Genomic DNA, 56,090 nt, shown 5'->3' with positions numbered 1-56,090 from the left:
CGTCGCCATGCTTCGAGTCGCCGAGATGGCCGAGACTCGCGGCGAGATCGCCGGGACCAACGAAGATGCAATCGACCCCGGGCGTCGCCGCGATCCGCTCGACTTCCTGCAAGCCGCGCGCCGACTCGATCTGCATGATCGTCGCGATCTGCGCGTTGGCCGTCTGCAGGTAGTCGCGCCGCATTCCGTAGCCGGCCGCGCGCACCACGCCGGCGACACCGCGCAGGCCGTCGAGCGCGTCGGCGTCCGGATAACGGGTGAGCCGCACCGCGCGTGCCGCGTCCTCGGCCGATTCGATATTCGGGAACATCAGCGTGCGCGCGCCGGCGTCGAGCACGCGCTTGACCAGCCACGCCTCGCTCGCCGGCACCCGCACCACCGGCTCGCTCGGCAGATGCGCGGCGGCGATCGCGCGCAGTTGCGACTCGACATGCGTGCTGTCGTTCGGCGCGTGCTCCATGTCGATCAGCAGCCAGTCGAAGCCCGCGTGCGCGAGCGCTTCGGCGGCCGCATCGCTGCCCAGCGACAGCCACAGACCGAACAGCGACGAGCTGTCCTTCAGACGTTGTTTGAGGGGATTGGTGAAGGTGCTCATCGACTGGCCTCGCGCTGGTTCGTGGTTAGAAGCGGGGCCAGATAGGAGACCGGACAGGCCTCGGGGCGCTGACGGCCTCGATGCCCGGTACGACGCAATGCGGTGACCGGCATGTCTCGCTCCGCTTGGGTGTCGGAACGATCATACCGTGTCCAAAACGCGCGGGGCGGGCTCGCGCGGTGTGCCGCGGATGCGAGTGCGGCGAGTAGTGGACGACGGGCGGAGAGCTTAGTCGCGGACCACGTCGGCCCAGCAGTTCGGCGTTTCGTACAGACGCACCTTATGCAAGCGCAGATTCACGCCGTAGTGCGCGTCGTACACGTTCGCGAGGATCTGGAACGCGACCGCGGCGAGATTCTCGACGGTCGGGATGCGATCGAGCACGACCGTCTTGTGGCCCGCCATGCTTTCGAGGAAGCCGCGCACCTGGGTGTCGCCTTCGTAGACGAGGAACGCGTGGTCCCACTTGTCGACCAGATGCTCGACCGCTAGCGACTTCACGTCGGCGAAGTCCATCACCATGCCGCGATCGGGCGCGCCTTCGGTGTCGACCAGATCGCCTTGCAGCGTGATTTCGAGCACGTAGCGATGGCCGTGCAGATTACGGCACTGGCTGCGGTGATCGGGAATGCGGTGGCCCGCGTCGAATTCGAGTTTTCGGGTAATCGTCAGCACGGCGGATCAGGGAATGTTCAGATACTTGTGGGTCTGCATCGACAGGCGCCACTGCGGGTGGCGCTTGCACCAGTCGATCGCGAGCTTCGTGTTGATATCGCGCGACGGACCGTCCATCGGCTGGACCAGGAAGTACTCGAAGTCGAGCTTCGCATAGTCGGCGAGGCGCTGGTTGTCCTGCGGGATCACGACCTTCAGTTCGTTGCCTTTGGTCACGACGAGCGGCGCGTCGGCCTTCGGGCTCACGCAGATCCAGTCGATCGTCTCGAGCACGGGCAGCGAGCCGTTGGTCTCGATCGCAATCTCGAAGCCGGCCGCGTGCAGCGCGTCGACCAGCGGCTGGTCGATCTGCAGCATCGGCTCGCCGCCGGTACAGACGACGAAACGCTCGCCCTCGCCTTGCGGCCATTGCGACGCGATCATCGCGACGAGTTCTTCAGGAGTACGGTATTTGCCGCCGTTCTCGCCGTCGGTGCCGACGAAATCGGTATCGCAGAAGCGGCACACGGCGTCCGCGCGATCCTCTTCGCGGCCCGACCACAGATTGCAGCCGGCGAAGCGGCAAAACACCGCCGGACGTCCGGCATTCGCGCCCTCGCCCTGCAACGTGTAGAAGATTTCCTTGACCGCGTAAGTCATGCTGCTGTCTGCCCTGTGTTCCTGAAATGAAATTCGCGCGTGCCGGACGACGCGTGCGCGGCACCGCGGCCGCGCGAACCGTCAGACCGGCTCGGTGACGTTTTCGCCGGCGAGATACGCGTCGTAACCACGCTTGCGCAACCGGCATGCCGGGCACTCGCCGCAACCGAAGCCCCACGCATGCAGCTCGGCGCGTTCGCCGACGTAGCAGGTATGGGTTTCGACGCGCACCAGTTCGACCAGTTCGTCGCCGCCGAGCTCGTGCGCGAGGCGCCACGTGTCGGCTTTATCGAGCCACATCAGCGGCGTTTCGAGCGCGAAGCGGGTGTCCATGCCGAGATTGAGCGCGACCTGCAGCGCTTTCATCGTGTCGTCGCGGCAATCGGGGTAGCCCGAAAAGTCCGTCTCGCACATCCCGCCGACCAGCACCTGCAAACCGCGCCGATAAGCGATCGCCGCGGCGATCGTCATGAACATCAGATTGCGGCCCGGCACGAACGTGTTCGGCAAACCGCTCGCGGTGGCTTCGATCTCGATCTCACGCGTCATCGCGGTGTCGCTGATCGCGCCGAGCAGCGACAGATCGATCATGTGATCGTCGCCGAGACGCTCGGCCCACGCCGGAAACGCGCGCACGACAGCCTGACGGAAACCTTCGCGGCATTCGAGTTCGACGCGATGGCGCTGACCGTAATCGAAGCCGAGCGTCTCGACCGTGTCGTAGCGTTCGAGCGCCCACGCGAGACAGGTGGCCGAATCCTGGCCGCCGGAAAACAGCACGAGCGCGCTACGCTTAGCGTCTTTGCGGATCACCGTGAAACTCCGTGAATGAGAGGGCCACGTCGCGCTGCGCGAGGTGCGCGATGCGGGCAACGCGGCGCGACGTGAGCCGGCATTGCGGCCGGCCCAAGCAGTATAGGTCGCGCGTTGCGCGTGAACGTGGCCGGGCGCTTATACCGCCGATCGTCGGCCACACTGCTAAAACAAGCACTGCCAGCCAAACGGAAAAGCCCCAGGAATCTTGCGATTTCCTGGGGCTGAATCCTGGTGGCCTGGGGCGGAATCGAACCACCGACACGCGGATTTTCAATCCGCTGCTCTACCAACTGAGCTACCGGGCCAACGAAGATCGAAACTATATCAAAGGGTTTTTAATTCAGCAAGCCCCTTCGTGAAAAAATCTGCTGGGCCGCGTTTGAATGCAACGCGCGATGCTCACTCGCCCTTGTTCTTGCCGAGATCGACGCCGAGTTGCTTGAGCTTGCGATAAAGATGCGTGCGCTCCAGACCGGTCTTCTCCGCGACGCGCGTCATGCTGCCGTTCTCGCGCGCGAGGTGATATTCGAAGTACGCGCGCTCGAACGCATCGCGTGCATCGCGCAGCGGGATGTCGAACGAGATCGACGCGGTTTGCGCGGCGAGCGTGCCGCCGCTCAAGCCATCGGCCGACAGCATCGGCAATGCGGCCGCCGACGCCACCGCCGACGCGTTCACCGGCAACGCCGGCTTCGCGGCAACTCCGCCGGGCACCGTCGCCGCGTTGCCGCGCGCAAGGCCCTGCTCGACCGCCTTCAACAGCTTCTGCAACGCGATCGGCTTCTCGAGGAAATTGAGCGCGCCGATCTTGGTTGCTTCCACCGCGGTGTCGATCGTCGCGTGCCCGGACATCATGATCACGGGCATCGTCAATTGTCCTTGCGCGGCCCACTCCTTCAGCAGCGTCACGCCGTCGGTGTCGGGCATCCAGATGTCGAGCAGCACCAGGTCCGGCGCCTGACGCAACCGGAACTCGCGCGCCTCCTGCGCATTTTCAGCGGCCTCCACGACGTGTCCCTCGTCGCTCAGGATCTCCGAGAGCAATTCCCGGATGCCCATTTCATCGTCTACCACCAGGATGGTTGCCATTTACGCTGCCCTTGTCTGCACTGTTGCTTTTGTCGTTCCCTGCGACGCGCCGCCGTGCGCCGGATGCGCGCCTGTACCATGCGCGCCCGGCGTCGCGGGGTCGTCCGCCAGTTGAAGGAAGAGGATCGAAATCTGCGCGCCCTCGATCACGTCGCCGGCCTTCATACGATTACGTATGTCGATGCGCGCGCCGTGTTCGTCGACGATCTTCTTGACCATCGCAAGACCGAGACCCGTTCCCTTGGCCTTGGTCGTCACGTAAGGTTCGAACGCGCGCGTGAGAATTCGCGCGGGGAAGCCCGGTCCGTTATCCGACACTGTCAGACGTACCGCGACGCGGACTTTGCCTTCCGCGTCGGGGTCTCCGTATTCTACTGTCCTCGTCTCGAGCAAAACACGCGGACGCTCGACCTCGGCGACCGCGTCCTGCGCGTTCTGCAGCAGGTTGTGGATCACCTGGCGCAATTGCGTCGCGTCGCCGCGAATCGCCGGCAGCGCGGCGAGCTCGACCTGAATCGCGCCCTTGCCTTCCTCGATACCGTACAGCGTGAGCACCTCGCTGACCAGTTCGTTCAGCTGCAGATGCGCGAGCACCGCCGGGGGCGTACGCGCATAGTCGCGGAAATCGTCGACCATCTGCTTCATCGCCGCGACCTGATTGACGATCGTCGTCGCGCCGCGTTTGAGCACGTCCGCATCCGACGGCGCGAGCTTGTCGGCGAGCTTCATCTGCAAGCGCTCGGCCGACAGCTGGATCGGCGTGAGCGGATTCTTGATCTCGTGCGCGAGACGCCGTGCGACTTCGCCCCACGCGACCGAGCGCTGCGCGGAGATCACGTCGGAGATGTCGTCGAACACGATCACGTAGCCCGACGTCTGCAGCTCTTCCGCATCTCGCCCGTTCGCGGCGACGAGACGCGCGCCGCGCACCAGCAGCGTAAGCGGCTCGGCTTCGCCGGGCACCTGCACCGAGAACTGCTGTTGCCAGTGACCGTTGTCGTCGCGGTCCTTGCCGTCGCCGCTGGCCGCCTCGCGGTCGGCAAACGCCTTGCGCACCATCGCGCCGAATTCGCTCAGCACACCGATCTGATCGAGCGACGAACCGAGCACGGTCTGGAACGGCTGACGGAAAATCCGCTCGGCGCCGCGATTCGCGGTGGTGAGGCGGAACTGCCGGTCGAACACGAACACGCCCGCGGTCAGATTCGCGAGGATGCTCTCCAGATACGCCTTCGAATGCTCGAGCGCGACGCGATTCTTTTCGACCGCCGCGCGCGCTTCGGACAGCTGCCGCGTCATTGCATTGAACGACTGCGTGAGGAAGCCGAGCTCGTCGCGCGATTTGATTTCGCGCTTCGGTGTGTAGTCGCCCTCGGTGATTTCCTTGGTGCCCTGCGCGAGCAGGAACAGCGGCCGCGCGAGCTGATTGCCGAGCGCGAGCGCCAGCATCATCGCGATGAAGGTGGCGAGAAACAGCGACAGCGTCAGCGTGCCGATGTACATCTTGCGCAGACCGGTGCGGCCGAGCGCCTTCTCCTGATACTCGCGATACGCGCGCTGCACCGCGTCGGCATTGCGCGCGAGCGTCTGCGAGACCGGCTGCGTGAGTTGCAGGAAGCGCTCGGTGGGCTGTAACAGCGACGCGTTCGCATCGGGAATGCGCTGCACCACGCGCAGCCGCAATACGCCCTTGCCGCCCTGCGCATGCGCATCGCCGTCCACTTCGCCTTCGATCGCCGCATAACCGTGGCCGCGCGCCTGCTCGATCATCAGCGGGGTGGGCAGATCGTTCGGCAGCAGCATCGCGTAGTTGCCGGACGCCTGGGCGACCACGTGCATTTCGGGCGTCGCGCCGGACATGCTGCGGGTCGGCTCGACGATCGTCGCGTCCTGCACGCCGAACTGGTCGCGCAGACGCAGCAGCGTGAGCGTGACGCCGGACGCATCGGACGTGGCGAGCTGCTCGGACATCAGCCGGCCCTTCGTTTGCAGATCGGACAGCGACGCGTCGAGCATCCCGCGCCCGAGATTCAGGCCCGACGTGAGCGCGGTTTCGACGTTCACGTCGAACCACGATTCGATACTGCGCGACACGAACTGATACGACACGATGTAGATGATGCCGCCCGGCACCACGCCGACCAGCGCCATGAAGAACGCGAGCTTCGCTAATAGTCGGGTGCCGAATTTACCGGTGCGCAGGCGCACGGCGATGATCACGACAAGCGTCGCCACCACCAGCAGAAAGATCATCGCGACCGCGACGTTGGCCGCGTAGAGCCACTGGTAATAGCGGTCGAAAAACTCGGTGTTCGCACTCGCGGCGGCCAGCAGCACGAGCAGCAACACGGCCGTCACGGCGACCGTCGACACCAGCACGCGCACCACGATGCTGCTGACGCTGGTGGAAGATGAGCGCACTCTACTTAGCACGATCGGTTGCCGTGAAGGTGAAACGCTTCCATTCGGACGCGAGGTTCCAGTCGCGGTTGTTCACCGCGTCGATCTGGAACGGCTTGGGCATCAGGGCGATATCGAGTTGCATGCGCACCGACGCGGTATAGGTTTCGCCAACGTGCACCTGATTGCGATCGATCACGTGCCATGACGTGATGTGCTTGATCACCGCGAGCGCATCCTTGAGCGTGGAAAAGCCGAGCTGCAGACCGCCCGACGACACGCTCGACACGCGATACTCGCGCGTGAGCGGCTGGAACGACAGACGCAGACTTTGCGACACGCTGACCGGCTGCTCGTCGAACCAGTACCAGCGCGGCCGGCTCAGTTCGAAGTCGGTCGTGAAATAAAGCGGAATACCTTTGTTGACCGCGTCTTCGAGATTGCTGTTGAGATCGAAATCGAAGTGCGCGTCGAGACTCCAGCCGCTGTTGTCGGCCTGCAGCGAAGCGCGCTGCACCGCGATCGAGTCAGCGTGCGCCGCGCCCGGCGCCGCCAGCCACACGGCCAGCGCGATCCAGAGCACGGCAGCGAGCCGAAGCGGGAAGAAGCGTTTGATGGTCACCGTTTCTGGAAGCGCGCGTAGAAAAATCCGTCGTGGTCTGAGTTCACGCCGGCGCTCTGTTCAGTGGGTCGAGCGGACTGTCCGGCAGCGGAACCGGCCGATGAGTCGGCGGGCGCGCGGGCAACGGAGGGCAGCAGTTGCCCCGGCGCGTCCAATCGTACCGCATCCTGATACTTGTTTCCAAACCACTGCGCCTGCAATTCGCCCTCTTCGGGAAAGATCGAGCAGGTAACGTAAAGCAACTCTCCGCCGGGTTTTACGAGCGGCCACAACGCGTCGAGAATGCGGCGCTGTTCGGTCGCGAGCGCGGCGATATCGGACGCGCGACGCAGCCAGCGGATATCCGGATGACGCCGCACGATGCCCGACGCCGAGCACGGCACGTCGGCGAGGATGCGGTCGAACGGTTGATCGAGCGCATCGTGCCATTGCGCGGGATTGCCGGCATCGCCGATCCGCACTTCCGCTTCGAGCTTCAGACGACGCAGGTTTTCGCCGATGCGGCGCGCGCGCGCCGCATCGCTTTCGAGCGCGACGAGCTGGAGCTTCGCGAGTTCGAGCAGATGGCCGGTCTTGCCGCCGGGCGCCGCGCACGCGTCGAGCACGCGCATGCCGTCGCGCACGCCGAGCAATTGCGCGGCCAGTTGCGCGCCCGCGTCCTGCACCGACACGACGCCGTCGCTGAAACCGGGGATGCGTTCGACCGGCATCGGCGTGGCCAGCGTGACCGCATGTTCGCCGGACCTGGTTGCGGCGATCTGCTGGCGTTGCAGCAGTTGCAGGTACGCGTCGACCGTCGAATGGCGCGCGTTCACGCGCAACGTCAGCGGACCTTGCGTGTTGCCGGCGGCCAGCACCGACTGCCATGCGTCGGGCCACGCCTTCTTCACCGCGTCGATCCACCAGGCCGGGTAGTTCCAGCGCGCCACTTCGTCGGCTTGCGCGGCCGCGAGCAGCGTGTCGCGCTCGCGCAGGAAACTGCGCAGCACCGCGTTGACGAGCCCCTTCGCGAACACGAATTCGCGGCGCGCGCCGATCGCGCTGACCGCCTGATCGACCACGGTGAACGGCGTGTAGGCGGCGCTCGCTTCGTCGTCGACGAGCAGCGCGAACGCGCATTGCAGCACGTGCGCGACATGCGGTACCGGCGCTTTCTTGACGAGTTTGCCGACCAGCCATTCGGCGATCGCGAGACGCCGCATCGTGCGATACGCGATGTCCTGCACCGCGCCGCGCGCCGCCGTCGCGCTACCTTCCGGTACGGCGACGAGCACGCTTTGCAGCGCCGCGGGCAACGCCGCGCCGCCGCGCACGGCGCCGACAGCCTGGGCCGCGCAATCGAGCGCGAAGCCGAGCGATTCGGGCGACAGATGCAGCACCGACAAACGGGATTCGCGCGAGCGCGCCGACGAGGAAGCAGAACGCGAAGAAGGCTTTGAAGTCATGAAAGGAGCAAGGGCCCGCCGCGCGGAGCGCGCGGCGCAATCAGCGCACATTGTAGCGTGGCGCCGGGTGGGCGCCGCCGCGCGTCGGCGGTGGCGATTTCGGGCTCACCCGGTAGCGTTGCGGCAGACGAAAAAAAGCGGGCCTCACGGGCCCGCTTGGCGATATTCCACGTTTGTCGAGCCTTGCGGCCCGCTCGCTCACTCAGTCGAAGCGCCCGGTGCGCGCCATTTCCATCAGACGCGAAATCCGTTCTTCGGTCGCCGGGTGGGTCGAGAACAGATTCGCGATGCCGCCGCCCGACAGCGGATTCATGATCCGTTGCTCAGCGGCAACATACCGCCTGTAAATCCTCGTACCTATTGGCGTCTTGGCGCGTGCTTCGTCGCCGTTTTTGTATGCGTATCCCTAGCGTACCCCTTGGCGACCGGTCATTTCCGGCGATTTCCGGCGACCTCGGGCGGTTTCCGCTGACAACGGCCTCCACGGTATGATGCGGCTGACAAAGACGAACACGCGCAGCACCATGACGACCACACCCCCGATTGCCCCAACACTGCCAACGGCCCCGGAGACTTTTGACGGCCTCACCCGAATGGACTTGATCACGGTGTTGGCAACCGCGCCCGGCGACTACCTGTTAACACCCAAGCAAACCTCGGCACTGCTGAACCGCTCGGTCAAACAACTGGCGGACGATCGCACCGCCGGCGGTGGTCGGCCGGAATGGGTGACGCCGTGGGGGCAAAATGGCTCGGTCCGCTACCCGGTCGATGCCTTGCGCGAGTTCTTCCAAAACCAGCAACGCGTGTCGAGCACGCACTCGGCCAAGGTGGCCGCGGAAACGCGGGGCCACGCGTTTGCAACGCTGGACGCGCTGCTGACGACGGGCGAGCGCCTGGAAAACCTGGCCGGCCCGGGCGTGCTGACCGTGCCGTTGTCGTCGGTCGTCGACGTATTGGGCGGCCTCGGCCGCTACGCGGTGCAAAACGCCCGCGACGCGTTGCGGACCGGCCTGCCCGATCTGCGCTCGCGCCGTGTCAATGGCGTCCGGCACGTGCCGATCAACGCGATGGCAACCTGGCTGAACGGCCTCGACGGCGTGGCGACCGGTGAGCCGGAACCGGCCGCACCGGTGAGCCCGCTGCGCGCGCAACGCCTGGGGTTCGTCGGTCGCGCGCACGTCGATCTGCTCGACGAGGCGCTGGCTGACTGGCTGCGGGCCGACCAGGCGCGTGAAGCCGCCGAACTGCGGGCGATCATCGACGCTGAAAACACCGAACCCCTGCCGAGCCGGAAAGGCCCACGCGGTCCGTGACACCACTCGATACGGGGAAACCATGACCAATGCTTTGAACGACGCCGAACTGGCCGTACTGCTGAAAACCGGGGCGGACTATCACCTGCTAACCACCGAGCAGGTGGCGACGCTGCTGGGCCGTTCGGTCGCGCAACTGGCGAACGATCGGCGGGTGGGGCTCGGCCCCAAGTGGTCGCAACCGTTCGGGCCGAACGGCGCGGTGCGCTACCGACTCGGCGACGTGCGGGCGTTCCTGAGCGCCCCGACGGAGTAAAAGAACGGGGCCTTTCGGCCCCGTTGCGCTTTACATGCTGATGCCGCGCCCGGTGTCCCGTTGCGGGACCGGACGTTTGGCCGTCTTGTCCTGCTCCTGCTTTTTCACCTCGGTCTGCTGCGCCGCCTTGGCCTCGGCCTGGCGCTGCCGGGCTTGCCCTTCGGCCAGGCGCTGGGTTTCGACCTTCGCCCCCGCCTGGCGTGCCCGCTCCTGCTCCTGCCGCTTTTCCATCGCCGCGCGGATCGCGTCGCGGCCGGCCGCTGCGTTTTCGGCGACCTTCGCCGCGTTCTGCACCGCACGCTCGGCCTCTCGGGCGCTGGTCTCGACGTGCCCGGCCAGACGGTCGGCGGCCTTTGGCGTCGCGAACACGGTGGCCTGGCTCGCTGGCTCCAAAGCACCGATCACACGGGCCGGCGCATCCCGATCGCCGACCAGGGCGAACACGTGCGGACTCGGGTTCTTCGCCGCGTCCTTCTGCGTCGTGGCGTAGCCGTGGCGGAACCGTTTCAGGTGGTCCTCGTCGAGCGTCACGGTGTGCTTGCGGTCCCGTTCGTTGTTGCTCTCGACCGTGGCCGTCGCGCGCAGCACGCCGTCGGCCCCACGGGCCACGCTGTTCAGGCGCAACGTGGCGGCCATCGGGTCGTCGAGTTTCACCGGCAGTGCGAGGGACAAGTTCTTGTCGCTGCGCAGCACCAGGCGGTCGCCCGCGGCCACCGGCATCTCCACGCTGGTGGTGCCAGCGCGCACGCGCACCGCGTGGTCCTCGCCGTGCAACTGCCCGGCCTCGCGTTTCGCCGCGCGGATGGCGTCGGTCAGGCGGGCCACATCGTGCGGCGTGCCGGCCACGGCCCGGCGCTCGCGCTCGGGCGTGTCGCTCTTCACCCAGGCTTGTGCCAGTTCTTTGGCCGCGGCCTCCGGCTTCTCGACGATCGACGCGGTGCTGCTGGCGTTGATCGAACGCACGGCCTCGTCGGCCCGCTCCACCAGGTGATCATGTTTGGCCTGGTGTTCCGTGTGCGCGTAAGCCGTGGCTTTGAACGCACGGCTGGTGCCGTGCACGTGCAACGACTCGGCGCCGGCCTGCACGTCGCGCAGCGCCTGCGGGTCGATGCGGTCGGACTCGCTTGCCATGACCTGCACGAACGGCACGGGCGCATCAGCAGCCTTGGCGTCGCGGGCGGCCTTCCAGACCGGGACGGCGTGGGCGTGCTCGATCTGGTCGCCGTTGGTCAGCGTGAAGTCTTGCCCGTTCCACCGCGCCGTGGCTTTGGGGTTGGCCGGGTCGGTGCTGTCGATCGCGGTGATCGTCAGGCGTGCGCCCACGTCGTCGATGCCGTGGTACATCGCAGCGCCCCGGCTGCCGAACGTGACGGCATCGCCCACGGCCAGTTTCAGGTCGACCGTGGCGGCGGTCGGCTTTTCGGCTTCGTCGCGCTGCCGCTGCACCTCTGCGGTGTGGGCCTCGCGCTGGTGGTGCTCGTGCTCCGCGAAGTCGTGCGGCGCGGCCTCCCAACCGTTGCGCAACACGGTCTTTTTCTCGCCAGTCTTGCGGTCGGTGATTTCCACCTCCTGCTCGCCGCCCTTCTTCAGTTCGATGGTGTCGCCACGGCCCAGGCCAGCGCGTTCGATGGCCGGCACCACGTCGACGCCGAACACCTTGTGCTCGTGGCCGTCGCGGGTGCGGATCACCGCGTAGGGCGAACGGCTCGTCGGGTCGTCGGGATCGACCAGGCCCGTGCCCGTTTCGACGAGCGTGCCACGGTAGTACCGATCGCCGTCCTCATTCGCGACCACACGGGCGTCCGGCTCGGGCCGAAAACCGGTCGGGTTGAAGTCGCTGCCGCGCGCCACGGTGAACGCCACGTCGTCGCCCGTGATCGAACCGTCGGCGCGCATGTGCGCCCGGATCGCCTCGTTGAGCGCTGGCACGTCGCGCGGGTTCACCGCTGCGGTGACGGGCGGGGCGTCCGGGGTCTGGCGCACGCGGGCCGCGTGCTCGGCGGCCATCGCGTCGACGACATCGCCACGGCGGTCGTGCGCGGTCACGGCCGCGTCCAGGCCCATGCCTTTGAGTTGTTCGCGGGCGGTGTCGGCCAGCGCCTGGCGTTCGGCGGCGGACTTTGCCGCGGCGCGCTCGAACATCGCCTGCTCGTGTTCGGTGCGCATGTGCGCGGGCAGGTCGTCCGTCGCGTTGCCTTTCACGGTCAACGCTTCCAGTGCTTCGGGGAAGTGTCGAAAATCGCTGTCGGTCCCGTAAAACCTCACCATTTCCTTCTCGCGGGTGAACTGCACAAGAATGGCGTCGTTCTCGTCGGCCGTGCTCGCCATCACGAACACGTCATCCTCGCCCTGACCCTGGCCGCCGTGGTTGGTGATCGCACTGGCGTGATCGAACGCGTTCAGGTCCGCAGTGCTCCACGACACGCGCCGGCCGTCCTGCTGCCGGCCCTTGGCGTCTTTCTGCACGTCGTCGAGGATGGTGGCGTGGATGCGGTTGTGGCCGTTGCCCTGGTCTTCGATGCAGTCGATGATCGCGTTCGTGCCGTTCACGACGCCCAGGTGGGCGGTGCGCACCTTGCGCTCGGCCTCGGGCAAACGGGCCTGCAACTCGGCGAGCGTGACGGGCTGGCCGGTCATGCGGTCGACCACCTCGTGGCCCTGCTTCGCGCGGATGATGTTGCCGCGCAGGGCTTTGAGCGCTTTCTGCGCCTTGGCCTCGTCGTCGTGCTTGTCCAGAAACTGGATGCGGTCGCCTGCGGCAAAATGTTTCTGTACCGTGGCGCCCGTCTCGCTGGCCTTCGGGATGATGTTCATGGGCACGTCCGGGCCGGTGAGCAGGCCCTTTTCGCGTTTCACCGCCCGGATGGCGTCGTTGAGCCCGCGCACGTCCTCGTTGCGCGTGGCGATCACCATCCGGTTGCGCTCGGGCACGGCGCTCTCGCCCCAGTCCTTCGCGATGCGCTCGTAGATCGCCAGGCGATCCTCGCCTTTCTCCCATACTTCGTCGGACACGGCGACCTCGACGATGTGCCCGTGGTCTTTCATCCGGCCGAACAGTTCGCGGCCGTTGTCGGCGGCGTACAGCATCGCCACGGTCTTGCGGTGCTCCGCGCTGCGCTGACGGCGCACGTCCGTCATCTCGGAACAGCCCACCACGTCGATCGAGGCGCGGAACGAGTCGCCCGCCGTGGGCGATTTCAACTGGCGCCCGTCGCCGGCCGCGACGATCTTGCCGCCGGCCTCGGCGACGTAGCGTTCGAGTTTCGCGCGATCGGACACACCGACCATGCCGGCCTCGTCGAGCACGACCAGCGTTTTGCTCGTCAGTTTCAGCGACCCAGCGTCCAGGCGTGCGAGCATCGGCGCGAGGGCTTGCGCTTCCAGGCCTTGAACCTCGGCTGCTAGTTTGTTCGTGGCTTTCCAGCCGCCGGACACGCCCAGCACGTCGTAGCCGGCCGCGCAGTACGCATCGACGAACACTTGTGCGGTGAACGTCTTGCCCGTGCCGGCACGGCCCACCAGGTTGGCAACCCCGCCGGTCTGCATAGCCGCATAGTCGATGTTGCGCCGCTGCTCGTCCGTCAGTTTCATGGCGGGCATGGCGGCCACCTCGGCCACCTTGGCCTCTGCCTTAGCAACCTTGCTCGCTGCTTTCGCCTGCTGCTCGGGGCTGGCCTTGGCCGCTGCGGCCTTCGCGGCGTCCAAGTCGTCGAGCGCTTTTTTCAGCCGTTCGTCGGTCTTGCGCTTCTCGAACGCGTCGGCGGCCCGCTGCACCAGTTCGGGCGCCAGGTTGTGCGCGGTGTTCGCCCGCAGCATCTGGTCGCTGGCGACTAGGCCGCGCTCCGTCTCGATCGCCCACCGGCTGGTGTACATGATCTGGCCGCGGCTGTTCTCGGGCTTCTGCACGAAGTCGTTGCGCTGCATGAAGTCGTCGACGATGCGATCGAGTTTTTTCAGGTCGTGGCCGAACCCCGGGCCGGCCTCGGCCGCGATCAACGCGACGACATCACGCCGGGTGACGTTCGCCTCGGTCTTGTGCAGTTTTTCGAGCAAGACCTTGTCGTCGCGCATCGCCAGGTCTTGCTGCGGGCGCTGCTTCAACTGTTCGTTGCTGGGCAGGGCGCCGCTCTCGACGAACGGGGCGAACGATCGAGACCACATGGGGTCGAGTTCTGCGAACGTGGGCTCATTTTTCGATTTGCGGGTCACCAGGGTGGCCTGGTCTTTGGACACGCCGTGCTCCTCGGCGTACTTCACCAGTTCAACGCGACGGCTCGACTCGGCCAGCACCACCTCGCGGCTGATGCCGTCGATTTCGTACCGGACGTGTCCGGTTTCGCGCCCGGTGTGCTCGTGCAGTTCGACCTCGCGGTTCACCGCGTAGCCCATCTCCGTCAGGGAATGGGCCAGCGCCGCTTTGTGGATCTGGTCCATGACGTACACGTGCTGCTGAAGGTCGCGGGTGTTCAGCGCACGGGTCTTGCCGTCCTCACCGCGCACCAGGTTGAACAGCAGCACGTGCTCATGAACCTGTGGGTCGAGGTTGCGGTTCGTGAAATGCGTGAACCCGGCGGCGAACAGTTCGGAGCACCCGATGCGCTCGGTGCCACCGGCGCCCGCGCGCACGTCGAGGTTTTCTTTCAGGTATTGCAGCGACAGGTCCACCGCGGAACGGTGGGCGGCCAGCAGGCGGTCGCGCTCGTCGGGGTTGGCCCGCGCCCATGCGACCGAAAACGTTTTACCTGGGCTGAACGTCACGTCGTAGCCGATGTTCCGGTCCGCGCCCGGGTTCTGCACCAGCGCCTCGCCGTTCGGGCCGCGCCCGGCGGCCATCAGGTCGAGCGCGTTGTGGTCGACCACGCCCGCCAGGCCCAGCGCTTCGGGGCCGCCACCGATCCAACGCGTGGGGGCTTCCATGTCACCGTTCTTGTTCTGGTAATACTCGGTGTTTTTCAGGTACTGAAGGATGTTGGCGCCCTTCTTGCCGTAGCCCTTGAAGTTCAATGGGGTGGATTTGACCATGGCGGCCTCGCGGGTGGGATGGGTTGGCGTTGGCACCAACGCCTCGAACCAGTGTCTCGTACGGCTGGCCGATGTCAAACGGGCGTACCTCTATAGAGGTACGCCCTGTCGGGATCAGTGGAACAGCGGAACGGTCGGCTTGGCCGCCGTGGCGCCGGCCTTCCCGTTCTTCGTCGTTGGCTTTTTCGAGTCGTGGTACATGTCCACGACCTTCACGGCAGCCAGCAACGCACCGGCCCCTGGAACGTCGAGCGCGTCGGCGATGTGGTCGGCCGCCTCTTCTTCGCCGATCTCTTTGATCATGTCGTCCAGCACGTCCTCGTCGATGTCGCCGGACTCGCCTGGCTGGACTGCTTTGGCTTTGTCCTTGGCCGGCTTCAAGGCGGGTTCCGGCTCGGCGGGTGCCTCGGGCTCGCCCGGTTCGTCGACTAGCGCGACGACGGTGGGCGCGGTCGGCTCCTCGTCCGGCGGCATCGGGTCTTCGATGTCGATGTCCGGCTCATCCGCTGCCTGCACCTCGTGGCCGCCCTGTTTCGCCTCGGCGTCGGCGGCCGGTGCCGTCGGCTGGGTCTCCGGTTTGGTATGCTCCTCGGGCACGTCCATCGGCTTGGTCCACTCGGCCGGCACGTCCGTTTCACACTGCACCAGCGCGTCAACGTCGAACCCAGGCCACCAGAGTTTGTAGACGGAACCGCCAAACGTCAGCAGGCCGGAGACCGAAAACTTGTACTGGGTGTTGTCGGTGCGCACGCCCATCCGCTTGTCGTCGCTGATCTGGCTTGGCCGAACGAGCAAGGTGGCTTCTTCGTGGTACGAGTTCGTCACGTTCGGCTGGCCCGCGCCCTGCCCGTTGGCGGTGACGGACGTGTTCATTTTGTTGACCACGCGCTTGCCGAACCACTCCGCCAGTTTGTCCGCGGTGTCGCCGGAGGAGGTGCGCGTGACGATACGGGTGCCCACGAGCGACCACATCGTGTTGGCCTCTTCGGGTGAGTATTTCAGCCTGATCTGGTTGATGTCCTGAAAGCAAGCCACAAACATCACGCCCTTGCTGCGGCCCTTGTCGAGCAAGCCCATGATGTTCAGGCGGTTCACCGCTGCCAGTTCGTCGATCACCACACCGATCACCCGGCTGCGGGAATCGCGCAGTTCGAGCAGCAACGGGGCCAGCACGTTGACCATCGCTGCGATGTACCGTTCGGTCAGTGGCATGTCCGGCTTGCCACGAACGATCATCTGCCGCGGCCCCGTGTAATCGTCTTTCACCCAGTCGCACAGCGCGATCTTGCGGCGTTTGTCGTTGGGAATGGTCGTCGGCCAGGCTTTCGCCAGGTTGTCGATGAGTTTTGCGCCGTTCATCAGCGACGACAGCACGCCCATGGTGCCTGGGTTCGGGTCAATCACGATGTTGTAGGCCCGGTTTATCAAGGCGTTGTAGTTCGGGTTAGGCCTCCCCTCCTCGCCGGCAGCATAGGGCTCGAACAGTTTGACAAGACCTAACTGTGGTAGGCCCGTGCGCGCTGACAGTTCCGTCCACCCCCACTTGCCGATTTGCCTGTTCTTCCGCTCCTGGCGCAGCGTCTCAATGATGGCGCCTCCGACCATTTGTGCAGCGTCGGTGAAGAACGGTTGCGACGCGTTTGGGTTGGTCGGCCACATGGTGGCGCAAAACACGTCGACGGCATCGTCACGCGCCAGTTCCCGCGCGATGTCCCACACGTCGGACAGCGCTGACCACGGGTCGATCAACGCGGCACCCAGGCTGTTGCCGTTTTCGTCGAACTTGCAGAACAGTCGCGAAAAATCGCCCTTCATGTCCATCGCCACGAACTTGTGGCCGAATGGGCCGGTGCGGCCGTCGGGCAAGGTAACGACGGCTTTGACCAGTTGAAATAACCAGTGCAGGAGGATCATGGTTTTCCCCGCGCCTGACGCGCCGATGAGCAACAGGTGACGAACCCAGACGTCGCGCAGCAGCGCCGGAACGTCGGGGTGCATCTTCATGAGGGGCGTCGGTGCCTTCTTTCCGTTCGTGGGCTGTGGCGGCGTGGTGTCGATCGTCAGTTGCCTCAGCGCTTCCTTTCCGGTGTAGAACCGTCCGCCTTCCACGTGCACCTGACTGTCGCGCGGCATCGCCGTGTCGCGATACACAAACCAGCCCAATGCCGCGGACGGCAGGAGGGCCAGCGCGAGACGCCAGGCCATGTCGAGCAGGCTGTACTCAAACAGGCTGCTGAACCGGTCCGCTGCCTCGGCGAGCGGATGGCTGGGCAAAACCTTGTGCGCGACGCTGCCGATCGCGCTGCTCCAGAAATCAACGTTACCCACGCGCTCGGCACCGATAGGCGCGAACAGCAGGACGAACGTAAACAGCAGGATGAACGAGATGATGAACACCGCCGTTCCTTCGGCGATGCCTCGGCCGACGTAGGAAACTTTTTGCGATGCGCTGGTGTTGGCCGGCTGCTTCTGCATGAACAGCCGGAGCGTGTTGTTACCGTCGTCGTCGCGTTGAGCCATGACGGCCTCCGATGAAGTCGGAGCCACCGTGGCTCCTTGTACCCGGAAGCCCGCATTGCTGCGGGCGGCTCGATGGAACGGGGCGGTGCTGCTGGTGTGGCCGGCTGCTGCTGAAAAACTCAACGCCCGGATAATCGACTCCGTGTTGGGCAGGACTCGCGCGGAGTCGTCGGTTTTTGCTGTCGCCGTTTTTTGGCCGTTTTACGCGGCCTGCAATGCCGCGTCCAGCGGCAGGTCGTCGATGTGCCCAGCGATCGGGTTACCGGCCTGGTCGACGGTCAGGTGGATGGCCGTGAACGCGTTCGCGAGCGCCTTCAGATGGTCCTCGAACCGCTCGACCAGACGGGCTTCCATCGCGCCGATCTGCCCGTCCGTCGCCAGGCGTTGCTCGGCGATCAGGGCGGCGATGTCCGCGCCGTCCAGGTAAGCGTCGATCGCGCGCCGGGCGAGTTCACCTTGGGTCGTGTTTTGCGCCTCGGCAGCGTCTTTCAGGCGGCGGTCGGTCGTGGGTTTCAGTCGAACGTGAAGCGAAGGCATTGCCATGGTGGAACTCCTGCGATGGTGGGCGATGGTGCTCTCCTTAAGTACTACCAGGTGCTCGCCGTTTGTCCAGCGCCGCACGCGGCGACCGTTTTCCCCGTCTATCGCGGCTACGGTCAAACGCTTGTCGGGTAAGGCTGCGGCCTTCCACACGGTGGCCGCTATGCGGCCACGGCAAGAGCCTTGCGCAGCAAGGCGAAAGGGCCGCGAAGCGGCCAGGGGAGGACGCACCGAAGGTGCAATGCGTGTGTTGTGGTCGTACTCCGAACAAAGAGAGGAGCACGCAAGCCCACACCACCACCGTTTGCAAAACGCCAACCCCGCTGTTTGTCCTGCTGTTGACGTTGCTGTTTGTCTTGCTGTTGACGTGGAGGTGCTGCTGTTGACGTTGCTGTTTGTCCTGCTTTTGACGTGGGGGTGCTGCTGTTGATGTTGCTGCTTGTCCTGCCTCACCGCTTCACTGTTTGTCCCGTTGTTCTGATGGTGTGGTGGTGGTCGACGGTGTGCTGTTTGTCCTGCTTCTCGTATTGCTGTTTGTCCTGCTTCGTGCCCTGCTGATTGTCCGACGTTGAAGCCCGCTGTTTGTCCTTCGCCTTGCCCCGCTGTTTGTCCTCTGCCAAACCCTGCCTTTGCCGTGCTGATTGTCTTGCCCTGTTGATCGTCCGACGCCTTGCCTGATTCACCGATCAGCCCCGGACAATCAGCAGGACCGTTGCAAGCAGCAAAACGGTCGATGGATGGGGAAATGGTCGAACGCTGCAACGACGAACGGTGAGCACTGCCTGGGTGTCGCTCATCGTCGTGCCGCTCTTCGCAAAACATCGAACGCCTTGGCACGTTCGCAATGCCAGGCCGTTTCGTGAGGCCCCGTGCGACGACAAAAGGCGACAACACAAGCGGAAGACCGAGCCCCGAACAGGGGCCGGGCACCGCGCCGTGTTTCGCCGTCGTCGCATGGGGCCGGTCAAGACGGTGGCATGGGCTTGTGTTTTTCCGTCGCTAGAGATATTGCTGTGTACAACCAGGCGCCGATGTTCACCGCGCCTCAACGTTCAAGCCCGTGCCGTCCGACGGGCTTTTTGCTTTTCTGGAGGATCGACGCATGGGCCGTCCAATGAGCAGCAACCCCAGCGCCGCAACCGTGCGGCGTCGGAACAACCGCGAAAAGTGGCGGGAGACTCGACGCTTTTCCGGTTTCAGTTTTGAAGCGGTGATGTACGACCGCGCAAAAGCAACGTGGCAAGAGCATCGCGAGCAGTTCGGCGATGCGATCGCTGGCCGCTCGACGTTCACGGATTGGGTGGCCGCGTCGATCATCGCGTTCGCCGAACGCGATGCCGACGAACAGGCGGCCCATGTCGCGGCTTACATGAACGCGGAGAACGCACGACGGGCTGCGGCGTCGATCGCGAACACGGCGGCCCCGGACAGCATCGCGGCGCCAGCCGCATCGCCTGCCGTCGATGCGGCTGGCGAGTCACCGTTTGACTTTGACAGCCTGCACACGTTGTCCGACGAGGCTTCGTCATGACGAACACGAGCACCGTTCGCTCGCGCGCATCGCGCGCTCGCCGCTCGGCGAGCCGCCGCCTGGTCGGCACGTCATTGGTCCGATCGGTGTACGAAAACGTGCAGGCGCTGGTACCGCTGCACGCGGCATGGGTCGCGCGAAGCGCGGGCATGACCGGCCCCGACCAGGCCACGGCGATGGCGCACGTGAGCGATCACCTCGGCGCGGCGCTACTGGCCTGGTTGGCGATGCCGGACCGTGAACGGCTGACGTTCCTGAAACAGTACATGCGCACAGCGCGCGCCCCTGCCTGACCTCCACCACTGCTCAACCCGCGGTTCAACCTTCTGGAGCACCCTCATGATCACCGTCCGCACCAAACGAACTACCTACCTCTCCACCACCACCTCCGGCGTCTACGCGTTCACCATCGGTATTCCGACCGACCTTCGCGTGTTGGGCGCGACTGCGATTATTCGACGGTCGCTGCACACCCGCAACCGCGCGCAAGCGCACGCCCTGGCGTCACGGATCGCGCTCGATTGCCACATGCTGTTTGACCTGACCCGCGACGAGGACAACGGCAGCATCAAGGCCCGGTTGCCGGACTCCATCCGTGCGATCGTCGACGACGCGCTGCGCGCAAACGCGCCGGCCTCACCGGCCGTCGTGCCGACCGTCGATCAAGCGGTCGCCGCGTTCCGGGCTGAAATCGACGCGATGTGGGACGCCCCGGCGTCCCTGGTTGTTTCACCCGAGCCCGAGCCGGTGCATCCGCACGTCCATGCCGTGCTGCTCAACCCGGCCGACGGCGCGACGTACCGGAACCGGCTCGAACGGTTCGAGCGCGGCCCGATTCAACCGCACCGCGTGCGGCGCTGGACCGTTCTGCGGCACGTGCCGTCGCCATTCGGGCAGGATTTACGGATAGGTTGACGTATTGCAGACACACTAGAAAACGGTGATCACGGTTCCAGCAACTCGCCGTTTTTGATGACTTTGAAGTTACGCGGGTTGACCAGACGCGCACCCCGCGACATGACGCGGACATCGCCGTGGCACTGGACCAACGTTTTTTCGCCGTGCGCGACGACCGCCTGTTGGTACTCGTCCTTAGCGAGTTCGACAGCAACGTTTTTCGGCTGACCGTTCAACGTCACCGCGATCGTGATCGTTCCGCTCTCATCGGCCAGCGGCCTGTCCAGTTTTTCGACGGAACCGGTGATTGTCCGGTCGTACAACGTATAGTCTTCGCGTTTGTAGTAGGCCGCGGCCTCCGCGACGCGTTCCACCTTGTCCCTGTCGAACACGAAGTTGATCGGCGAACTCGGCTCCAGGCCGCTGCTGGCCGGTGTGATCGTCACCTCGAAGCCGCGTTTCTGGTCTGCGCCGCTCAAACCCACGAGCGCATCGCACAGGTTTGCGCTTGCTCCATTGTTCACGGCTTCGTCGAGCACGATGGTGTTTCCACCGCTCGCGATCGTACCGATCGCATCGTCGAGCGCACGCAGCCCCGATGATAGGGTGGCGGTCACCAGGTGCGTCGTCGGCACGGATGGCAAACCCAGTTGCGGCGTTTGCTGGACCGGTACCGGCGCGATGATGTTGACGACGTAACTGCCGATTTCCGTCTGACCCAAGCGCAGCGAACGTAGGTATTCGTTCATCTCGTCGGACTTGCGCCCCGTGAACTGACGCCGTTTCGACGTGGACGCAAGTGCGGCGGCTTCCATGAGGTCGCGCGCCCGCTGGTTCAGCAACACCCCATCGTCGAGCGGGATCGTGCCGCCTTCAACGTCGAAGTGGAACACCCGAACGCGGATGCGATCCGAAAAATATCCAGCAACGTCGCGAACGACGTCGAGGACCGGTCGCCCTTCGAAGTCGGCGAGCGATCTGACCGCATCGATCAACCGGGCGTTGAAGTCTTTCGCCTGCTTTTGCGCCGACGGGAGCAAGATTTCTGCATCGTCTCGCTGGGGCTCAGGGCGATGCCAAATCGAAGCGACCGCGCCGAGGTCAGCGTCCTTTCGCCAGCCGCGCAGGTTCAGATATGCGGCGATCTGGTCTGGGCTTATATCTGCCAGGCGTTTGAGCAGGTCGTCTCGGTTCATGACGCAACCTCCAAGTTGCTTGCAAGTGTCATGAGGTACCTGAGACTTACTGTTGTCAGTCGCTGGGTCAGCGGCACACTGACGGTCACGGTGCTTTTGTTTGTCGTTTCGGGAAAATCCCGCAACGACAGGTAATAGCACGCGTTACGCATCGTCATGTGTTCAGGATGATGCTCTACCCAATGCTCGGATTGCTCGGGGACGAGCAGCACGGCGAGGTACCGCGGGCAGATTACGCCGGTTTCTCGAAGGTCATCGTAGTTCTTCCGAGGTAACGGAAACTTGATGACATCGCCGTCAATCATGTCCTGAGACGTACATTTCAGTTGCAGTTGCACGCGGGGATTGCGGATGGCTCCCGTGAACCCCTTCCCACCGAGTTCCAAGTCGATGCTTTCATCGTCTACTTCCAATCGGCCGGGGTTGAGTCCAGCCTGCGCTGCGATGACCCGGACGTAAGCGATATTGAACTGTTCTTTTTGATTTGTGCCGTTCATAGAGACTTAGCTGCTCACGCGCCCCTGAAAGTAACTGGTTGGTCTCGGACATATAAAAAGGTCGCTTCGCCGGCGCCTGTCGGGTCTTTCGACGGCAAGGAAACATTTATGCTTTTCGGGTAACACCGAATGCTTGCCCGTCGGGATCGGGAACCGTGCCGATATATTCGCGGACCAAGCGAAGTGGCGGCGGCCTCAGTTTGCCGGCGACTCGATCGCGCGCCGGTCCGCCAGTGCCGTCCTGGACGCCCCACTTATCAAAGGTGCCGACAAAACCCTTTGCCATGTTGCGGTCGAGGTATGTGCGATAGCTGAGTGCACCCCATGCCCAAAGCTGGGTGGAACCGTCACACAAAGCATTGGCTTCCGCCTCCGTCAACTCAATCTCCGCTTCAATGTCATAAGTTTGCCCCGGTTCGATAAGCGTATCAAAATCGATACTTGGGACGGTATGCGCGGAGAGGATTTCCGTTGCCGGCGCAAACTCTGGCGCCAGCCACGCGTAGAAAGCTTTGTGCGTGATCTCGGCGGAAGTTCTCCCGCAGTTCTTAAGCGTGGCGACGATTCGGTACTCCGTCCTCGCTCCAAGGTCGATTCGCTCTTTGATGCTCATTGAACTTACGACCCAACGCGCATCGTCGGCGTAAGCAGCGATCTCCGCGGTACGTTCAGCCGCCCGCGCACTCGCTTCCGCAGTCCGGGACGCTCGTTCCGCGATTTCGCCGCCCCTTTCTGTTTCACGCGCTAGGGCCGCCGTGGACCACCAAAGAAAACCAGTGAAAGCAGCGAGCAGCGCTGTGAACACGACCAGTAGGGCATCACTGAGTTTGAACGAGTAAAAGCCCTCGTCACTTTTCCCAGCATTTCCCTGTCCATTGGTCTCTGATCCGATAGCTCTCGTCGGTACGGCCGGTTGGCCATCGTGCTCAAGCACAGAAACAGGTTGTTCGCCTGATTTTCCGCCGTAGGACGTTGTGGCATGTTTTTGCTCAACCAGGAGTGTCTGACCTGACGTGGCCGTCGGAGCGGATTGTTCAACTGACGGGGTGTCAGCACCCGCCGCCCATGCGCTCGTAGTGAAGGCCAACGCTATCAGAACGCTGTTTGTTGCTCTCACAAGTCTCTCCATTCTCGTTATTGAAATCGTGTCTTGATGCAAACGCTATGTGCGCTCGACTAACACCATGCTCGCTCGGCCGCACCGCCCTTCGAGCGCGCGAATGAACCGGATGGATGCCCCGATATGGCTGAAGATGAGCAACGCCTCCGAATGGTTCAGGATCGGGTTGTCGTGCGCAAGACTCTGGTTGTTGCGCACGTCGTTGAACGCTTCCAGGACGCTGATGCTGCTGCGCAGGATGCGGTCGGTCATGTCCGACTCGATCAGGCCGGCGGCTCGTATCGCTTTGACATACTCGCCCATGAGGCTGTGCAACGGTTTGTCCCGGTTGACCTCGATGCCGCGGTGCTCGCAGTGCGTCCGCAAAAACTTCATGGCGAACACGTGCAGGCGATCCAGCGCCGTCGCCGGCTCGTTCTGCTCGATCGCGGTGCGGATGTGCTTCGCCGCGGCTTCGAAATCAAGGTCGTTGACGCTGGCGGTGAACGCGTCGATCTCGGGAACCGGGCTCGACGGGTTTTGGTGAAGCCGGCCGATGATCTTGTCCACGTCGGCGAGCAACGCGGCATCCGCATCCGCCGGAAGGCACTCGTATTCGTTCGCGTGCTCGATCAATGCGACGAGCACCTTGGCGACGAGGTGGTCAGGCTCGACGGTCCAGAAACCTCGCATCCGGTTCGCCTTCGATCCGGAACTCAGGTTGATCCTGTACTTCGCATCGTCGATGTCGAGGCCCGTGTGTTCTTCGAAGAACATGGAAAACGTGCGATCGGAAAAGTTGAGCACGTAACCGCTGCCCATTCCGAGGAGGCGTTCCAGTTTTCGTTTTTCGATCGACGACAGAGTTGCCATTTGTGGTCTGTGTGTTGGCGGGTCTGTTGCTGATTGTAGCGACAAACGCGTTCAGCCCGCGGTCGCTGCGCCGCCGGCTGCCGGTGGGATGGGGATGCATGCCTGGCGTTCGTCCGACACCACCCGGTCATACCGTTCAACGAACGTGCGCATCTTTTCCGGATGATCGTTGTACGAGGTGATCCACCGCGCGATCGCTGCGGCCACCGCCTCGATCAAACCGAACGTGTTGACGTACTTCATCATCGGGTCGGTGCTGGGCGGGTATTGCTGGGCACCGACGTACGGCGTCAGTCGTGCGACCTTGCCGGCGGCGACCTTCCGGGACTCCAGGTTCGACATGTGGAGCAAGCTGTTTCGCAACTCCCACAGTTCCTCAGGCGTCGCCCCGGCCGGGGTCGGGTCAGCGAACGTGCGCAACCAGTCGATAAAGACGAACGTTTCACCACGGCCGCGTTCGCCGAACTCGACATAGGCCACGGTGTCCAGGAACGACATCAGCAACTTCAAGCACGAGATGTAGTGGCCGTTGTTGTACAGCAGCCGGATCGCCTTGAAATAGTCGTCGTGGATCAGGCCCGTCATGTCGAACGTGCCCTGCTCTTCGTTGCGATATTTAAATAAGTAGTCGTCCATTCGACCAGGCTCCCCCGCACCGTCCGGCAGTTTCGACATGTCGAGAGGCGCCAGTGGCACGCTGACATCAGTTTTCGGCACGCCGTCGACGATCGACGTCATGCAAAACAGCGGCATGGGTCCGGCCCCGATGGCCGCGAACAACGGCTCAAATAGTTCGGTCACTTGCCCGAGCCGTTGCCGCACCTGGAACTGTATCGCCGTCATCGTGTTGACGACCCGGAACCGATCGACCGTCGCGAAATCGACCTCTGCACGTGACCGCAAAAAATCCATCTTCTTCGCGTCGTTTCCCTGCCGGTAATACTGCTTGATCCCCACCGTTCGAAGTTCGTCGGCCTCAAAAAAGGCGTACACGTTGTAGATCGGTTCGTGCTTCTTCATCGCCCCAGCCTCGGTCTTGTTGTGCCGTCGATGTTACCCGATCGACCGCCGCAGGCGATCGGCCGCGTGAGCGGATCGAGGAGGCCTCTGGCCTCCATTTTTTTCGTCCGTGCCCAGCAAAAGCGCTCGTTGGCGCTGGACTCTCCGAACGTACCTGGTAGTACTAGAGGTGTTGGCACCAACGCTTTCCTGGAGTTTCGAATGGCATCGGCAAAATCGACAACGCGGTGGTATCGCTGGAAAGAACAGCACGCGGCCGACCGCTGGCGTGCGTCCCTCGCGCTCGTGCGCAGTGTCGGGGCAAACGTCGACCGGGAGCGCGAAGCGGTCGGCCCGGCCGTCACGCGCACGCTCTACATTGGGGGCGCCCTTTTGGCGATGGAAAGCTTGGCCCCCGATGAGCGCCAGGCGTTCGTTGAGCGTTACGCCGATCTTCACAAAAGCGAGTCGTCGTCATGAGCATGTCCGACCGCGAGCGGCGCGAGCGACGTTACGTCGCACGTCGCTACAAGTACAAGTACGAGCGCAGCGCGGCCCGTCGGACGCTTCGTCGCCTGCGCGACGCGCAACGGATCGCGGGGTACGCCGCGTTCGCTGGCCTGGCCGTGCTGCTCGACGTGGTGTTGCCGTTCACGCCGCTCAAGCCGAGCACGCCCGCGCGGCAAGCCGTTGGCCTCTGGACCGTCGGCGTGTGCGGTCTTTCGATCGCTGCGGTTTCCATTGTCGTTGCCGTCGTGCTGCGTCAACGCGCAGGCAGTGCTGTCGAAAAACTTGAACAAGCGAACCGGGGCTATGCGCGCACCCGGTTGCGGCTTTACGAGTTGCGCGCGTCCCTAAAGGAGGTCGTATGACGACACCAACTTCGATGTTTTACAACTACGTCGTGCCGGCTTGCCTGGCGTTTCTGCTGATCGTCATCGGCATCACCATGGTCGCCCTCGACGCGCCACGGCCCGTGGTGCTGACGACGTGGGGCACGGCCGTCCTGCTGGAGCTGGCGATGTTCGTGCAACTCGTTTTCGACAAAGACTTCGGGAGCGTGCGATGAACGAACTGAACGAACGTGACCCCTGGTTCAACACCGTCGACGACGTTGAGCCGGTGGCCGTGCCGGCGGAAAGCCCGGCGCGTGCGCGCGGCGTGTCGCTGCCGGGCGTCGGCGTGGCCGTGCTCACGTCGGGCGCGGTGGCCGCTGCGGGCGTGGTGGTGCTGCTGTTCACGCTGCGCGGCCTGCTGCCGCCGCCGTTTGCGGTCGCCGCCTTCCCGCTCCTGTCGGGCGCCGTGGCGATGCTGACCGCCGGGCTTTACCGGACCGACGACGAGCATTTCGACCGGTGGCTCGGCGTGTCGTACCGGGGCGAGCAACGCGTTGCCGCTCACCAGGCTTACGCCGATCTTTGGAGTCGATCATGAGCACGCGAAAAAACATGAGGGTATGGCGTCACGTCGTCGAAGCGCTGCGCCGGTGGACGCGGGCCAGCGCAAAACGGGAGGCATCGCTGCCGCGTCGCCCTTGCGAGCCGGTCGGCGTGGACGCGGACGGCAACAACGTCTACTCGCGCGAAGACCGCCTGGCGATCCTCGAGTACGGCCTGGCTCAACGGCTGGCCGCCGAGCGGCGGCTGGCTGGTACTGACAACCGGGAGGCGGGTTAAGCGCCTTTTTTCGTGAGCGCTGCCACCGCCGCAGACGGTTCCGCGCCGCAGGCCCGGCACCAGTCGAAATAAAGCAACAAATCGACATAGCGCTCCCCTCGCTCAAGCTTGGACACGTAGGGCTGCTCGACATGCAGCAACGTCGCAAGGTCAACCTGTGACAACCCAGCGCTCTTGCGCAGAGCACGCAAGTGGGCTTGGACAGCGAGGTAGCGGCGATGATGGACGGACGGAAGCATGCCGACATGCTCCCTGCAAACTTAGATTAGTCCACTTTGGACTAATTTGGTAACATCCTGCAGCGGGTAAACGCTGCGGGTCACACGCAACAGACCATTTAAACCGGGGGTTTTATGAACACGCTGCACAGTATTAAAACGTTGGCCGCGGCTGCGGCCGTGTCCTTGGCCCTGGCTGCCTGCGGGGGCGGTGGTGGCGGTGGTTCGTCGGGCGGTGGCACCGGAACCGACACCGGCACGACGACAAGCAGCACGAACGGCGCTGCGCTTCTTGCGGCGTACAACCCGCCCGCCGACATCGCGGCGGACGTGGTGACGAACTACACCGGCCCGGCGTACAACGTAGGGAACAGCGGCATCGCGTCGAACTGCTCGAACCCGGCGGTCACGTCCACAACGGTCGTTACTACGACGAACCTGGCGGTCTTCTCCGCGAATGGGGCAAGTCTGAAAGCCCAGGAACTCGCGGCCGATCTGGCGGAGCAGGCCATCGTGAGTGTGCGGACGTACTTCAACCAGCCGGCGTCGCCGGTCGGGTTCGACGGCACCTCGAAAATCCAGTTGTGCGTCGATACGGCGATGGGTGCGCCCCAGGCAAACGGGACGGCCATCACAGGGCAAACGGCGCTGAACGTCAGCCAAGTCATGTCAGCCGACAGCCCCAACTTCGATCAGCGCTTTGCGGGCGCGACGAGTTACGCACCGTATCTAGGCCTCTTCCGCCACGAAATGAGCCACGCTTATAACTATGCGGCGGTCGAGCCGTTCGGCAACGGCCTTGAAATTTTTTACCTTGAGGGTACCGCGCAGAACGTGGCGCAAGAGCCGCTGCCGGACAAGGCCACGCTGCTGGGCTACGTGAACAGCATGGACCTGCTGTCGTTGACGAACAACGACTCGAACCTCACCGTGCTGCCGGCGTATGAAGCCATCATGAACTATCTGGTCCGCAGCACGGCCGGTGCGCTGAACAACGGGCAGGCGTCGTTGCAGACGCTGCTCGCGACATTCAAGGCCAAAGCGCTCGCGACGTGTGCCCAGCCGATCCCGGTCGGGCTCATTCCGACCGCTGGGCAAACAGCAGGAATGCCGGCCGGTGACTACAACCTCTGCTTCAGCCAGCCAGGTACGGTCGACACCCGTGAGCAGGCTGCGTTCGATGCGGCGTTCAACAGCACGTTCAAGGATTCGAACGGGGCACCGCTACTGCTCCACACGGCGGACGATCCGAGCGGCAACTCGCTGGAACAAACGCTTTATCAGCGGCTCAACGGCTTCCTGCAATGATTCGTTGACGACGTTTTCAACGGCCCCGCGAGGGGCCGTTTTTCATGACTTGAAAAAACCATCAACAAGAAAAAGGACCAATATGCAAACCGTCATGTCCTCGATAGCGCTGCTGCTGCTCGTCCTCATCATCGCCGGTTCAAACGTCGGCGCGTTCCGTTTATCGAACCGGTTAAGAATGCCCAAAAGCAGCGGTGCCCGCGCGTACGCGGGCCAGGCCGCGAGAAACCTGGGCAACGGCATCGGCACCCTCGCGTTGATCGGCCTCGCCGGCTGCGCGTGGCTCGCGATGGCCGCGCTGCTGAACCTCTCGCCGTGGCTGCATGAGCACGGCATAGCGATGTTCGCGGTCGTGCTGGGCGTGCTCAACGCGGGTTTTTTGGTGTGGCGGCTGGTGGCTTGGGACATCTGAAGGCCAGGCTTGTCCACCGCCCTCGCGTGTGGGCAACCGGACCGCGGCCACGCCGCACGCAAGAGTCCGGTTGTGCACACGTTGCGCTGCGCGCGAGGCGGTGGGCAAGTCGATCGATGATTAACCCAACGATTGAAGGACTCGGTTCGAGCCCACCGTCGGACGGCCGTTGTAGATCAGTAAGTTACGCTACATTGTCGACGCACACTTGCGGACCAGCATTCGCCAAACAAAAGAGCGTCCACAAACGGAGGAACACATGCCATTCAACATAACGCCTTGGAGTGCGATCGCCGCGAACTACCGGGGCACGGTCCTGCTGGGAAACGGGGCAAGCATATCGGTCAGCCCAACGTTCTCGTACGGATCGCTGCTGGACCATGCTAGGGCGCACGGTCTGTTCACGCCGGACGTGCACCAACTCTTCAACTTCTTCCAGACATCAGACTTTGAGTTGATTTTGCGGGTTGTGTGGCAGGCATCGAACGTGAACCGAACGTTGCAGATCGCCGATGACCGAACCCACGCCGCCTACCTTCGCGTTCGCGATTGTTTGATCGAGGCCGTGCGCGACGTTCATCCCGAACATGGCGCGGTCGGTCATCACCTACCGAACATCTATCGGTTCCTGAAATCTTTCGATACCGTGCTGTCGCTGAACTACGACCTGGTGCTTTACTGGTCTACGACTTACGGACTCGACATCGACGACGGGCACGCCTTCAAAGATTGCTTCTTGGGCGGTGGATTGTTCGCCGACGATTGGCAGCGGTTAAGGCAGCCCATCGGTCGGGAGCGCTCGACCACTCTGGTGTTTTACCCGCACGGCAGCCTCGTCTTATGCCGCAACCGTGTGGAGCAGGAGTTGAAGATTCACAATGGGCAGGCCGGTTTGCTCGAAGCGATACTGAACCTGTGGCGCGGCGAAGATGTGGTGCCGTTGTTCGTTAGCGAAGGCACCTGGCAGCAGAAAGTAACGTCGATCCAGACCAGTTACTACCTCTCGACGGTTTACCGTGAAGTGCTGCCGTCACCGCGCGAAACCCTGGCGATCTACGGCTGGGGCCTTGGCGATCACGACATTCACATTTTGCAGCGCATGGCCGCGTCTGGCGTTCGACGTGTTGCTGTATCGGTTTTCAGGGGAGATCAGGCATTTTGCAATAGGGCGCACCAGATCGTCGTCGGCATCCTCGGCCCGTACACCCACGTCGATTTTTTCGACAGTGAAAGTGCGGGTTGCTGGAACCACGACGCCTGAGGGTGACAGATGCGCAATAAACCGTGGGATCAGGCCGACGCGGCGCCTTCCGCGTCGGTCTCGGTTTCCGTCTCGTTTTCCGCCTCGGGTTCGTCCACCTCGAACACGCCTTCAAGGTATGCCGCGTAGCGCTCTTGCAGATATTTCAGGGACGAGTCGAGATCGACCTGTACCTCAAGCGCGTCCTGAAAAAACTTCAACCGTGCCCGGTTCTCGTCGAGCACCTGCCCCCACGTCTTAGCGTAGATCGAGAGGTTGTCCTTGGTGTGAATCAGTCCTGCTTCGTCCAGCACCCGGTTCCGAGCGTATGGTGCAAGGTCGTCGCTGATGACCCAGAAGACCCACGTGGTGCCGACCTGCCTGAACCGCTCATCGTTCATCACGGAGAACGCGTAGCTCTCGATCTGCGTGATCTCCGCCGCGCCAACGTCTACCTTCGGCGCTTTCAGTTCGACCACGAGGTGAGTCAACTTGTTGGCAATATGCCGCTTTGTAGCTTTCGACAGCATCAGATCGACGATGCCGCGCGTTTGTGAAATGTGCTTCACCGGCGCGTCGATGACAATGCTGGGATCGAGCATCTTCCTATGGGCGATCAAGACTTCGGTCAACGACCGATCGTCCACCGACAGACCGAACTCTTCGCCGAACAACCAGCAGTTCTGCGCGATGATCCGATGCAACTGGGAGCGCTCCTTCAACCGCTTTTTGGGTTGGGGGTCGAACAGCACCGCTTCCAGGCCGGTCAGGAACTTCAACCGGTCGGCAACCGTCTTTGCGGCGCTGATGATCGCCGACAGCGACGTGTCCCGGAGCAGATGAGCGAGATCTTCGCGCTGTTTCTTCGGCAGGAGCAACACCTCGTCCAAGATGATTTGCAAATCCTCGGGGCTCCGCTCGATCGCCTGGCGCAGCATACGAAGTTGAAACTTCCGGTTCTTAGGCTGGCTCGTGCCGAAATCCGGCAGGTGGCGCGCAACGTTGACCGCCACGATGTCGAAGACCTGCCGCTCTACCTTCTCGACCGGCGTTGCGGGTTCGCCGCTGAACGGGTAGACCGCCTCGTCTTTCCATTCCTCAACGACGGAGCGGGCCTCCTCGGCTGCTCGCGCACGGAAATGATCCTTGATCGTTTGCTGCGCTTCGCTGATCGCCGCGAGGACGCCGGGCTGCATTTCCGCCAGGTCAACGGTCCCTTCTTTCTGCGCCAGGTCGAGGTAGGGCGAGGCGAGGTAGCCGGAGAACTGGAACTGCCCGAGGATGTGGAAGCGCCGATCGACCTGCAAAAGCGGGAAGCGCTGCTCGTTGCAGAGGTACAGCGCCCGATTGCCGTTCGTCTTCCATTCGACGAGTTCCAAACGCACCCGGTGGTGCTTGTTGTCGATCACCATGTCCCTGAGGTTGAAGAACTTGCGCCCGCCGATGGCCGCGCCCGGATCGATGGCCGTGCCGTCGAGCACGATTTTCGCGTCTTCGTAGTCGGCCAGGTAAAGCGCGAAGACCTCGGTGAGTTCCTGCCGGCCGTCATCGGTGGTGAAGGTGCGAAAGTCCTTGATGGGCTCGGCAATGGTGAGGGTGGTGCCGGTGCTTGCGATCCCCGTAACTTCGGTCTCGTCGCTGATATTGACGTGATCGAGGTCGATCGCGGACATATGAATGGTGTACATCCAGAGTTTTTCATCGCGCCGGTAGACGACCGCCCATTCGGCCACGCGGCCCAACGCGAACGCCTTGAAACGCCCGCGCCCTTCCTGTCCGTGCAGGAACCGCCCCAGCCCGGTGTGCGAACGGGATTTTTTCCAGGAGCCGCCGAGGGAAATGAAACGGGCTTCCGCTTCTGCCCAAGGAAGCCCTTCGCCGTCGTCCTTTACCACGATCGCACTTAGCGTATCGAGTTCGTTGTACTCGAAGGAAACATCGACGTTCTTTGCGTCGGCGTCGAACGCGTTCCAGATCAGTTCGGACAAGGCGGGCACCGGCTTCGCACGCGTGATCTTTTCAAGAAAATCCGGCTTGACCTCCACCACGTACTGTTTCGCCGCCATGCCCCTTCTCCCGTTCTGTGTCGTCGTCGTGCCGTTTTCGTCGCCGTATTCTACCGCCGGCTTGCCCCGTTGCGTCCCATCAGCGCTGCTCGGACGATCCACGATATTTCTTCGCTCCTTCGCCGTGGCTAGGGCGAACTCTAGACCGGTCTATACCGGCCGGACGTTTCGGAACTGGGCGAGCATCATCTCGACGTCGCCAGCAAAGGCTTCGAGTTCGGCACGCTCACGTGCTTCATCGAGCAACGACAACGCGTCGCGGCCCGCCTGTTCCCAGGCGTTGTGCCCGTTCATGTACGCTTCGTAAAGCACCGGGCGCTTGACGATGAACGGCCAGGCGTTCGGACCTTCGTCGTCATCGTCCTCGTCGTACCATTTGTTTTGGATGTGCGGGTTCGCGCCCCAGCGTGCGAGCAGTTCGAGCCGTTCGGGCCATTCGTAGTCGTCACCCTCACCGCCGCCCTCGTCGGCATACTGCTCAACTTGCCGCATCAGCGTCGCGATGATCGTTCGTCCGTGGCACTGCGCGTTCACGTCGGCGCCCAGCGCGAGCAACCAGCCGATGTACTCAATGCGCCCGCGCAACACGGCGATGCACAACGGCTTGCCGCTGCCGTTGAAGCCGTTCGGGTCTGCGCCTTCGTCGAGCAACTTGTGAAACGCGCCGTCCCAGTGCTTGTTGATGGCCCGGCAAAGTTCGCGTTCGAGCCGGTGGCCCTCGGCGTCGCTGTGACGCTTCGCAAGCCGAGGCGGACGCGGTTTCTTGACGGGTTCCACGTGGGCCCAGCGCTGCATCCAGGCGCGCACCGCGGGCACCACGGGCACGTCGTCCGACTCCGCGTCGTCGGACTGGTCGTCGTCGAGCGTGTCGAACAGTTCGCCGAACTCGCGCAGGCCGGCCTCGCGCCGCTCGATCTCTTCGGGCGTCGGGCAGCGCCGCCCGTCGCTGTCGATGAACGTGGGCGCTGGGCCAACGTTCCAGGTGAGTTCAGCGGCCAGTGCTTTGCGCTTGTCGTCGTCCGCGCGTTTGCGGTAATACTGCGTCACCGCGTCCTGCTCGTCTTGCTCTTTCTGCTGCGCGTCGCTCCGCCACACCATCGCCGCCTCGATCAGGCTCTCCATGCGTGTGCGATGCCGGGTCCAACGGTTGCCGATCATCACGGCGAGCATGAGCATGACAACGGACGTAATCAAGGCAGCGGGCAGGACCCACCAGACCGAATGCAGCAGCGCCATCACACGGAAGACGCCGACGAACAGCGCGAGTTCGGCGAGCGCGCCGACCAGCAGCCACGTCGCCGCGCAGCGGCCGTGGCGCATCGCCCGATCCGTGAAGCCGTCGAGCGCGATGTCCGAGTCGATTTCGTGATCGGACCACGTCTCGTCGTTTTCGTCTTCGTCCTTGTGCAGGTCGTACGGTTCGTCGTTCATCTTGCTCATAATGGTCTCCGATGTTCAGTGCGCGGTGATGTTGAGAAGCCCTATGGGCGACGGTGTGCGGCGCGCGATCGCCGCGGCTTTGAACGAGGCCACACGGTCGAGTTTTGCGCGCATGTCGTCCGGGTTCAGCGTGCCGACTTGCAGCGCGTCGAGGACGAAGGGGATCGCTTCGTCGACCTGGCGCGGCTGCGACAGCACCACCACGTCGACGGATTTCAACGCTTGCACGACCGTCTGCGGGCGATTGCTGATCTCCCACAACGCATCGCTCATCACCAAGCCGCGATAGCCCGCGGCGCGTAGGTGTTTCGTGTAGACCGGATCGAGCACCGCGGGCAACGGGCTCACGCTCAGGTAGATGCGGTTCGACAACATGACGATCGGTGCTGCTGACAGCGGGAACGCGTCGGCCATGGCCCACACGTCGGCTGCGATGCCTGGGCAGTTCTCAACCTCATGACTGCCCTTGCGCAACTGAAAACCGGGCAGCAACGAAACCGGTTTGCACGAGGCCAGCTTTCCCGGGTAGTGCTTCAACACCGGGGCGACGCCTGCGGACTGCATCGCGTTGGCAAAGCGGGCCGCGATCACTGCAGCCTGCCGCGGGTCGTTCGAATAACTGCGGTCTTTGTCGAACACCTCGGCCACCGGGGCGTTGTCAACGTCGATGCACGCGTTGACCAGCACCGTGCCGGCACGCTCGACCTGCGCGCTGAACGCTGCGGGCGTCATCGCGGCGGCGTCCCAGGCAGGGGGCGGCGCCTCCTGGTTTTTCAGATTGCGCACAACGCCGCCCTCCTGGTCGCTCAAGATCAACACAGTCGGATGGGCCTGGCGCAGCGTGCAGGCGAGGTCCGGTTTCACATCGAGTTGATTCCGAATCAGCAGCGCGCCGAACAGGTGCGCGTCGAGCGGCGGGTTCTCCACGACGAACAAGGACCGCAGTTCGTCCGCCGTGGGCAACGGGGTCGCGGTGCAGAGCGCGGGGACGGCGAGCAGCGTCAGGGCAATGGTGATGAGCGTTTGCATGATCATTCCTCGCCCCGTTCGGGTTCGTCCTTCAGCAGCACATGCACGCACGCGGTCAGCAGGCCGGACGCGACGATGCTCGCCAGGTCGAACTCTGCCGACTGGCCGGACCGGTTGAAAACGATGAACAGCAGGGCGGTGAACACGAGCAAAACGGCGAGTAGCAGACCATGTTTGATGATGTCGTTCATGGCTTGCTTCGCTCGTTGAGCGTGCCCAGCACGCGGTTGAGGCCTGAACGTTTTGCGACGTACAAGCGTACGGCGATCACCAGCGACACGGTTGCAAAAACGCCGTGGGCCCGTGCGGCGTCGGCCGGCTCGCGCACGAGCGCAAGGGCTTGCCAGGCGCTGACGGTCACCAACGCACCGAAAAGCACCGGACGGACGTAGCGAAGAGCGTTGAACAGGTTTGGGAGTTTCATGCGTTCACCGCGGCGGAAGATGTGGACGTGATGCCGTCGATGGCCGATTGCCACGTGAACGACGTGGGGAGTTGCATGTCGGGCAGCAGGCGGGCCACGCGTCGCGCGCGTGCCCGCTCTTCGAACTGGGCCGTTGCTTCCGCTTGAAATGCGTCCCATGCGGCGAGCATTTGACGCAGAGACGCCGCACCGGCCGCGGCCTGCGCCTGCTGCGCGATGCGTGCCGTGCGACGTTCAGCGCGTGCACGTGCGCGGGCGCGTTTCAGCACGAGGGCACGGGCTTGCTGTGCTTCCGTTTTCGTTGCGCGACGAATGATCTTTGCGGACAGCCACGGCAGCGTGACCGGGAGTTCTTGAGCCGAGTCGGCTGCGTGCTCGATGTTGAGTGCGAGGGAGTACATGGTGTGGGCTCCCGTTCACTTGCCGGACCGGTCGTCGGCCGGCAGCAGTTGCACGTCATGGCCTGAACCGTTGATCGTGGCGATGTTCGCCAGCGGCGACGGGAACCACTCCAGGGGTGAACGGAACAGGTCGAGCGCGCGTGCGTCAAACGTGCGGTGACGAAGCAAGAACGCGCGGAACGCGCCGCTGAACCACGTGGCGCCGGTGTACGCTGCTGCACCAACACGAGCCAGCACCAGCGCGAGGCTTGCATGTCCGTGGGCAGCAGACAGGACCGCAAAGGTGAGGTTTAACAGGAACGCAAAACCGGCGATGTATGCGGTGAACGATGAAGCGCGGTAAGCGCGCTGAAGGTCTGCTTCGGACATGTCGGCGGTGCGACGGTGGAAGTCGTTCATGAGGGGCCTCGGGCAAGTTGTTAAAGAGCGAGTGGGCTGCGGCGTGAGCGTTGGCACCAACGCTTTAGTTGTTGCTCCAGGCGATGCCGCTGTCAAGCGTGTACGACAAAAAAGGCCCTGTTTTCAGGGCGTTTCTGAGTCTTCATCAGGTCACGACTTACGGTTCGATGCTGGCGAGCCGGTCCAGCAAAAACAAAGGCCCGGTTGCCCGGGCCTTCGATGCGGTGGTGAAGCGGGGATCAGTCGGTGCTGGTCTTGTCATCGTCCACCGGTTTCTCCTGCGGGGCGTCCTGCTCCTTTCGCGGTTCGCTGGACGCGTTGGACGGATCGGCCCTGCTGGTCGAGTCGTCGACCAGGCGTTTGTGCATTTCGCGCACGCGCTCCATGCCCTCGTTCAGCCGTTGCAGGCGGTCCGCGGTCGTTGGCGCATCGCCTGCACCACCCTCGCCCGTGCTGCGTCCGGGAGCCTCTTTCGTTGCCGCTCCGCGATCCGGGCTTACGGGCGTGACGGCCGGCCCCTCGGCGGAAGCCTTGCTTCCGGCGGCATCGCCCGGCTTGCCATCAGTCTTGGCGCGCGCCTCTTTCAGACTGCCCTCGCCACCGCTGGCCGGCGTGCGTTTGCTCGGGTCGGTGATCTCAACAGCACGCCCCACGCCCCGTTCCTCGTACTTCGCGTCGCGGCCCTGCTCGCGCTTCGCGTCGAGCGCGGCTTTGCGCAGGTCCCCGCCCGCGCCGGCCGCGCCTTTCACCGCCGCACCGGCCAGGCTGCCCGCCGCTGCACCACCGGCCGCGGCGGCGGACGTGAGCCCGCGTGACGCCGTTTCAGCGTGACCGCCCAGCACGGCCCCGGCCCCGCTGCCGATCCAGTTCAGGACGTTGTCCGGCACCGACGACACGAGTTTCAACGAGAAGTACACCGCGGTCGTCAGCGCGACTGTGTAGAGCACGGCACCGGCCAACATGCGCAGCAGTTCAAAGAACCCACCGCCGCCGCTGGTCGCACCGAATGCCGCGTCGAACATTTCTTGCACCCACTTGCCGAACACCGGTTCAAGCGTGTAAGCGCCGACGATGCCCAGCGTGATCAGGACCGGGCGAAGCGACAGGTCCAGGATCAGCATCAGGCCCTGCTTCTGGCTGCCGATGCCGTCCGTGCCGTGCCCTTGACTCAGGAACGCGACGGCCCACAGCGGCACGGCGACAAGGCTTTCGAAGAGCATCACCAGCCAGCCAAACACCGCCGCGCTGACGATGAAAAACGGCATCATGGGCAGCACAAAACAGAGGAATAGCGCCGGGGTCAACAGCATGAGCAAAATCACGGTGAACAGGCCGGAAAACAGCGACATGGCTGCGCTCACGCCGTTGCCGACCCAGGGGATGGCGGCCAGTTGGCTCAACGACATGGCGGCCACGCCCGCACCTTCCACCGTCGTCACCAGGCCCTGCCCAATGTCGTACGCGTTCATCAAAGGGTCTTGCGTCGAACTGCCATTGAGCGAAAAACCGTGGCCCGCGAACAGGTTCACGACCTTCGCAAAGTTGTCATCGCTGTTCGCCGTCGCCCCGCTCTTCGCCGATGCCTGCGCGTCCGCTTGGTCGAACATCGCCGCGGTGTTCTTCACGTCAGCGTCCGCTTGATTGTCGAACCAGGCCAGCAGTTTGGACGTACCCGCCTTCATGCCGTCGATGCCCGTGGGTACGTTCGCCGCTGCAGCGGCCACGTCGGCTTTGGCCCGGACCAACACCGTGTATTGCGCCCCGGCCATGGCGAACCCGTCCGCAGCCATTTTGCTGGACAGGTTGCTGCTCGACATCGCGGCCAGGAACGCGCTGTTGGCCGTGCTGTTGACGGTCGATGCGTAAGCCGATACCGCCGACGCGATCGTCGCGTTCAACGTTGCGGGAGGGATCGCGGCCGAGCCGGCGCCGTTGTTGACGATCTGTTTCGCCAGATTGTCCGCAGCCGTCTGCATCGTCTTCAGGGCCGCGATGTGCGCCGCCTCGATCACCGGGGCTGCGCTCGCAACGCTGAGCAGTGCCGAGGCCGTCTGGGTGCCCGCGGTGCCCGTGCTCGCGGGCTTGCCTTTGAGCGTCGCCGTGACCGTGCCGCACGCCGACGCGGCGTCGTCGCCTACAGTGCTGCCGAACGTGTAGCCGACGGTGCCGGCGCCGTTGGCGTCGAGGTTGCTGAACCAGTTCGTGCCGACGGACCCGACCAGGTCACCGCCGTTTGCCCAGTTGTCCGTCGCCTGCTGCTCCGCGTTCCCCCGTTGGTAAGTTCCGCGAATGCTCTCGTAGCATACGTTGCTCAACACGAGCGCTCGAAAGAGCGATCGTGCTTTAGCGTCGAGCGCCGGGCTGGTGTACGTCGCCGAGACGGTCGAGTAGTTCGACAAGTATTGACTCCACGTCGCGTCAGCGAGCCCGATGCCTTGCGTCGCGAGCCAGAGCACGATCAACTGGGCCAGGCAAAAGCCACCCTTGACCGGCAGGATCAGCGCCGTACCGACGATTGTGCGGATCGGCATCCACATGGAACTCATGTTGCGGCCCATCATCTCACCGTCGTGCGCCGTGGCCATGATGCCAGTGACCATGACGTACGCCGCGAGCAGGCCGCCCAGCGACAGTATCGCTGTGTTCAAAATCAGGAACAGGCTGCTGAACGGACTGGTCGACGCGTCGGCACCACCGCCGAGGAGCGGCATGACGTTGACCATGAGCCAGTCGGTCGATGGGGGCGTCCAGATGTCCGCGGCGTGCGCGTTGCTGACGAACAGCAACGCAAAAACGGCCAGCGGCCCGGCGAGGGATTTGAAGAAGTAGCGGCGCATTGTGGCCTCATGCAGGTTATGAAAGAGCGAGGGTGGTCACCCGAAAAAGCGTTGGTGCCAACACCAGTACTAACAAAAACCCGAGCGGAGTCCAGCGCCGACGGTCATTTTTTCGCGGTCCACGGACGAAAAAAAAGCGGCCGTAGCCACTTCGCGATGCCGTGTTATACGGCTTTGTTTAAGTTCGCAAGGGATCGAACGATAGGCACAAACGCAACGCCTTGAGCGGGCCGGTTGCAAGCCAGCCGAGCGCCACGATCACCAGGCCGTAGTAGTTTGAGCCATGATTCACCACTTGGAAGCCGCAGGCCGCCATCGCGATGGCATACACAAACAATAGAAAGAGCAAGCCGCCTACGCCACCGCGTCGCACGCGCCCGTCGCTGGTCGCTACGGCGTAGACCGTGGGCGATCCGAGCACGCGTTGCACGCCGAGGGCCACGGTTTCGCCAGGGTTCAAGTAACTGCCCAGGCGCGGGGAGTAACGCAAGCCCCGGATTTCCCGATCGCCGATTTCGGCCACCGATCGAATGGTCCAGCCGTACTTGTCGGTGCGGCCATTGCCCAAAAGTTTTACACGTCCTTGAACTCGCATGTGTTCCCCTGCTTTTTGTGGTGTTGGTGCTAACGCGATCAGTACAGCATGTTCGTCGAAAAACTCAAGTTGTTCTTCATCGCTGCGCTTGGGTGGGCCGTGGGGCCGCGGAACTGCGGGACGTGTCGACGTTCTGCTGCGTGTTGCCGGTGCCTGGTCATCGCTTGCCCTCGTTCCGTTGTTGAGTTGTGCGCTTTGGAGCCTGCCGTGACGTGTCGAAAATCCTGACCGGCAACGCCGCAGGGGTTCGACGAAAGCCGCAGCACGCACAGCGTGACCGGGTGCCAGGCGAAAGCCGAGCCCACCCTTGTGGCGGCGGACGGATGGATTACACGTCGGGAAAACGGCAGGTTTGAGCACACGACGGTGGACGGAAACGAGGCGACCAGGCAACGGCGTGGGAACGCGCAGCAGGGCCGGGCATGGGAACGGACGGCGGTGTGTGGTGTGTTCGTATCGATGTGTTTGTATTGGTATGTATCCCTCTCAGGTGCTGGTCGGCACCTGAGAAACTTTAGGTACGGTACTCGAACCGGACATGTTGACAGGGGCTAGGTTGTACGAGACCTTGATACCAAGGTATTGATATGTATGTATCAATACAAACACACCACCACCATCCACCTTAATCTATAGGAGTACAGATTATGATGTTTTCATGTTCCGTATGGAGCACCAAGGGCGGTATCGGGAAATCGACGCTCTCGGTCGACCTGGCGTCGCGCCTGGCCCTCGAAACGTCGCAACCCCGTACATTGCTCGTCGACCTCGACGCGCAGCAAAGCGTGCGCACGTGGGCCGCGCAGGCGAAGCAATGCGGAGTTACGGTGCCGTTCGACGTGGCCGGCACCGACGCCCGCGCCAACGAGTACGACATCGTGATTTACGATCACGCGCCGGGGCTGGTTGACGTTTCCGCGCTGAAAGGTCACGTCGTGCTGATGCCCGTATTGCCGTCGTTTTTCGACGCCGCGTCGACGATCCGGGGTGAGGCGGAACTGCGCGCCAAGGGCAAGCGGGTGATGCTGTTGCCCAATCGCATCGAAACGAACTACGCCAGCGATGTGGCGTTTCTCGCGGGCTTCGTCGGGCGCCCGTTCCTCAAAAAGCGCAAGGCCTACCAGGCGACCATTGCCCGTGGGCTTTCGATCTACTCGGACAAGACGGGAATCCGCGGGCTGAAAGCAGCCCGGGTGGAGTTCGACCGGGCGGTCGACGCGTTGATCGACGTGGCCGCTGCCTGACCTTAACCTTTGAACCTGGAGACGATGATGGAAACTGGAATGAACGCACTGGCCCGTCTAACGGCTAAAAAGCCGGAGCAAGACCTGATGGCCGCCGCGGCCAGCGTAGCAAGCGTGGCGTTTTCGGAGCCCGACGGCGTGCTGTACGGCGAGTACGTGGTGCGGACGGTCAAGCGTGCGAACCCGGGCGATCCGGTCGTTGTCTGCAACGCGTCGATCCGCGGGCGCACGTCGACCGCAACGCAAATGCGCATCGTGAACGACTACCGCGACGACATGGACGGCACGACGGTCGGCCCGCCCACGAGCGCGATCATGTTCTTGGCGATGATGAAATACCGGGAACTGCTGGCGGCGGGCGAGACTTTGATCGTCGACAACAAAAAGTGATCGGCGACACCGGCAGTAACGACGAAAAGCCCATTAATAAGGGGCTTTTCTGTTCGTATCGGTGTGTATGTATTGATACGTATGTATTAGTAGGTATGCATCAATCACGGGGCGCGACGCTGAATCCACGGCCGTGGCATCGACCAGCCGTCGTCATGGATGAGGGCGTGATCCGCGGCCTGGCTATACTGTCGGACATAAGAACAGACCGCTCCCGGGGGCGCGATGAGAGATCAATCAAAATACCTGCGCGACGCGCTGGCCGTCTGCCTACCGGCAGTCGTCGGCGCCCTGCTTCTGGCGGCTTGCGGGGATCGCTCCGTGTCGGGCACGTACGTGTCGCACACCGCGAACGCCGCCATACTGCTCCAGATCACCGAAACCCCGGACCATCGTTTTAGCGGTACGACGCGCAGCGTGTCGTTGAACAACGACGGGACGCTCGCAACGAGCACGGCCAACGTCGTCGGCTCAGTGGACGGGAGCAGCCTTACCCTTACCCTCCAGGCCACACCATTTCCGGTCGGCCAGAACTTCGGCGGGACCGTCACCGCCAATGGGATCGACCTGACTGTGGCACAGGGCGCACAGACCGGGGTCCAGCGTTTCGTCAAAGGTGAAACCGCCGATTTCGATGCCGTGGTGACGCAGTTGAACGCGGCCGGCGCCCCGGTGATTGCTGCCCGCCAGCGCGGCCAGCAAGTCGATCAACTCAATCGCCAGGTTGCCGCACTGTCGCAGGACTTGAACGCGTTCGTCGTGCGCGCGCATGACAAGATCGACAAATGGCCTCGTGCCACGGCGTATTACGCCCGTGCCGTTGAGGTTGAGCAAGCCAAACTCAAACGCGCGCAGCAACTGGCCGCCACTGGCAACGGTGTCGCGCAAGGCCAGGCCAGCGTAGTGGTCGGCCAAATGGGCGTGGACAAGGCGCAGATTTCCATCACCGACGACAAAATCACCGAGGCGGAAAAGGACGAGGCGTCCCGCGAAGCGATGCTCGACGCCGGAATCGCGCGATGGAACGCCACGTGCCTGGACGGGCACGACGTTAAACCAGGTGATTTCATCCCGGATATGGGGCCGTGCAAAGGGCTGACGCGCGCGGTGGCCGCGTACCGCGCGGTGCTTCCTCCGCTGCACAACGCCCTAACGACCCTTGTGCAGGCCAAGGCGCACGGGAACGAACAACTCGCCACGATCTGGCGCGCGGCGGACAACGTTCACTGAAAACGTATGCGTGTCTGTTTGTTCGTTTGTTTCTATCAACAACAGGGCGGCCTCGCGCCCAGGCCGCCGCTTACCGCGCGTCGGCGTTGGTCACGGTGTACGTTTGGCCGGCGAACTCCAGCTCCGACATCGCACCGCTGAGGTTTTGGTCTCTGGCGAACGCGTCGTAATCAATGTAAAACCGGACCGCCTCCGGGATGTCGTTAAGGTAGCACTCGTCAAAAAACTCGGTGGCCGCCTCCAGCAGGGAGCCCTCGCGCAAGTTCACGTCATCCATCTTGTCCAGCGCGTCGGACAGGCTCAGGCCCAAGTCACCAACGAGAAACGCCAGCGCCGCGTGTTGATCTTCGGTAAGGTCGACCACCTCGTCGAACCAACGTTCGAGCGTCGCCTGGTTGACGCCCAGCAGGTTGAACAGTTGTGCCTCGGCGTCGCTGCCGTCGACCAGTTGGATCTCGTACTCCTCCACCGGCAACCGTGCTGCGTACCGTTTGTTGTAGCCGTCCAGGTCGCTGAAGTAGAACGTTCGGCCGTCGTAGGCGTAGGGCACTGCGCAGTAGCGGGTTTGGAGTGATGCGGTTTGGTGGGCCGTGGGGGCGAGGAACTGCGCGACGTTCGGAGTTTGTGCTGTGGGTTGGTTGCTGGCGTTCATGGTCTGCCTTCCTTTCCGTGATGTTGTGCGTTTCGGAGCCTGCCGTGACGCATGAACGGACCAGCTCGGCCGCGAGGGCCAGGGTTCGACGAAAGCCGCAGCCCGAAGGGACCGGGTGCCCGGCGAAAGCGAAGCGATCCCTTGCCTGAAAGCGGCCGGGATGGGCTATGCGTCGGGAAACGGCAGGTTCGAGCGCACCGCAAGGAAAGGAGGCGAACGCCTGCAACCGCGGGAACCCGCGGCATCAGGCCGTGCGCGCAGCGTGAAGGCCGGTGTTATCCGGCGCACTGAGCCCATTTAAGGTGTGGACGTTGGGGGGCACGCGTCTTTAGCGCTTTTTTCGCATCGCTGCGCGATAGATGCAGTTGGGCGATGCTCATCGTCACATGTGCCCGTTGCCGCCGCGAAGCCCGCGACGGCAAATACACGGCTCCGCCTATGGCGCGCCGAGCAACATGTTGTTGAGCGCGGTCCTGCTCGGGACCTCGTTCTCTTCGATCATCCGAACAAGAACCCGTTGAAGGATGTTGAACGTCTGCACAAGGTGCGACGTGTTGTGCTTCGGCTTGCCGTGGGCCGCGGCGGACCGCTTGTCGTACAGATCGAAAATCTCGCGTTGGAGCGCAAGCCGTTCTCCGCCTGGCGGATGGATGTACGACGCGATCAACACCGACACACGAAACCTCAGTTCCGAGGTAGACGGCGAGAAAAGCGCTTCGAGCGCGCCCCAAAGCGACACGAGCGTCAGCGCATGGTGCGGAACGAACGTGGACAGTTCGAACGCTTCCATGGCGAGCCTGAAGTCCGCGTGCGTCGCCATCAGGGAGACAGCGTTTGACCAGTATTTGCCGACCCACCCCAACGGTCCGATCACTGGTTCGGTTCGTATGAGCGCGAGTTGAATGTATTGCTGTGTCGATTCAACGGGCGTGAGCTGGATCTCGCGATCCGGGATCGAGGCGACCTCGGAAAGGGAATGACTCGATTGCACGAGAAACCGGATCGTCGGATTGACGCACAGCCGCAGCACGCTGGTGAGCGTGCGCGCTACGTCGTACGGCGTCATGTCGCCGGGTGGCGTGTAGTCGCCGGGGATGAACAGTTCCGTGCGAACATCAAAACCGTCGTGGCGGGTCGTCGCTTTCCAGGGTGCGGGATGGTGCTTGCCCGGCGCTTCGGGCGGCCTGAACGCCATCGTGTACGAACTCATGAGGTGCGCATACGTGCGACGCAGGACGAGGCCATCGCCCAGGTCATACTCGTCCTGCTCGGGCGGCAACTGAAGGGTCGTGAGCCCGGCGTATAGATCCGTGGTTGTTTTCATGTCATGTTTGCGCGAAGTCCTCGTGCCGGTGAGGCTCAGGTCTATTTTGGGGACATTGGTTCAGCGGGCTACTTTTCGTCATCCCATTCGCCGACCACTTGCCCCGTGCGCACCCCACGCGGGATGCTCGGACCGCGGTACCCACTACGCGCATTACCGACGTGCATCGCTTGCTTGCGTGCAGGTTGCTCACCGCTCAACGCTACGCCGTTGGCTTCGGCTTGCATACGCACATACCCCCGCAGCATTTTTTCCGTGTAGGTGTAAAGCCCCTGCCGTCCATCCGGTTGGGTGAGCACCGAGCCGTAGGCGCCCCCTTTCAACTTCCGAAGCTGCGCAGCGAAACGGCCGCGCTCCAAAGGTTCGCGCCCATCGGCCCGTTTTCCAATCACGACCTCGTAGGACTGGAAGATGCCGTCGACGGATCGGATCAAATCCTCGTGATCAGCGGTCGCCCAAACCAAATCTTCCATCTCCGGGTGGTGGACCACCGCCTTTTCATAAGGACGCTTCAGCTCCCCCGCCGTCGAGAGGATCGCCTCACCGAGCCCATGCAGGAAGAGATCGGCATCGATCTGCGTTACCTCGTTGTCAGACGCAAACGCAGACCAGAGGATTTTTTCCGTGATGAGGTGGATGTAGTACGGGAACCCGTCGCTAACCATAGCGATGCGCCAGTTCACATCATTATCAAGTTCGATCTCAAAGGCATCCGCCGCCGACTGCACGATGCCCCGTCGCGCATCCCAGCCCAACCGCGGTAGCTCGACCTGTTCTAGCTGGCGATACGACGACTGATGGGCTCCAAGAAGTTCATACAGCGATTTTCCTATCCCCGTGAAAATGAACTTGATGTTGACGGATCGATCGCCCATCTGTTTCAGCAGCGCGGCAAACTTGTTACGTTCGGCCGCATCCAGGATGGCATCGAACTCGTCGATAACCACTGCGGTGCTTCCTCGGCGCTTTTCTGCGACTTCTTCCAAAAGTGCGACAGCATCACCGATGGATCGGATTCGGTCGGCGATGTCCGGCGCGCTGGTCTCGCTTCCTGCTGACAGCTTCACGCGCGCAAGGTCTACGGTCGCTGATCGCGTTGTTTTGACATTTTCCGTCCGTGGTTGGCGTAATGCCTGGGTAACGATGTTTGCAATAACCGTGCTGAACGTGTCATCGGGTGACCCAGACACGAACACCGGCGGCGCACTGGCGCTCTGATACTGGACAGCCGCGGTCTGTCCGAGCGAACTCTTACCGACGCCGCGATCGCCGTAAATGAAGACATGGCGGCCGGGCGCATAGAGGCTCTTCTTGATCGTATCAAGCTCTTTGTCCCGCCCCTTCAGGTATTCGATGCTATGAATCGGTCGTGAGGCGGACAACACCGCACCTAGCTTCGTTCCAAACTCGTCTTCGGTGTAGCCTGGGATCACAGCGCCTCCAAGTTTCGACGATTCAGCATCCGCGAGTCGGTTGCTTTTAACGTTCTGATTATGGCATTTCGGCCCGCTTGCGCGTCGGGCTGGACGCCACCAACGCATTCGTAGGGTGCGTGAACGTGGTCGTCACGCGCGGTTACGTCAGGGGTTACAATAGGGTCAGGCTGTCGTCGCCTGCCGCACGCGCTCCTCTCGGAGCAAGACGAAGACGATGTCTCAAAGCACCTACCCCATTTCACATTGTTTTCGATGGGCGGCCCGCAAAGCGTGCACCGGATTTTGCCGCCCAGGAGAAAGCAATGGACACTCAGCAACTGAAGCTGTTGGCCGGGCTCGTTCGCGGCCTTTTGCAGCCCTCGCACCCATCCTTCACCCACGGGCAGGCGCTCGATCTCATCGCGGCGCTGCCTGGCCTGCGCAACTGGCCCGAAGTGATGGCATTCCCGGATCGTGTCGTTGCCACAGAGCTTGATACGGCATCGACCGGCCGCCTGGCGTTCCGGCTGAAGAAGCGCTTTGCGATCGACATGTCGCCGCAGGAACTCCTTAAAGCTCTTTCCCCACCTGAAGCGGTTGTCACCCACGGCGCACCCCAAATCTGGCCGACGGGTCCCGTTCCTGGTGTGTACGTCACGACGTCCCAAGGGGCCATCGACGCCCTGCTGGAAGCGTACGAGGACGCCACCGACGGCGCGCTGATCTACGCTGAACGCGCCGGCAGCCAATGGAGCGGCAGCATCGACCTTGGCGACTACGGCCTTTGGTCAGCCGGGCTCGATCGCGTGCCCAGCGGCACGCTGCTCGTCGTCGGTCCGCTGGAGCTGGACCAGCAGTCGTGGAACGACACCGGGGACCGGCTGGAAATGGCCTGCTTGCACGCCCTGAACTCCGGGCATCGCGTCGCGGTTTTGCTCGATACACCCACGCCCGACACGCTTCAGGAGGATGTCCGGCTGATGGTCACGTCGCGCCCAAAACACACGGACGAGGAGACGGCACTTGTCGGCATCGTGTCCGACGACGGAGCGCTGGAAGTTCGCGCTCCGTTCGCCCGCCCGTGGCCCAGGGTCGATTCGATTCCGACCTCTGCCACATCCAGCGCGTTCCCCGCACCGCTTCTCGAACCACTGCGCGATGCTCTGGCGGAACGCACGAGCGGCCTGCTGCTGTTTGGGTCAGCGGTGATTGAGGAGCATTCGGCGATAGACCTGGTAGCAGCATCGCTGGCACTGACGGACCACTGCGGGCCGGCGGCGCGGATCATGCCGCGGCACCGCTCCACACCGTCGAAAGACTGGGATGTGCCCGAGGCCATCCGGCAACTGCCCTTTTTGCCGTCGATCGAGAGCGCCTACGCTCAAGGCTATCGCCGCATGGTTTACCACCCGAACCACACGCGGGCCGACTTGCTGATGCAATACAGCGACGATGCGCTTCTGATCAGCGGCACGTTCGGTAGCAGCGATGTCATGGAGGTGTTTATGGGCACGCTTCGAGGTGGTGGGATGCGGAAAGAGGAAGAACTGTTAGGCCGTATCATCGCCATCGCAGCAACCGTACCGTTGCCGACGAAAAGTGGAGAAACCATCATCAGCGATCTCTACGTGTCGAACGGGCAGCCCTTTGCGCACCTGAAAGAGTTCGAGGAAATCGAGCAGTTTCTGTTTGAAAACCGTTCAGTGGCCTGGCAGAACGAGTTGTCCCGTCTCCTTGACGCAGGGCTGGTTACCGCTGCCGCCGTGAAGAAGGCCTTCCCGCGCAGTCGCCGCCTCGGTGAATACCTCGCTGAACGCGGCAAACGCAAGCAGGCCGCCGAGACGGCCTGAGCGCGATCCGCAGCACCGGCGTCGAAGGACGGCGCCGGTTCCGAAGTGGTCAACCGACGTTTCGGTCAACCTGCGGCATTACAGGCGCCGCCGTGCGCGCTGCACCACTGGCTCGCTGGCGGCCTGGAGCAGTGGGGCCAGTTCCTTGCGAATCTTGGCGGCTTCCCATTCGGACACGTAGCCGGCCAGTTGCTCGCGGCAAGCCTCCCGCTCGGGCTTGAAGACCCCCCACTTAACAGTGCGCGCGATCGCCACGGCGTTGAGCCCGTCGCGGTTCGTTTCCATCGGATCGCCGCCCGCCTCGATGATGGCTTTGCAAGCCTCGAACCAAAGACTCGACGCCGCGCACAGCAGTGGCGTGTGGTTCGGCCCGACGCCGGTGTGCTCGTTGATCGCGGCCAGGACTTCCGGCTTTTTCAGCAGGCGATGCACTTCGCTGATGTCGCGGTGGTCGATGGCCTGGTAGAGGTTCGGGTAATAGCGTTTGCGCTTCGGCTTCGCGGTGCTGGCGTTGGTCTGTGTCATGGTCAAAACTCCTTCAGTGATCAGCGCCGGCCGGCGCTGGTACTGCCCCAGCCCGCCGGAGCGGGCCGCGGTGGAACGTTGAGCGCCGGCTGCACTTACAGACGCTTGCGTGTTTGCGTTGCGGGCACCGACTCGCTGCCCGCCATGGCCTCGGCCGCGGCTTCGCGCAGCACCGTCGTTTCCCGTTCGATGCGCTCGTCGCGCAGCAGCGACCGCAGCGCGTCGCCGTGGGTTCCACCGCCCTCGTCGGACTCACCGCTGAACGGCGTGGCGGCCAGGTCCGCGCCGCGTTCACGCAGCAGGACCAGCACCGCGTGCAGGTCGCGCGGGTCGTCCGTCAAAGTGTCGCCGCAGGTGCGGAAAAAGTGCCACCACTGGGGGACGTCCATCACGCCGTCCGGGCGTTGGATCGATGAGGTCGGATGGTTCAGGTCGTCGGCCGTGGCATGGTCGAGCACGATCGCGTCGCACGCCTGGTCGAACGGAAAAATGGAGCGCCCCCGCAACGCCACACGCACGCCGTCCCGGACGTGCTCCGGGCCGCGTTTTGACGCCAGGTCGAACAGCAGTTCGAGAACGTCGGCCCGCCCGCGCCCCGATGCTGCTGCAAACGGTTCGAACAACGACAGGTCGTGCGGAAAGCCGTCGAGACGGGCGGCGATGTCAGCGGTCGGCACGCATGTAAAGATCGCTTGACCGATCGCCTCGGCGATGGGCGAGGTTTCGTCGAGGGGCATCATGCTGCACCTCCGTTGCGTGCGGCGCGTTGCTCCGCCGCTGCGTAGGCGGCGTTGATCCGGTGGTACGCCCAATCCAGAAGAAAGAGCACGCCAAGGGTGGCGGCGGCCGCCACCACCACCGCCGCCACCAGACCCACAACTATGCCGGTCGCGCCGTGCAGGCCCAGCGCCTTGCGGGCCTGCGCCGCCCCGGCGATCAGCAAAAAGTTGACAGGCACGACCATGCCCAGCGCGAAGCACATGGCGCCGGTAAGCGTCGCTTCAAATCTCTGCTCTTGTCGACGAGCATCCACCGGCGCCACGGTGCCGTCACAGCGTTGGCGAGCATCAGCGCGATGAATGAAGCCCCGGCAAGAGCGTCCGACACCGCGTGGGACCAGAGATGGGCGAACAGTGGCAAGCCGGCTGCGAATAGGATGAACACGGGAAGCGTGGCGAGCAGGCGGATGTGAAATGGTTTCATACGGGCTCCTTGTGGGCGGGCCGGGATGGCCCTGTACCGCCCCGTCCCGCGTTGCCGCGGGCACAAGGTGGAGCGTTGACGCTGGGTGGTCAGAACGGGGCCGCGGCGCCGGTCTTGAAACCGTTGTAGGAGCGCACGAAGGCGCGGGTGAACGAGACGAGGCCGCAGGTCTTCGACTCGAGCCATGCTTCGTTGAGCGCAAGGCCCGGCTCGTCGTTGCGCAGCCACGTGCGGGCGCGTTCTTTCAGGATGCGCATGTCGGGCTCGATGCTGCCAGCGCGGATTTCGTCGTCGACGAACCGGGCGAACTGGCTGGGTGCGTTCGAGCGGACCGGCTGCGGCACGGGGCCGTCGTCGCGATCGAGGTTTTCGTCGCGGTCGTTGAAAGCGATGGCGGTTTGGGTTGCGAGTGCGAGGGTCATGGCGATGTGCTCCGGTGAACAGGCCGGGCTGGCCTGGTACCGCCCTGACCCGCCGTGAGGCGGGCACTGGGTGGACGTTGGCGCCGGAGCGGTCAGTAGGACGGGAAACGCTTGCCGATTTCGATGGCGTTCGGGAGATGGCCGACTTCCGCCAACAGCCGTTGATAGGCGTTGCGACCGTTGCGATCGGGCGCGTACATTTCAGCGCCAGCGCGAAGCAGTTGACGGCAAATCGTCCGCGAGTCCTCGTGGTCGTCGCGCGCGAGGCCCATTGCGGCGTGGTGCAGCGCCGTGCGGCCGTCGTCGTCCTGCGCGTTCACGTCGGCGCCTGCGGCGATCAGGTCGGCGACCAAGAGGCGGTTGCCCAGGCGTGCGGCGTGGTGCAGGGCCGTGCGTCCGTCCGCGTCTTTCGCCTTCACGCTGGCACCGATCGCGAGCAGGTCGATCGCAAAGCGGGACTCACCGCGCAGAACCGAGTAGTGCAAAAGGCGATTGCCAGCGGCGTCTTGAGCATCGACGTACGTGCCGGCGTCGAGCATGGCCTGGCGGGTGGGCAGTTCGTCGCTGCTGCCGTATTTCACGGTTTCGAACAGCGGGTCGAGAATGAGTTTGCTGACGGACATGGCGGGCTCCTTGGTATCGGACCGGGGATCGGTCTGTACCGCCCTGACCCGCACGTCAGGCGGGCACTGGGTAGGAGCGTTGAAAAACAAAAAGCCCGTGGGGTTGAACTGACCCCGGGAAGTTGGACAGTTAAAAGCTAGGCGGCCAAGGGCTGGGTTCTGTACTGCACAGGACTCAGCCCTTTCAGTTTGAGTTTGATACGCTCGTGATTGTAGTAGTGAATATAGCGTCGCAGTCCAGCCTGCAACTGTTCGACGCTGGTGAAACGGTTGAGGCGGAAGAACTCTGATTTGAGCGTGGCAAAGAAGCTTTCCATGGCCGCGTTGTCGAGACAGTTTCCCCTTCGCGACATGCTTTGCCGCACGCGATGCATGGCCAGCGTGTGCCGCCATGCAGACATCTGGTACTGCCAGCCCTGATCCGAATGCAGCAATGGTGCATCGCTGCTGCGCAGTCGGGCGAGCGCTTTCTTCAACATGCCGCTGACCAGTTCGAAGCTCGGGTTGCGCGCCGTCTGCCACGCGACGATCTCGCCGTTGTACAGGTCCAGCACGGGTGACAGGTAGAGTTTCTGGCCGTTGACATTGAACTCTGTCACATCGGTGACCCACTTCTGGTTTGGCGCATGCGCTTCAAACTCGCGACCCAGCAGGTTCGGCGCGATGCGTCCAACCTCGCCACGCCAGGACCGGTAACGCTTCGGGCGCACGAGCGATTTCAGCTTCAGTTCACCCATGATCCGCTGCACGGTCTTGTGATTGACGATCTGACCAGCGTTACGGATGGTCGCCGTGATGCGTCGGTAACCGTAGCGGCCCTTATGGTGCTCGTAGATCGTACGGATCGTCTCTTTCAGTCCGATGTGACGCTCGCCATCCTCCAGTACTCGCAACTGGTAATAAAACGTGCTGCGCGCGAGCCCCGCGACCTTCAGCAAGGTCGCAAGCGGGTGCCGGGTTCTGAGCCCATTCACGATTTGCGTTTTTTCTTTTGCGCTGCCTGCTTCTTTGCCTTGAGCAGCGCATCGAGCTTTTTTAGGTACGCCACCTCCGCGCGCAGGTAGTCGTTTTCCTTGAGCAGTTCCTCGCGCGTGCGCGTGTCAGGCGCTTTCTCTTCAGCAGGCTTGTCGGGCTGGGTGTCGGCCATTTTCCGGGGACGCCCCTTCGGACGGGGCGCCAGAGCGTCAATACCGCCCTCATCATACAGACGTGCCCACTGCGGTACGGCGCCCGCAGCGCGGATGTCGTACAGCGCGGTGATTTCGCGCGCCGACAGTCCATCGCGCCACATATGCTGCAGCACCTTCAGCTTGAAACGCGCGTCATAGCGGCTTTGCTTGCCGTGTAGCGCCGCGTCGCCATGCAGACGAAATGCTGCAACCCAACGACGCAGCATCGAGTAGTCGATTCCGTGACGCGCGGCCAGCACTGGCAAACCAATGCCGCCGCGCAAATACGTGTCGACTAACTTCCGTTTGAAACGCTCATCGTACTTCGCCATCAAAAACACCCCAAAGGTCGGATCGATGTCCAACTTTTGGGGTGCAGTTCAGGGTCACGGGCTTGAACGTTGAGCGCGGTGTGCGGCGCTGATGTAATCAATAAAACTCCAGCTCGAACGCGTGTCAAGCGTTTGCCGTCATTTGCTTGCACTTTTTTCGGGGCCTCCGTGCCACGACGGTGGGGCCGGGCGCTCACGCACCGTCTCCGTGACCGACCGGTTGCGGGCGTACGTGCCGCTGGGAAAAACTGCGAACGTGGGCGGTGCGAACGGGTCGTCGTACTCGTCGAGTTCGCGCAGCGGAAGCACGTCGTCGATCCCCAGGTGGATCAGGTCGCGGTGCGACAGCATCAACACGGCGGACCATGGATCGTCCGCGAGCATCGCGGTGACGGCGGGCCAGAAATCGACCTCGGGCACCGGGGTTTCGCGGAAGTGCTCGCACATCGCGGCGTAACTGGCGAACGCCGCGGCCTTGCCGGTCCAGACGAACGGGTTGGCGTGGACGTGCTGGTTGAACAGCCAGTCGCGAATGGTGCCGGTGTCGAGGGTGGTCATTGGGTTCTTAGGCTGGTTGGGTTACAGGCGCGCACGGCGCGGTGCTGGGATGGCCGGGGCCGCTTCGGTTTCGGCCAGGGCCTGAAGAAGCGTCCGGGTCTCGTAGAGAACGTGTGCCGCGTGGATAGCGGCGTTCGCCGCGGCCGGGGTGACGCGCTGCCCGTCGAACAAACCGGCAAGCACGTGGTTTTCCGCGTCCTTGCTCACCGCCGGGCGGTACTCGCGCGTGATCGGGTCCACGTCCGACCAGTCGATGGCGGGCTCCGATACATACAGGTTCATACTGGGCACGGGTTGAAACGGGTAAGCGTCCATGCGGCCGTCCAGGTCGATGGTCAACACCGCGTTGCGGGCCGGCAGGATTTCCAGCAGCGCCAAGGGTCCGGATTCGTCGAACGTCAACTTGAACGTCAAGGCGAGTGCGTGCTGGTAACGCGCGTCGCTAATCGGCTTGTACTTGGAATCGCCCACGTTGTAACAACGGCTGAAAGCGGCACGCATCCGGGTGTCGTTCACAGGCCGCCAAGCGTTGTCATCAAAAGCCATGATCGGGCCATCGTATGGCGTCGAAGCAACCGGGCAACCGTCGGCGATGACCTGCCGGATCGCTTGGCGTACCCGGGTGATCGGTCGCCAGCCCATCTTGCGTTCGGCATCGGTCGGCGGTGCGGGGTCGAAGCCAGGCAGCAGATCGATGTCGTCACCCGTCTGGTAGCTCAGCACGTCGTCGGCGCACACGGCGAGGTAACCGCGGCGCCCTCGCCAGAGGGTTGCCAGGTTCCGCCCCAACACGGACCGCAACTCGGCCTGGAACTGCGACTCGGACACGTGTGCGTCCCAGTTTTTAGCGTCGTGAACCCGGAAGCCAGCCCACAGATGGTTGCCGAACGTCACTGCGCCGGGCACGGCGCGCACGTTGGCCTGCTCGACCCAGCGCGCGACCAGTGCCTTTCGCGCGTTGCGCTCGCGCTTCTTGCACCGCGCATCGGATTCGATGGGCTGCGCGGTGCCGGCCAGCGCTTCATGCTTGTGCAGGTCGTACGATCCGACGCCGTTAAGGGTGAATGCCATGATGGTCGCTCCTGTGCGTGGGTTGGTCGATCACTTGTCGCCACGGGCCGTTACGCCCGCAACAACGATGTGCGCCGCGTCGACGCGGCCGGTGCCCTTGCGCATGCGCTTTTCCAGGTGGAACCCGCGTTCGGGCGTGGACATTTCCTTCCAGAAATGGTCGTACGAGAGGATGCGGTCGCGGTCGCGTTGCGACTGCGCGCGGCCTTTCATGATCGCGTCGTAGTGCGCGTAAATGTCGTGTTTGGCCGTCCAACGCGTCGGGTCGTACGTCACTTCGAACTCGTCGAGCCAGCCGGCCAGCGGGTCGTTGGCGATCAGTACGTCGGCCTTCAGGTTCTGCACCTCCGGCGGTGCCTCGGCGTCGGTGGGCCACTTCCAGCCGCGGGCACCCAACAGGGACACGCCGCACAACAGGTAGTCAAGCCAGGCGCCCAGTTCGTTGGGCGTGCCCAGGATGCGGTCGGCCCAGCCGACGACGGCTTTGTTCGTCTTCGAGTAACTGTTCGTGAACGGCAACGCGCAGATACGTCGTGCGATCGAACCGTCCTCGTCCTTGAACGCGGGCAGCACGTTGCTCGACATCACAATCGTGCCTTTGAACACGACCGTGACGGCGGGCTTGTTCTTGCGGTTCACGCTGATGCTGTCGCCGCCCGTGATTTCTTTGAACGGCTCTTCGGCGATGTACTTCGTTTCGTTGGCCGTCACGAGCGTGGTGCCGATGATCGGTTCAAGGGCGAACGTCTCGCGCAGGCGTTCCATTGGGAGGGCCGCGCGCTTGGGATGGAAGTATTCGAGCAGTTTGAGCAACGTCCCCTTGCCGGCGCCGGCACGACCCAGCAGCAGCAGTGCTTTCTGGAACGGCTTGTTGCCCGTGACGAGCGTGCTGCCAAGCGCGAGGGCGAAGTATTCGAACAGCGCGGTGGTCGGGGCGATGGTCCGCAGGTACTGGCCGACCTGGGTGGCCTCGGCGGGCCACGCCGGCGTGTAGACCCACGGCTGGGGCTTCGTCTTGTCGATGCCGGACCAGTCGAGCGTTGCGTTGATGACGTTGACCTGGCCGAACACTGGCGCCGGGTCGAACGCGAAAATGCGGCCGTCCTCCTGCACCTCCAGCACAGCGTTGCGGAGTTGAATCAGCACCCTGCCCACGGGCGGGACCGGCAGGCGCTGCTCGATCGACATCATCGTGAGCGAGTATTTCAGCATGTCGTCGACCGTGCGCTGCGACACTTTCTCAGGCAGTTCTTCCTCAACCAGTTTCCCCATCCGGTACGCCAGGCGGGCCTCGTCCTCTTCTTCGAAGTACACGTTGTTCCAGCGTCGGAAAATCTTCTCGTCAGTGTCCGCGACCAGCGCCGTGTCGGTTTTCAACATGTGGCGCCCACGCATGGCCGGCGACGCGTCAGCGGGGAGCCCGTCGTCGTCACCGTCCGCGGCTTTCATCGCGTCGATGGATACCTGCCGTTCATGCACGGCCGCCTGGAACTGCCTTTCCAAGTCGACCACGTCGTCCATCGTCCGGGTCGCGGCCTTGGCGAGTTTGTCCGCTTTAGCGGTTGCCAGCATCAACTCTTTCGCGCCTGCTTCGAGCTTTTTGAGCCCGTCGAGCACGTCGCCGGACTCGTCGGCGGCGTCCTGCGCGTCGGCAGCGACCTTGCGCGCACGGGCCAGAGCCTTTTCGATTTTCGCCAGCGCTGCCTCGGCCTGCTTGTACCGCTGCTTCGGGGCGAGGTCGCTGGTCGGTTGCCCTGCGCCCTCCTTCTCGCCGGGTTCGGCCAGGGTCGCCATGGCCTCGGTCTTCGCGGCTTTGAAATCGACGACCGAACCCGACGACGGGCGGCCAATCGCCGGCCGTGCGGGGCGCTGCGGCACCGTTTCACCGGACACGACCGGGGTGGACTCTGCGGGCTGTACGTTCGACATGCGAGGGCTCCTGCGAATATTGACTGCAGCCGCTGGCGTGTCTATTGTTGAGACACGAACAGCGCTTTTGACGAGGTGCTACGTTCACCGGACCCGCCTGCAAGCGGGTCTTTTCTTTTTCAGACGGTCAGACGGTCGCGCCGCTCTGCTCAAACCCGACGGCAACGCTGGACGGGTTGCGCAACCAGGCCGCCACGAGGGTACGGACGATTTCGGACGGGGTGACGCCGAGTGCTTGAGCGCGCGCGTTCAGTTCGTCGTTCATCGGCTCGATGAAACGCGCGTTGAACTGGACGGTCTTGCGGCGGGGCTTGGCGGCGATGGGGCTGGACATGGCGGGTTCCTCGGCGGCGGTAAACGAAAAACGCCCTCCGGTTTTGAACCGGAAGGCGTCGGTCATGGCCCGCGTCAGCAGGCCCTTGGGCGAACGTTGAGCACGAGCAATCGTGCGGGGCGTAAGACCAATAAACCAGGTACCGCTGGCGTCGTCAAGCGAATGCAAGCAAATGTGTGACAGCCCGGCCGGAACGGACGGGGCAAGGATGGTGAACGTGGTGGTGGTCAAGCGAGGCTCCGGGTTCGTGGGTTCGAAAGACGGCACGTTCTGGTCTGAACGTGTCGGCTCCCGATGAACCGGAGCGGGTGCTGGGCGTGGCTCCCAGCGGATCGCGAAATATGGCGCCGTGGCGCGGTGCTGCAAACGAAACAGTAACCTGGCCCCGGCGCTGTTGTACAGCGATTTTTGAGGGGCGAGCGGCCAATGCCGAAGGCTCACCGGCGTCAGCGGGTCGGCCGGGCGGCGCAGCCGGCCAGGTTTTGACGCCAGCGGCGCTCCATCAACGCGCCCGCCCTCCACGTGCAAAACCATGGTGGGAGCGGAAAGCCTTGCCCAGCAAGGGTTTGCCGGGACTCCCACCGTTATTCCCACCTGAAAATCGCAGGGTGGGAGGTCGAGTGGGAGGGGAAAGCCTTGCCCAGTAAGGCTTTCAGCGTATTCCCACCATTCCCACCCTGAAAAATCGCTGTCCGCGAGAGCAAAGTTTTTTTCTCCTGACGTTCGGAGGCCCGATCGTCGGCGGGG

General features: G+C 63.5%; 57 protein-coding genes, 1 tRNA gene and 1 pseudogene (1 of these 59 running past the window's edge). 17 read left to right on the top strand and 42 right to left on the bottom strand.

The window, feature by feature from the left end; translation table 11 throughout:
* The 10 genes and pseudogenes from BTH42_RS00815 to BTH42_RS34595 all read right to left on the bottom strand — a co-directional run.
* A protein-coding gene (locus BTH42_RS00815) for an HpcH/HpaI aldolase/citrate lyase family protein (protein WP_075294829.1) crosses the window boundary here: on the bottom strand, positions 1-595 show its 5' portion. The gene continues 188 nt to the left of window position 1, outside the view; 595 of the gene's 783 nt are visible here — the first part of the coding sequence; the start codon lies at positions 593-595; the stop codon falls past the left edge of the window.
* 228 nt (positions 596-823) lie between these two features.
* Complete coding sequence (gene queD, locus BTH42_RS00810) at positions 824-1,267, bottom strand: 6-carboxytetrahydropterin synthase QueD (protein ID WP_143751950.1); 444 nt, start codon at positions 1,265-1,267, stop codon at positions 824-826.
* 9 nt (positions 1,268-1,276) lie between these two features.
* A complete protein-coding gene (queE, locus tag BTH42_RS00805; RefSeq protein WP_075294827.1) occupies positions 1,277-1,909 on the bottom strand; it encodes a 7-carboxy-7-deazaguanine synthase in 633 nt (210 codons plus the stop codon).
* Between the two features lie 81 nt (positions 1,910-1,990).
* The gene (gene queC, locus BTH42_RS00800) at positions 1,991-2,722 is read right to left on the bottom strand and encodes a 7-cyano-7-deazaguanine synthase QueC (RefSeq protein WP_075294826.1); all 732 of its coding nucleotides are present in this window, start codon (positions 2,720-2,722) and stop codon (positions 1,991-1,993) included.
* A gap of 232 nt (positions 2,723-2,954) precedes the next feature.
* Positions 2,955-3,030, bottom strand: a tRNA-Phe gene (locus BTH42_RS00795).
* Between the two features lie 94 nt (positions 3,031-3,124).
* A complete protein-coding gene (gene esaR, locus BTH42_RS00790) occupies positions 3,125-3,814 on the bottom strand; it encodes a response regulator transcription factor EsaR (RefSeq protein WP_075294825.1) in 690 nt (229 codons plus the stop codon).
* Positions 3,815-6,247 carry a PAS domain-containing sensor histidine kinase gene (locus BTH42_RS00785; protein ID WP_075294824.1) on the bottom strand — a complete coding sequence of 811 codons (2,433 nt, stop codon included), beginning with the start codon at positions 6,245-6,247 and terminating at the stop codon, positions 3,815-3,817.
* The gene (locus BTH42_RS00780) at positions 6,237-6,836 is read right to left on the bottom strand and encodes a DUF4390 domain-containing protein (protein WP_075294943.1); all 600 of its coding nucleotides are present in this window, start codon (positions 6,834-6,836) and stop codon (positions 6,237-6,239) included. The genes BTH42_RS00785 and BTH42_RS00780 overlap by 11 nt, the downstream gene beginning before the upstream one ends.
* Entirely contained in the window at positions 6,833-8,281 is a 1,449-nt protein-coding gene (gene rsmB / locus BTH42_RS00775; protein WP_075294823.1) for a 16S rRNA (cytosine(967)-C(5))-methyltransferase RsmB, read from the bottom strand. The genes BTH42_RS00780 and rsmB overlap by 4 nt, the downstream gene beginning before the upstream one ends.
* Positions 8,282-8,483: 202 nt before the next feature.
* Positions 8,484-8,609, bottom strand: a pseudogene (locus BTH42_RS34595) (protease HtpX); the annotation flags it as partial.
* Positions 8,610-8,874: 265 nt separating this feature from the next.
* On the opposite strand from BTH42_RS34595, the gene BTH42_RS00770 reads away from it, so the two are divergent.
* Positions 8,875-9,597: a hypothetical protein gene (locus BTH42_RS00770; protein ID WP_075294822.1), complete on the top strand. Its 723-nt coding sequence runs from the start codon at positions 8,875-8,877 to the stop codon at positions 9,595-9,597.
* A gap of 22 nt (positions 9,598-9,619) precedes the next feature.
* Complete coding sequence (locus tag BTH42_RS00765; RefSeq protein WP_075294821.1) at positions 9,620-9,853, top strand: AlpA family transcriptional regulator; 234 nt, start codon at positions 9,620-9,622, stop codon at positions 9,851-9,853.
* Between the two features lie 30 nt (positions 9,854-9,883).
* On the opposite strand, the gene mobF is transcribed toward BTH42_RS00765, so the two are convergent.
* The 4 genes from mobF to BTH42_RS35315 form a co-directional block, all read right to left on the bottom strand.
* Positions 9,884-14,875 (bottom strand): MobF family relaxase, encoded by a 4,992-nt coding sequence (gene mobF, locus BTH42_RS00760; protein ID WP_075294820.1) that lies wholly within the window; start codon positions 14,873-14,875, stop codon positions 9,884-9,886.
* A gap of 114 nt (positions 14,876-14,989) precedes the next feature.
* The gene (locus BTH42_RS00755) at positions 14,990-17,395 is read right to left on the bottom strand and encodes a type IV secretion system DNA-binding domain-containing protein (protein ID WP_075294819.1); all 2,406 of its coding nucleotides are present in this window, start codon (positions 17,393-17,395) and stop codon (positions 14,990-14,992) included.
* Between the two features lie 201 nt (positions 17,396-17,596).
* Positions 17,597-17,938: a hypothetical protein gene (locus BTH42_RS00750; RefSeq protein WP_075294818.1), complete on the bottom strand. Its 342-nt coding sequence runs from the start codon at positions 17,936-17,938 to the stop codon at positions 17,597-17,599.
* Positions 17,939-18,384: 446 nt separating this feature from the next.
* Positions 18,385-18,555, bottom strand: a complete 171-nt coding sequence (locus BTH42_RS35315; RefSeq protein ID WP_178392100.1) for a hypothetical protein — start codon at positions 18,553-18,555, stop codon at positions 18,385-18,387.
* 494 nt (positions 18,556-19,049) lie between these two features.
* On the opposite strand from BTH42_RS35315, the gene BTH42_RS00745 reads away from it, so the two are divergent.
* Genes BTH42_RS00745 through BTH42_RS00735 form a run of 3 tightly spaced genes read left to right on the top strand, consistent with a single transcriptional unit; the run spans position 19,050 to position 20,381 of the window.
* On the top strand, positions 19,050-19,466 hold the full coding sequence (locus BTH42_RS00745) for a hypothetical protein (RefSeq protein ID WP_075294817.1): 417 nt from the start codon (positions 19,050-19,052) through the stop codon (positions 19,464-19,466).
* Positions 19,463-19,759 (top strand): hypothetical protein, encoded by a 297-nt coding sequence (locus BTH42_RS00740; protein WP_075294816.1) that lies wholly within the window; start codon positions 19,463-19,465, stop codon positions 19,757-19,759. Before BTH42_RS00745 ends, BTH42_RS00740 begins: the two co-directional genes overlap by 4 nt.
* Before the next feature lie 46 nt (positions 19,760-19,805).
* Positions 19,806-20,381, top strand: coding sequence for a DUF6538 domain-containing protein (locus BTH42_RS00735; RefSeq protein ID WP_075294815.1), 576 nt, complete (start codon positions 19,806-19,808; stop codon positions 20,379-20,381).
* A gap of 29 nt (positions 20,382-20,410) precedes the next feature.
* Here BTH42_RS00735 and BTH42_RS00730 read toward each other — a convergent pair whose 3' ends face one another.
* The 5 genes from BTH42_RS00730 to BTH42_RS35310 form a co-directional block, all read right to left on the bottom strand.
* The gene (locus BTH42_RS00730; protein WP_256701682.1) at positions 20,411-21,559 is read right to left on the bottom strand and encodes a hypothetical protein; all 1,149 of its coding nucleotides are present in this window, start codon (positions 21,557-21,559) and stop codon (positions 20,411-20,413) included.
* On the bottom strand, positions 21,556-22,056 hold the full coding sequence (locus BTH42_RS00725) for a DUF4365 domain-containing protein (protein ID WP_075294814.1): 501 nt from the start codon (positions 22,054-22,056) through the stop codon (positions 21,556-21,558). The genes BTH42_RS00730 and BTH42_RS00725 overlap by 4 nt, the downstream gene beginning before the upstream one ends.
* 106 nt (positions 22,057-22,162) lie before the next feature.
* On the bottom strand, positions 22,163-23,173 hold the full coding sequence (locus BTH42_RS00720) for a hypothetical protein (RefSeq protein WP_143751947.1): 1,011 nt from the start codon (positions 23,171-23,173) through the stop codon (positions 22,163-22,165).
* A gap of 45 nt (positions 23,174-23,218) precedes the next feature.
* On the bottom strand, positions 23,219-24,028 hold the full coding sequence (locus BTH42_RS00715; RefSeq protein WP_075294812.1) for an abortive infection family protein: 810 nt from the start codon (positions 24,026-24,028) through the stop codon (positions 23,219-23,221).
* 51 nt (positions 24,029-24,079) lie between these two features.
* Complete coding sequence (locus BTH42_RS35310; protein WP_178392099.1) at positions 24,080-25,048, bottom strand: hypothetical protein; 969 nt, start codon at positions 25,046-25,048, stop codon at positions 24,080-24,082.
* 201 nt (positions 25,049-25,249) lie between these two features.
* Here BTH42_RS35310 and BTH42_RS00705 point away from each other — a divergent pair, with 201 nt between their 5' ends.
* The 5 genes from BTH42_RS00705 to BTH42_RS00685 are packed head-to-tail and all read left to right on the top strand — an operon-like array spanning position 25,250 to position 26,703.
* Positions 25,250-25,507, top strand: a complete 258-nt coding sequence (locus tag BTH42_RS00705) for a hypothetical protein (RefSeq protein WP_075294811.1) — start codon at positions 25,250-25,252, stop codon at positions 25,505-25,507.
* Positions 25,504-25,899, top strand: coding sequence for a hypothetical protein (locus BTH42_RS00700; RefSeq protein WP_075294810.1), 396 nt, complete (start codon positions 25,504-25,506; stop codon positions 25,897-25,899). Before BTH42_RS00705 ends, BTH42_RS00700 begins: the two co-directional genes overlap by 4 nt.
* Positions 25,896-26,096, top strand: coding sequence for a hypothetical protein (locus BTH42_RS00695; protein WP_143751946.1), 201 nt, complete (start codon positions 25,896-25,898; stop codon positions 26,094-26,096). The genes BTH42_RS00700 and BTH42_RS00695 overlap by 4 nt, the downstream gene beginning before the upstream one ends.
* Positions 26,093-26,461, top strand: coding sequence for a hypothetical protein (locus BTH42_RS00690; RefSeq protein WP_075294808.1), 369 nt, complete (start codon positions 26,093-26,095; stop codon positions 26,459-26,461). Before BTH42_RS00695 ends, BTH42_RS00690 begins: the two co-directional genes overlap by 4 nt.
* Positions 26,458-26,703, top strand: a complete 246-nt coding sequence (locus BTH42_RS00685) for a hypothetical protein (RefSeq protein WP_075294807.1) — start codon at positions 26,458-26,460, stop codon at positions 26,701-26,703. Before BTH42_RS00690 ends, BTH42_RS00685 begins: the two co-directional genes overlap by 4 nt.
* On the opposite strand, the gene BTH42_RS00680 is transcribed toward BTH42_RS00685, so the two are convergent.
* On the bottom strand, positions 26,700-26,942 hold the full coding sequence (locus BTH42_RS00680) for a helix-turn-helix domain-containing protein (protein WP_075294806.1): 243 nt from the start codon (positions 26,940-26,942) through the stop codon (positions 26,700-26,702). The two genes, BTH42_RS00685 and BTH42_RS00680, sit on opposite strands and share 4 nt — an antisense overlap.
* Before the next feature lie 114 nt (positions 26,943-27,056).
* On the opposite strand from BTH42_RS00680, the gene BTH42_RS00675 reads away from it, so the two are divergent.
* The 3 genes from BTH42_RS00675 (at position 27,057) to BTH42_RS00665 (ending at position 29,902) form a co-directional block, all read left to right on the top strand.
* On the top strand, positions 27,057-28,229 hold the full coding sequence (locus BTH42_RS00675) for a hypothetical protein (protein WP_075294805.1): 1,173 nt from the start codon (positions 27,057-27,059) through the stop codon (positions 28,227-28,229).
* A gap of 82 nt (positions 28,230-28,311) precedes the next feature.
* A complete protein-coding gene (locus BTH42_RS00670) occupies positions 28,312-28,641 on the top strand; it encodes a hypothetical protein (protein WP_075294804.1) in 330 nt (109 codons plus the stop codon).
* Between the two features lie 259 nt (positions 28,642-28,900).
* Complete coding sequence (locus tag BTH42_RS00665; protein ID WP_075294803.1) at positions 28,901-29,902, top strand: DUF4917 family protein; 1,002 nt, start codon at positions 28,901-28,903, stop codon at positions 29,900-29,902.
* A gap of 29 nt (positions 29,903-29,931) precedes the next feature.
* Here BTH42_RS00665 and BTH42_RS00660 read toward each other — a convergent pair whose 3' ends face one another.
* The 9 genes from BTH42_RS00660 to BTH42_RS00620 all read right to left on the bottom strand — a co-directional run bounded on the left by BTH42_RS00660 (position 29,932) and on the right by BTH42_RS00620 (position 39,072).
* Complete coding sequence (locus BTH42_RS00660; protein ID WP_143751945.1) at positions 29,932-32,049, bottom strand: ATP-binding protein; 2,118 nt, start codon at positions 32,047-32,049, stop codon at positions 29,932-29,934.
* A 48-nt stretch (positions 32,050-32,097) separates the two neighbouring features.
* Positions 32,098-33,387 carry an ankyrin repeat domain-containing protein gene (locus tag BTH42_RS00655; protein WP_075294801.1) on the bottom strand — a complete coding sequence of 430 codons (1,290 nt, stop codon included), beginning with the start codon at positions 33,385-33,387 and terminating at the stop codon, positions 32,098-32,100.
* Positions 33,388-33,402: 15 nt separating this feature from the next.
* A complete protein-coding gene (locus BTH42_RS00650; RefSeq protein WP_178392098.1) occupies positions 33,403-34,416 on the bottom strand; it encodes a glycoside hydrolase family 3 N-terminal domain-containing protein in 1,014 nt (337 codons plus the stop codon).
* 2 nt (positions 34,417-34,418) lie between these two features.
* On the bottom strand, positions 34,419-34,607 hold the full coding sequence (locus tag BTH42_RS00645; RefSeq protein WP_075294799.1) for a hypothetical protein: 189 nt from the start codon (positions 34,605-34,607) through the stop codon (positions 34,419-34,421).
* Positions 34,604-34,840 (bottom strand): hypothetical protein, encoded by a 237-nt coding sequence (locus BTH42_RS00640; protein WP_075294798.1) that lies wholly within the window; start codon positions 34,838-34,840, stop codon positions 34,604-34,606. Before BTH42_RS00640 ends, BTH42_RS00645 begins: the two co-directional genes overlap by 4 nt.
* Positions 34,837-35,241, bottom strand: coding sequence for a hypothetical protein (locus tag BTH42_RS00635; protein ID WP_075294797.1), 405 nt, complete (start codon positions 35,239-35,241; stop codon positions 34,837-34,839). The genes BTH42_RS00640 and BTH42_RS00635 overlap by 4 nt, the downstream gene beginning before the upstream one ends.
* A 15-nt stretch (positions 35,242-35,256) precedes the next feature.
* Positions 35,257-35,640, bottom strand: a complete 384-nt coding sequence (locus BTH42_RS00630; RefSeq protein WP_075294796.1) for a hypothetical protein — start codon at positions 35,638-35,640, stop codon at positions 35,257-35,259.
* Between the two features lie 239 nt (positions 35,641-35,879).
* Positions 35,880-38,477, bottom strand: coding sequence for a DotA/TraY family protein (locus tag BTH42_RS00625; protein ID WP_075294795.1), 2,598 nt, complete (start codon positions 38,475-38,477; stop codon positions 35,880-35,882).
* A gap of 178 nt (positions 38,478-38,655) precedes the next feature.
* Positions 38,656-39,072: a hypothetical protein gene (locus BTH42_RS00620; RefSeq protein WP_143751944.1), complete on the bottom strand. Its 417-nt coding sequence runs from the start codon at positions 39,070-39,072 to the stop codon at positions 38,656-38,658.
* Positions 39,073-39,719: 647 nt separating this feature from the next.
* Here BTH42_RS00620 and BTH42_RS00615 point away from each other — a divergent pair.
* The 3 genes from BTH42_RS00615 (at position 39,720) to BTH42_RS00605 (ending at position 41,936) form a co-directional block, all read left to right on the top strand.
* Positions 39,720-40,316: a ParA family protein gene (locus tag BTH42_RS00615; RefSeq protein ID WP_075294793.1), complete on the top strand. Its 597-nt coding sequence runs from the start codon at positions 39,720-39,722 to the stop codon at positions 40,314-40,316.
* A 9-nt stretch (positions 40,317-40,325) separates the two neighbouring features.
* A complete protein-coding gene (locus tag BTH42_RS00610; RefSeq protein WP_143751943.1) occupies positions 40,326-40,706 on the top strand; it encodes a hypothetical protein in 381 nt (126 codons plus the stop codon).
* Positions 40,707-40,931: 225 nt separating this feature from the next.
* A complete protein-coding gene (locus tag BTH42_RS00605; RefSeq protein WP_075294791.1) occupies positions 40,932-41,936 on the top strand; it encodes a hypothetical protein in 1,005 nt (334 codons plus the stop codon).
* A gap of 70 nt (positions 41,937-42,006) precedes the next feature.
* Here BTH42_RS00605 and BTH42_RS00600 read toward each other — a convergent pair whose 3' ends face one another.
* The 3 genes from BTH42_RS00600 to BTH42_RS00590 all read right to left on the bottom strand — a co-directional run bounded on the left by BTH42_RS00600 (position 42,007) and on the right by BTH42_RS00590 (position 45,345).
* Positions 42,007-42,588 carry an antirestriction protein ArdA gene (locus BTH42_RS00600; RefSeq protein ID WP_083654635.1) on the bottom strand — a complete coding sequence of 194 codons (582 nt, stop codon included), beginning with the start codon at positions 42,586-42,588 and terminating at the stop codon, positions 42,007-42,009.
* Between the two features lie 436 nt (positions 42,589-43,024).
* Positions 43,025-43,867 carry a hypothetical protein gene (locus tag BTH42_RS00595; protein WP_143751942.1) on the bottom strand — a complete coding sequence of 281 codons (843 nt, stop codon included), beginning with the start codon at positions 43,865-43,867 and terminating at the stop codon, positions 43,025-43,027.
* A gap of 113 nt (positions 43,868-43,980) precedes the next feature.
* Entirely contained in the window at positions 43,981-45,345 is a 1,365-nt protein-coding gene (locus BTH42_RS00590; RefSeq protein WP_075294789.1) for an AAA family ATPase, read from the bottom strand.
* A gap of 305 nt (positions 45,346-45,650) precedes the next feature.
* On the opposite strand from BTH42_RS00590, the gene BTH42_RS00585 reads away from it, so the two are divergent.
* On the top strand, positions 45,651-47,177 hold the full coding sequence (locus BTH42_RS00585) for a hypothetical protein (RefSeq protein ID WP_075294788.1): 1,527 nt from the start codon (positions 45,651-45,653) through the stop codon (positions 47,175-47,177).
* A gap of 78 nt (positions 47,178-47,255) precedes the next feature.
* Here the strand turns inward: BTH42_RS00585 and BTH42_RS00580 are convergent, their stop codons facing one another.
* The 10 genes from BTH42_RS00580 to BTH42_RS00530 form a co-directional block, all read right to left on the bottom strand.
* Positions 47,256-47,702 (bottom strand): ankyrin repeat domain-containing protein, encoded by a 447-nt coding sequence (locus BTH42_RS00580; RefSeq protein ID WP_075294787.1) that lies wholly within the window; start codon positions 47,700-47,702, stop codon positions 47,256-47,258.
* 95 nt (positions 47,703-47,797) lie between these two features.
* A complete protein-coding gene (locus BTH42_RS00575) occupies positions 47,798-48,442 on the bottom strand; it encodes a hypothetical protein (RefSeq protein ID WP_075294786.1) in 645 nt (214 codons plus the stop codon).
* Positions 48,439-48,735, bottom strand: coding sequence for a hypothetical protein (locus tag BTH42_RS00570; RefSeq protein ID WP_143751941.1), 297 nt, complete (start codon positions 48,733-48,735; stop codon positions 48,439-48,441). The genes BTH42_RS00575 and BTH42_RS00570 overlap by 4 nt, the downstream gene beginning before the upstream one ends.
* A gap of 259 nt (positions 48,736-48,994) precedes the next feature.
* The gene (locus BTH42_RS00565; protein WP_075294784.1) at positions 48,995-49,327 is read right to left on the bottom strand and encodes a hypothetical protein; all 333 of its coding nucleotides are present in this window, start codon (positions 49,325-49,327) and stop codon (positions 48,995-48,997) included.
* Positions 49,328-49,419: 92 nt separating this feature from the next.
* Positions 49,420-49,950 carry an ankyrin repeat domain-containing protein gene (locus tag BTH42_RS00560; RefSeq protein WP_075294783.1) on the bottom strand — a complete coding sequence of 177 codons (531 nt, stop codon included), beginning with the start codon at positions 49,948-49,950 and terminating at the stop codon, positions 49,420-49,422.
* A 137-nt stretch (positions 49,951-50,087) separates the two neighbouring features.
* Positions 50,088-51,451, bottom strand: a protein-coding gene (locus BTH42_RS34590) for an IS3 family transposase (protein ID WP_143751949.1) whose coding sequence is annotated in 2 segments (ribosomal slippage) — positions 50,088-50,989 and positions 50,989-51,451 — 1,365 coding nt in all. Because the reading frame shifts where the segments join, the coding sequence is not laid out codon by codon here.
* Between the two features lie 138 nt (positions 51,452-51,589).
* A complete protein-coding gene (locus tag BTH42_RS00545) occupies positions 51,590-52,009 on the bottom strand; it encodes a hypothetical protein (protein WP_075294780.1) in 420 nt (139 codons plus the stop codon).
* Between the two features lie 21 nt (positions 52,010-52,030).
* Complete coding sequence (locus tag BTH42_RS00540) at positions 52,031-53,080, bottom strand: hypothetical protein (protein WP_075294779.1); 1,050 nt, start codon at positions 53,078-53,080, stop codon at positions 52,031-52,033.
* A 30-nt stretch (positions 53,081-53,110) separates the two neighbouring features.
* Positions 53,111-55,009, bottom strand: a complete 1,899-nt coding sequence (locus BTH42_RS00535; RefSeq protein WP_075294778.1) for a DUF5906 domain-containing protein — start codon at positions 55,007-55,009, stop codon at positions 53,111-53,113.
* Between the two features lie 127 nt (positions 55,010-55,136).
* Positions 55,137-55,574, bottom strand: a complete 438-nt coding sequence (locus tag BTH42_RS00530) for a hypothetical protein (RefSeq protein ID WP_075294777.1) — start codon at positions 55,572-55,574, stop codon at positions 55,137-55,139.
* Positions 55,575-56,090: the final 516 nt, after the last annotated feature.

This window comes from Burkholderia sp. SRS-W-2-2016 (genome assembly GCF_001931485.1).
Classification (GTDB): Bacteria; Pseudomonadota; Gammaproteobacteria; order Burkholderiales; family Burkholderiaceae; genus Paraburkholderia.
This window is presented reverse-complemented; position numbering and strand designations above follow the sequence as displayed.

Excerpts from the sequence above, each read along its gene's own strand:
- BTH42_RS00650 (WP_178392098.1), bottom strand. The coding sequence starts at position 34,416 with ATGCAAACGCTCATCACCATTGCCCTGACGCTGCTCGCCGTCCCCGCG.
- BTH42_RS00575 (WP_075294786.1), bottom strand. The coding sequence starts at position 48,442 with ATGATGCCCCTCGACGAAACCTCGCCCATCGCCGAGGCGATCGGTCAA.
- BTH42_RS00535 (WP_075294778.1), bottom strand. The coding sequence starts at position 55,009 with ATGTCGAACGTACAGCCCGCAGAGTCCACCCCGGTCGTGTCCGGTGAA.
- queE (WP_075294827.1), bottom strand. The coding sequence starts at position 1,909 with ATGACTTACGCGGTCAAGGAAATCTTCTACACGTTGCAGGGCGAGGGC.
- BTH42_RS00730 (WP_256701682.1), bottom strand. The coding sequence starts at position 21,559 with ATGAACCGAGACGACCTGCTCAAACGCCTGGCAGATATAAGCCCAGAC.
- BTH42_RS00625 (WP_075294795.1), bottom strand. The coding sequence starts at position 38,477 with ATGCGCCGCTACTTCTTCAAATCCCTCGCCGGGCCGCTGGCCGTTTTT.
- BTH42_RS00715 (WP_075294812.1), bottom strand. The coding sequence starts at position 24,028 with ATGGCAACTCTGTCGTCGATCGAAAAACGAAAACTGGAACGCCTCCTC.
- BTH42_RS00620 (WP_143751944.1), bottom strand. The coding sequence starts at position 39,072 with ATGCGAGTTCAAGGACGTGTAAAACTTTTGGGCAATGGCCGCACCGAC.
- BTH42_RS00565 (WP_075294784.1), bottom strand. The coding sequence starts at position 49,327 with ATGACCCTCGCACTCGCAACCCAAACCGCCATCGCTTTCAACGACCGC.
- BTH42_RS00540 (WP_075294779.1), bottom strand. The coding sequence starts at position 53,080 with ATGGCATTCACCCTTAACGGCGTCGGATCGTACGACCTGCACAAGCAT.
- BTH42_RS00755 (WP_075294819.1), bottom strand. The coding sequence starts at position 17,395 with ATGGCTCAACGCGACGACGACGGTAACAACACGCTCCGGCTGTTCATG.
- BTH42_RS00725 (WP_075294814.1), bottom strand. The coding sequence starts at position 22,056 with ATGAACGGCACAAATCAAAAAGAACAGTTCAATATCGCTTACGTCCGG.
- BTH42_RS00765 (WP_075294821.1), top strand. The coding sequence starts at position 9,620 with ATGACCAATGCTTTGAACGACGCCGAACTGGCCGTACTGCTGAAAACC.
- BTH42_RS00655 (WP_075294801.1), bottom strand. The coding sequence starts at position 33,387 with ATGAGCAAGATGAACGACGAACCGTACGACCTGCACAAGGACGAAGAC.
- esaR (WP_075294825.1), bottom strand. The coding sequence starts at position 3,814 with ATGGCAACCATCCTGGTGGTAGACGATGAAATGGGCATCCGGGAATTG.
- BTH42_RS00605 (WP_075294791.1), top strand. The coding sequence starts at position 40,932 with ATGAGAGATCAATCAAAATACCTGCGCGACGCGCTGGCCGTCTGCCTA.
- BTH42_RS00690 (WP_075294808.1), top strand. The coding sequence starts at position 26,093 with ATGAACGAACTGAACGAACGTGACCCCTGGTTCAACACCGTCGACGAC.
- BTH42_RS00745 (WP_075294817.1), top strand. The coding sequence starts at position 19,050 with ATGAGCAGCAACCCCAGCGCCGCAACCGTGCGGCGTCGGAACAACCGC.
- BTH42_RS00640 (WP_075294798.1), bottom strand. The coding sequence starts at position 34,840 with ATGAAACTCCCAAACCTGTTCAACGCTCTTCGCTACGTCCGTCCGGTG.
- BTH42_RS00700 (WP_075294810.1), top strand. The coding sequence starts at position 25,504 with ATGAGCATGTCCGACCGCGAGCGGCGCGAGCGACGTTACGTCGCACGT.
- BTH42_RS00770 (WP_075294822.1), top strand. The coding sequence starts at position 8,875 with ATGGACTTGATCACGGTGTTGGCAACCGCGCCCGGCGACTACCTGTTA.
- BTH42_RS00635 (WP_075294797.1), bottom strand. The coding sequence starts at position 35,241 with ATGTACTCCCTCGCACTCAACATCGAGCACGCAGCCGACTCGGCTCAA.
- BTH42_RS00675 (WP_075294805.1), top strand. The coding sequence starts at position 27,057 with ATGAACACGCTGCACAGTATTAAAACGTTGGCCGCGGCTGCGGCCGTG.
- mobF (WP_075294820.1), bottom strand. The coding sequence starts at position 14,875 with ATGGTCAAATCCACCCCATTGAACTTCAAGGGCTACGGCAAGAAGGGC.
- BTH42_RS00705 (WP_075294811.1), top strand. The coding sequence starts at position 25,250 with ATGGCATCGGCAAAATCGACAACGCGGTGGTATCGCTGGAAAGAACAG.
- BTH42_RS00750 (WP_075294818.1), bottom strand. The coding sequence starts at position 17,938 with ATGGCAATGCCTTCGCTTCACGTTCGACTGAAACCCACGACCGACCGC.
- BTH42_RS00645 (WP_075294799.1), bottom strand. The coding sequence starts at position 34,607 with ATGAACGACATCATCAAACATGGTCTGCTACTCGCCGTTTTGCTCGTG.
- BTH42_RS00680 (WP_075294806.1), bottom strand. The coding sequence starts at position 26,942 with ATGCTTCCGTCCGTCCATCATCGCCGCTACCTCGCTGTCCAAGCCCAC.
- BTH42_RS00670 (WP_075294804.1), top strand. The coding sequence starts at position 28,312 with ATGCAAACCGTCATGTCCTCGATAGCGCTGCTGCTGCTCGTCCTCATC.
- BTH42_RS00545 (WP_075294780.1), bottom strand. The coding sequence starts at position 52,009 with ATGACCACCCTCGACACCGGCACCATTCGCGACTGGCTGTTCAACCAG.
- BTH42_RS00600 (WP_083654635.1), bottom strand. The coding sequence starts at position 42,588 with ATGAACGCCAGCAACCAACCCACAGCACAAACTCCGAACGTCGCGCAG.
- BTH42_RS00630 (WP_075294796.1), bottom strand. The coding sequence starts at position 35,640 with ATGAACGACTTCCACCGTCGCACCGCCGACATGTCCGAAGCAGACCTT.
- BTH42_RS00665 (WP_075294803.1), top strand. The coding sequence starts at position 28,901 with ATGCCATTCAACATAACGCCTTGGAGTGCGATCGCCGCGAACTACCGG.
- BTH42_RS00740 (WP_075294816.1), top strand. The coding sequence starts at position 19,463 with ATGACGAACACGAGCACCGTTCGCTCGCGCGCATCGCGCGCTCGCCGC.
- BTH42_RS00615 (WP_075294793.1), top strand. The coding sequence starts at position 39,720 with ATGATGTTTTCATGTTCCGTATGGAGCACCAAGGGCGGTATCGGGAAA.
- BTH42_RS35310 (WP_178392099.1), bottom strand. The coding sequence starts at position 25,048 with ATGAAGAAGCACGAACCGATCTACAACGTGTACGCCTTTTTTGAGGCC.
- BTH42_RS00695 (WP_143751946.1), top strand. The coding sequence starts at position 25,896 with ATGACGACACCAACTTCGATGTTTTACAACTACGTCGTGCCGGCTTGC.
- BTH42_RS00580 (WP_075294787.1), bottom strand. The coding sequence starts at position 47,702 with ATGACACAGACCAACGCCAGCACCGCGAAGCCGAAGCGCAAACGCTAT.
- BTH42_RS00585 (WP_075294788.1), top strand. The coding sequence starts at position 45,651 with ATGGACACTCAGCAACTGAAGCTGTTGGCCGGGCTCGTTCGCGGCCTT.
- BTH42_RS00685 (WP_075294807.1), top strand. The coding sequence starts at position 26,458 with ATGAGCACGCGAAAAAACATGAGGGTATGGCGTCACGTCGTCGAAGCG.
- BTH42_RS00560 (WP_075294783.1), bottom strand. The coding sequence starts at position 49,950 with ATGTCCGTCAGCAAACTCATTCTCGACCCGCTGTTCGAAACCGTGAAA.
- BTH42_RS00735 (WP_075294815.1), top strand. The coding sequence starts at position 19,806 with ATGATCACCGTCCGCACCAAACGAACTACCTACCTCTCCACCACCACC.
- rsmB (WP_075294823.1), bottom strand. The coding sequence starts at position 8,281 with ATGACTTCAAAGCCTTCTTCGCGTTCTGCTTCCTCGTCGGCGCGCTCG.